The organism is Streptomyces canus (assembly GCF_030816965.1).
GTDB lineage: Bacteria > Actinomycetota > Actinomycetes > Streptomycetales > Streptomycetaceae > Streptomyces > Streptomyces canus_E.
Genome location: NZ_JAUSYQ010000002.1, coordinates 6,734,053 through 6,789,806, shown reverse-complemented (window position 1 = coordinate 6,789,806; position 55,754 = coordinate 6,734,053). Strand labels below are relative to the sequence as shown.

The window sequence follows — 55,754 nt, the reverse complement described above, 5'->3', positions numbered from 1 at the left end:
CGAGCGGACGCAGGCGTTCCTGTCGAAGGTGCTCTAGCGGTACGACGACGAAGGGGGCGGTACGGGAATCCCGTACCGCCCCCTTCGCATGGGCGCCTACTTGAGCGCGAGCAGCAACGTGTCCGAAGGGGAGCACCACACCGGCCGGGCCTCCCCGAAGCCCTTCTCGCGCAGCACGCGTGCGTGCCACGCCGCGGACGGCATGTCCCCGTCGGCGTGCTCGCCGTAGATCTCGAAGCGGCGCGCTGTCGGCCCGGCGAGGACGGGGTCCTCGGCGGCGACCTGCCACCATGCGGCCCAGTCGAGGGCGCCCTCCCGCTTGGCCTGATCCATGTGCGCGTGACGCTGCGCGCGTTCTGCCGCGTTGATGCGGGGCGTGGCCTCGTCGATCATGTGGTCCGCGTTCATGAAGACACCGCCGTCGCGGACGAGTTCCGCGATCCGGCCGTAGAGGGCCGCGAGGGGTTCGCTGTGCAGCCAGTGCAGGGCCGTGGCGGTCAGCACGGCGTCGTACGCGTCGTACGGCAGCTTCGCGGGCCAGTCGGGGTCCTTGAGGTCGGCCGTCACGAGGGTGACCCGCTCGTCGTCCGCGAACGTGCCCTCGGCGATGGTGAGGAGCGCCGGGTCGAGGTCCACGCCGGTGCTGGTGGCCTCAGGGAACCGGGCGAGCAGCCTGGCCGTGATGCTTCCCGTGCCGCACGCGAGGTCGAGCACGCGCGGCCGGGGCCCGACGAGGGCCTCGACCATGTCGAGCATCACCCGGAACCGCTCCTCGCGGTCCGGCATGTACCACTCCTGCTGCCGGTCCCAGCTCTCCTGCCAGGCCTGCCAGTCGGTGCCGACACCCGTCGTCATGGGAGCCCCCTGTTCGCTCACTGCCGTAATACCCTGGAAGCACGATCAGCTGTTACCCGACCGTGCCACGACGATAGAACGCCTCCGTAAGGACTACAAGTGGAACTGGCCTATTACTCGGACTATGCCGTACGTCTGGTCAACAGCGAGGACCCGGCCCGCGGCAAGGACACACTGACCTCGGTGGAGGCCGTCCGCGATCTGTTCGGCGGCTACGGCACGGGCGCCCGCCGCGCCACCGACGCCGACGTCACCCGGTTCCGTGCGGTCCGGGCCCGGCTGCGGTCGGTCTTCGAGGCGGCGGACAACGGCGACGAGACGCTCGCGGTGGACCTGCTGAACTCGCTCCTGCTGGAGTTCCCGGTGAGCCCGCAGATCTCCGGGCACGACTTCCGCGACGACGACGGCCGCCCGCTGTGGCACATGCACCTGGCGGACCACCCGTCCAACGCCACCGCCGGGTACGCGGCGATCGCGGCGATGGGTCTGGCGTTCCACCTCACCGAGTACGGCGTGGACCGGCTGGGCCTGTGCGAGGCGGCCCCCTGCCGCAACGCCTACCTCGACACCTCGACCAACCGCTCCCGGCGCTACTGCTCCGACCGCTGCGCCACCCGCGCCAACGTGGCCGCCTACCGGGCCCGCAAACGCCTGGAGGCCGACCGGTCAGGAAGCACGGGCCGCACGGCGGACAGCGCCCAGCGCACGGCGGCCAGCGGCGAGCGCTGACCCGGCTTGAGCGGCCGGTAACGAAGACGGGCCTTCCCCAGCACGAGTTCCTCCGGGACGACGCCGTAGTCCGTGCTGTCGCCGCCCGCGAACGCGTTGTCCCCGAGCACCCACCATCCGCCCTCGCGCCGCTCCACGGCCCGCTTGACGACGAGCAGGTCCTGCTGGAACGGGTGCCGCAGGACCACGATGTCACCGGGACCGATCCTGGCCCCCCAGTGCACGACGAGCTGGTCACCGTGCTGGAGCGTGGGCACCATCGACGGCCCGGTCACCTCGGCCACTCCCACGAAGGGCAGCAACGACCTCTCCCGCTCGGTCTCCTGCGACAGCTCCGGCATCCCCGGCACCTCCCCGGTACGTTCATCCACCAGTCTCAGTTTGACCCCGGACTTTTGTCCTAAGCCCATGGGGGCACCCGCGATTTCGCCTCTCCCAAGGAGTAATGTCGCACCTGAGAAGACGATCACGAGGAAGGAATGCTCCATGCTTTCCCGCCTGTTTGCCCCCAAGGTCAAGGTCAGCGCACACTGCGACCTGCCCTGCGGTGTGTACGACCCGGCCCAGGCCCGCATCGAGGCGGAGTCGGTGAAGGCCGTGCAGGAGAAGATGGCCGCCAACGACGACCCGCACTTCCAGGCGCGTGCCACGGTCATCAAGGAGCAGCGCGCCGAGCTCGCGAAGCACCACGTTTCCGTGCTCTGGAGCGACTACTTCAAGCCCCCGCACTTCGAGAAGTACCCGGAGCTGCACCAGCTGGTCAACGACACCCTCAAGGCCCTCTCGGCCGCCAAGGGTTCGACCGACCCGGCCACCGGTCAGAAGGCTCTGGACTACATCGCCCAGATCGACAAGATCTTCTGGGAGACCAAGAAGGCCTGACCCCAGGGTCGGTGAACGCGTGGAAGGGGCTCGGCCGGGTGATACCGGCCGAGCCCCTTCCACGCGAGGCGTCAGCTCAGGACGAGCAACACGGCCAGTGCGACGAGCAGGGAGTCGATCCGGTCCAGCAGGCCGCCGGAGCCGGGGAGCCAGTGGCCGGCGTCCTTGACCTGCGCACCCCTCTTGACCATGGATTCGAGCAGGTCCCCGGCCGGTCCGCCGACCACCACCGCGACCGCCATCGGCAAGCTCAGCGCGGACAGCACGGCCAGAGCGCCGAGCCCGGCCGCGGCCCCGGCCAGGGTCCCGCTCCACCGCTTGGCCGGTGACAGCGGCGACAACCGTGGCCCGCCCAGCCGTCGTCCGGCGAAGTACGCCGTGATGTCGGCGACCGAGACCGCCACGAACAACGCCAGCGCGCTCGCCCCGAGTGGCACCATCGCGGCCAGCACACTCAGCCAGGCCAGCCCGAGCAGCCCGGCGCCGAGCCGCCGCAGACCATGGTCGGCGTCGCCGGTCACCAACGGCACCGCGGCCACCATGAGCGCCCCGACCGCCAGCGCCCGAAGCACCTCTCCGGGCGCCAGCCAGGCGGTCAGCACCACACCCGCCACCGCCGCGGCCAGCACCGCACGGTCGACCGGGCCCAGCTGCATCAGCCCGCCGAACTCCAGCACCGCGATCACCCCGACCACGACGGCGACGGCCGCGGCACCCGGCTCGCCCCACCAGAACGCCCCGGTGACCAGCGGCACCCCGACCGCCCATGCGCACCACCGGACCATCAGCTCGCGGCGCCCGGAGGCCGCCACCGCGACACCGCCCAGGGCCAGCGCCCCACCGAGACAGGGCGCCAGAGAGGCGACGGTGATCATCGACCGGGACTCGTGGCGACAGCGGGTCGCAGCACGTCCAGGGCGGCCCGGAACGCCGCCACGATGCGCGCGTTCTCTGCGGTGTCCCGGACCGCGACGCGCACGGTGCGCCCCTCGTACCGCGGCGACAACGGCGACAGGTCGCGCAGATACACACCGTGGCGACGGCACTCGGTCACCAGTTGCGCGGCACTCGGTCCACCCTGCGGCAGAGTGACCGAGAGGAAGTTCGCCACGGACTCCTCGACCGTCACGTCCTGCGCCGACCCGGCCAGATCCGCCGCAAGCCGCCGGCGCAGGGTGTGCGTGGCGTGCCAGCGGTCGAGGTAGTACTCCGGGTCGCGCAGCGCCGCCACGGCGGCCAGCTGTGCCGGCAGACTGACCGGCCAGGGCGGAGTCCATCGGCGCAGTTCCCCCGCCGTGGCCGGTTCGGCCACCACGTACGCGGCCCGCATGCCGGACAGCGCGTACATCTTCGACAGCGAGGTGCAGACGGTCACCCGCGGGTCCGTCGCGGCGAGGCCGGCGAGTGACTCGTCCAGGCCGACGTAGCCCAGGTACGCCTCGTCGATCCACCAGTGCGTACGGTCCGGCGCGTCCGCGATCAGTGCGCGCAGCCCGGACGCCGGCGCGTGCCGCCCGGTCGGGTTGTTCGGGTTGACCACCACCACGAGGTCGTAGCGGCCGGAGTGGACGGCCGCGGACAGCCGGTCCGGATCGATCCGCCAGCCGTCCTCACGGCGCAGCGGGAACCGGTCCACCCGGCATCCGACCACCCGCTCCGTGACGTGGGCGTACTCGCCGTAGCACGGGTCGGTCAGCAGCACCCGGCTCTGCGGGGTCAGCCGACGCCCGAACGCCCGGAAGATCAGGTCGGACGAACCGGCGCCCACGGCCAGGGCGTCCGGCGGCAGCCGCCGGGCCGCGGCGATCTCCGCCGACAGGCCCTCCGCGCCGGACGGCGGCGAGGTGCGGGCGGCCCAGTCCGGGTCGTCGACGAGGACCGCCCGCACTCCGGGGGCCGGCGGGAACCAGGCGTCCAGCACATCGGCCATGACGATGTCGTGCCGCCGGTGCAGGGTGCGGAAGTCCGTGCCGATCGCGGTGAACGAGGCACCGCCGTGCTCGCAGCCGTCCGGCCGGGGCGCGAACGGCATGTCGAGCCGCCAGTCCACCACGGACCGCAAGCGCTCCAGGGCGCTGCCGTACCGCTCCCGCGCCCGCCTCGTCAGCTCGGGCACACCGCCGGTCAGCACCTCGAACGTCACCGCCCCGCTGCGGACGGTACGGCCGACCGGGCGCAGACCGACGGCCCGGTACATGCCGAGCACTTCCGTACGCCCCATCGCGACCACCCGACGGCCGCCCCGGGAGGCGATCCAGCGCAACGCCGCGTACATCAGCAGGGGTGCCGCCGAGCTGGTGCGCCAGCGTGGCTCGACGGTGAGGATGCGCACCTCGAACACGTCGTGGTCGGCCAGCGCCGGCAGATCGTCGCGGGTCAGGTACTTGTCCAGCCCGAACCGCCCCAGCCAGGGCGGAGTGAGGCTGACGAAACCGATGCGGGTCGTTCCGCGCGCCGCGACGAGATAGACGTTGTCACCCTCGAGACCGTCGCGCAGCCGCCCGGCCGGATCCGGCGCGTGCTGGCCCAACTCCTGTGCGTAGACCCGGTGACGCAGTTCGTGGATCCAGTCGAGATCCTCGGAAGTGGCTGAGCGCAGCTGCAGGTCACAAACCATGAGCACCTCTTTCGACGCGGGTGGGTTGCATCATGGAAAACCCGCGTCGCCCCTGCCAGAGCCGAGCACCGCTATCGGCCTGAGTACGTGTACTCAGGCGCGATCGCTCCCGGTGTGCTCCGGCATCGGCCCGCTCTCGCAACACCCATCGCCTTCTGGGCGTCGTTGGTGCCGTGGGGGGAGACGAGGGACGCGGAGGCGATCCGGCCGAGCGGGAAACCCTTGGTCACCGAGTCCTTGCGGCGCGGGCGGTGGGCTTGTAGGCGAGGCTGGTGGCGATGGGGGCGGCCGCGCCCGCCACCACCGGCGAGGCCACCGCGGTGGGGCAAAGCCCGTTCCAGGTCCCCGCACCCAGCTGGTGAGCATCGTGCGATGCTGGCGTGATGGTGAGCATCGAGGACCTGGTGCGGCTGCGACAGGCGCGGGACCGGATGGACCGCGAGTACACCGAGCCGCTCGACGTGACCGCGCTCGCCCGCACCGCGCTGATGTCCCCGGGCCACTTCCAGCGCAGTTTCCGCGCCGAGTTCGGGGAGACGCCGTACGGCTATCTCATGACCCGGCGCATCGAGCGCGCGAAGGCCCTGCTGCGGCGCGGGGACCTGTCCGTCACCGAGGTCTGCATGGCCGTGGGGTGTACGTCCCTCGGTTCCTTCAGCTCGCGCTTCACGGAGCTGGTGGGGGAGACGCCGAGCGCGTACCGCGCCCGCTCCCACGAGGAGATCGCGAAGATCCCTCCGTGCCTGGTCCGCAGGCACACCCGGCCCCGACGGGCCTAGGGTCTGTTCGGCGGATCAGGCCGACTTCGAGCAGAGGTGTCTGATCAGTGCAGGTGAGCGGGGTCATGGGCCCCTCCCGCTCGAGCACAGCCGAGAGTGACGGCAACGCCGCTGGGGCCCCTCCGGGGGGTGCGTGCCAGACCCCGCGACGTCGGCATGATCCGCCGGCGGGGCCTAACGTGAAGCCATGGACATCAGACTCAAGAACTGCTTCATCGCCGTGGACGACCACGACAAGGCGATCGCGTTCTACCGGGACGTCCTGGGCATGGAGGTGCGCGGTGACGTCGGGTACGAGGGCATGCGCTGGGTGACGGTCGGCTCGCCGCTCCAGCCGGACGTGGACATCGTCCTGGAGCCGCCCGCCGCCGATCCCGACGCCTCCCCTGCGGACAAGGAGGCCATGGCCCGGTTGCTGGCCAAGGGGCTGCTGCGAGGGGTCAACTTCACCACGTCCGACTGCGACGCGTTGTTCGCCCGGGTGCGGGAGTCGGGAGCGGAGGTGATCCAGGAGCCCACCGACATGCCGTACGGAGTGCGGGACTGCGCTTTCCGGGATCCGGCGGGGAACATGCTGCGGTTCATGGAGGTGAGCTGACCTACGATCGGCGGCATGAGCCAACCGATCTTGTGGACTCACGCCTTCATCGACCGGCCCCTCGAACTGTTCAGCAGATCCTGCGAGTTCTGGTCAACGGTCACGGACACACACCTGTCCGAGCTGCGGGGCGAACAGGAGGAGTTCGTGACCCTGTTGCCGGAAGGCGCAGACGCCTGCCTGAAGGTGCAAGGGGTGGTCGCGGGGAAGGCCGGTGCTCATCTCGACTTCGCCGTGGCGGACGTACCGACGTTCGTGGCGTCGGCGCTGCGCCTGGGGGCGGGATTGGTCACGGAGCACGCGCGGTGGGCAGTACTACGCTCCCCCGCCGGGCAGCTGTTCTGCGTAGGACCGTGGGAGCACGGTGAGTCGGTACGCCCACCTGTCGTCCGCGGCACCCGCCTCGACCAGGTCTGCCTCGACATCCCGCCCTCCCTCCACGACGCCGAGGTCGCCTTCTGGGCCGCCCTGTTGCCCGACTGGGAGTCCCTCTCCGGCTCGCTCCCCGAATTCCATGTGCTCAAGCCGCCGGCCGGCCTCCCGGTCCGCATCCTCCTCCAGCGCCTCGACGAGGAACGCCCCGTCTCCGCCCATCTGGACCTCGCCTGCGCGGACATCGGGGCGACCCGGGCCGAACACGAGCGCCTGGGCGCCGAGTTCGTCGCCGAAGGCAGGCGCTGGACGGTGATGAGGGACCCGGCGGGCGGCCTGTACTGCCTGACGGGGCGGGACCCGGAGACGGGCGGACTGCCTAGCCGGAGATGAACGCGCAGGCCACGACCGTCGGACCTGCCCCGGGGTCGGCGGTGGGGCTGGGGCACAGGGAATGCCACCCCTCCGGAAGCGCGGGGGTCGGACTGCTCTCCTCCCAGCCGTACGGCCCCGGCGGCTCCGCCGAGTCCTGCAGCCAGAGCGTCAGCACGCCCGCGACGACCACGAGAGCGGCCCAGACCGCCACGGCCCACGCCCACACCCGGCGGTGACCGCTCACCCCCACGGTTCCACGTCGACGACCGCCTCCACCGGGATCGGCCCGTAGATGTGCGGGAACTCCTCGGCACCGGGCTCGGGAGCCTCCCACTCCAGCGGTACGGACAGCCGCGCGGGGTCGATGACGAGGAGCACCAGTTCGTCGGGGCCGTCGTAGGAGCCGTACAGGAACGCGGCGACGGCGGGCAGTTGCTCGCGCGTCGAGCAGTGGATGAACCCCTCCTCCTGGAGAGTGCGGCCGCGCGTGGACATCTCGTACGTGCCCCGGGCGCGCGCCTCGTCCCACAGGGAGCGTTCCGTGAGGTGCAGGATGGGTGTCGTGGACATGGGGCCCACGTTAGGGCCTCAGCCGGGCCGCCCGCCCCTGCAAATAGCGCTGCTCGGGCAGGCTCAGGGTCTTGGCCGCCGCCGACTCGTACGCGGCGCGGGCCTGCTCGTGCGAACCGGCCCGCTCCAGCAGATGCCCGCGCACGGCGTCCAGGCGGTGGCCCAACTCGCCGGTGAGCGAGTCCAGTTCCGCGAGTCCCGCCTCCGGTCCGTGGACCATGGCGACGGCGACCGCCCGGTTCAGCCGCTCCACGGGCCCGGGAACGAGCCGTACGAGAACGTCGTACAGGCCGAGGATCTCCCGCCAGTCGGTCGCCTCCGCCGAGGGCGCCTCGTCGTGTACGGCGGCGATGGCCGCGCGGATCTGGTAGGGCCCGGCATGACGGCGGGCCAGCGCCCGGGTGACCAGCGCGACGCCCTCCTCGATCGCCGCCTTGTCCCAGCGGGCGCGGTCCTGTTCGTCCAGGGGAACCAGGTCGCCGTCCGGGCCGGTGCGGGCGTCGCGGCGGGCGTCGGTGAGGAGCATCAGGGCGAGCAGGCCCGCGATCTCACAGTCGTCGGGCAGGAGCCGGTGGACCGTGCGGGTCAGACGGATCGCCTCGCCCGCGAGGTCGCGCCGCTGGAGGGCCGGGCCCGAGGTCGCCGTATGGCCCTCGTTGAAGATCAGGTAGAGGGTCTGCAGAACGGCGGGCAACCGCTCCCCCCAGTTCTCCGCCCGGCCGAAACGGACGCCCCGCACCTTCTGTTTGGCCCGGCTGATGCGCTGGGCCATGGTCGCCTCGGGAACGAGGTACGCCCGGGCGATCTCCGCCGTGGTCAGACCGCCGACCGCGCGCAGGGTGAGCGCGATCTGCGCGGACGCGGTGAGCTGCGGATGGCAGCACAGGAACAGCAGAGACAGGGTGTCGTCCTCGCGCGGCGCACGGTCGGCGACGGCCGTGTCCCGCACGCTCAGCGCCGCCACCCGCTCCTCCCGCGCTCGCCGCGCCTCCTCCGCGCGCAGCGCGTCGGTCAGCCGCCGCGAGGCCACCTTGATGAGCCAACCGCGCGGATTGTCGGGCACCCCTGCCGACGGCCACTGCCCGGCCGCGGCGAGCAGCGCCTCCTGTACGGCGTCCTCGGCGGCGTCGAAATGGCCGTACCGCCTGACCAGCGCGCCGAGGACCTGCGGCGCGTGCAGGCGCAGCAGGTCCTCGGTCCCGGTGGCTCCTCGCACGGTCCTCAGATGTCCCCGGCGCCGTCCAGGATGGGCCGGATCACCACCGGGTATTCGGGGGCGCCGGCGGGCTGGGGGCACTGGGCGATGCGCTCGGCGATCTCCGTGACGCGCTCCAGGCTCTCGCAGTCCAGCACCCAGTAGCCGCACAGCAGCTCCTTGGTCTCGCTGTAGGGCCCATCGGTGATCACGGCCTTGCCGTCCGCGCCCCGGCTGACGTGCCGGACCTTCGCGGGCTCGGCGAGCCCCTGGGCGTCGAGCATCTCGCCGGTCTCGGACAGGTCGTCGTTGATGGCGCCCATGAAGGCGTACATCGTCTGGATCTCCTGCTCGCTCCAGGCCGGGGAGTGCTCGGAGCCCTTGCCGCGCATGGCCTCGTAGTCGGCCTGCGTTCCCTGCACCATGACCAGGTACTTCATGATTCCGCTCCTTCGGCTTCGGCCGCTCCGTGCGGGCGGCTCTCACAGGGGACGTCGGAGCCGGGGACCGATTCTCGACACGGATTCAGGAAGTTTTCTCGGTGGGGGCGCCACCTTGGTCGTTGCCGGGCGCGGTGACCTTGCCGGGCGCGGTGACCTTGTCGGACTCGGTGAACTTGTCGGACTCGGTGACCTTGTCGACGTTCGCCTCGCACTCGGGGTTGTGGCACGGGCCGCCCACCCACACGGGGACCCACGCACCCAGCGTCTTGTGACGCCGTACGACTGTCTGGACCGGCTGCCCGCAGACGGGACAGACGTGTTCGTCGCTGTCCATGCCTTCAGGGTAGAGCGAGGGGGCCGCGGGCGCTTCCCGCCGTCGACACCCGGCCTGCCGGGCTTTCGCGGTCAGCCCTTCCTGCTGTACGTCCGCACCAGGACGCCGTTGTCGAACAGGCGGACCTCGTCGAGCGCGAACCCGGTGACGGCGAAGTCGGCGGCGAACATCGGCATGCCGCTGCCGAGCACGACCGGGTAGGTCTTGATGACGAGTTCGTCGATCTCGTCGCGCAGATCGCCGGCGAGCTGGGAACCGCCGCACAGATAGATGCCGAACTCGCCATCCTCCGCCTTCAGTTCGCGCACCCTGCCGACCAGGTCGTCGGCGATGATCTCGACGTGCGGGTCGGGCGACTCGGCGAGCGTGCGCGAGGCGACGTACTCGCGCAGGTGGGAGTACGGGCTGGTGACGCCCTCCTTCAGTGCCACCTCGTAGCTGCCGCGGCCCTGGATGATCGTGTCGAACCTCTTGTTCTCCACATCGTGGATGCCGAGGCTCCTGCGGCCGTGGGCCGCTACGGTCTCCGGGTACTCGGTCGTGAGGTACGCGACGAACTCCTCGTCGAGGAACGCGTACATGAACGACGCGTCACCGTCCGGGTCGCCGATGAAGCCGTCGATCGTGCAGGCGACGAAGTACGTGAGCTTTCGCAAGCGGGTCTCTTTTCGTAGGCTGCGCTCTGACGTGTGAACCACGTCAGTTGTAGTGCTTCATTTGTAGTGCTTCACTTGTAGTGGTTGCAAGGGTGTTTTCGGCATCGGATGCAACTGGGAGAGGAGATTCCGCATGGCCGGCAACCCGGAGCGCCGGGCCGCGCTCGTGGACGCGGGGGTCGAGGTGCTCGCCCGCGAGGGGGCGCGCGGGCTGACGTTCCGCGCGGTCGACACCGAGGCGGGGGTGCCGGTGGGCACCTCCTCGAACTACTTCAGCAACCGCGACGACCTGCTCCGCCAGATCGACGCCCGTCTCCACGTGCGCCTCGCGCCGGATCCCGACGTCGTGGCCGACCTGCTGACGAGACCGAAGGACCGCTCGCTGGTCAAGGCCCTCATGCATGACCTGACGGCCCGCGCGACCCATGACCGCACGGGCTACCTGGCCCTCCTGGAAATGCGTCTGGAAGCCACCCGCCGCCCCGAACTACGGGCCTCCTACACCCAGTCGGTCCGGGCAGACCTGGAGGAGGGCATGCGGTTCCACCGAGAGGCGGGCCTGCCGGGCGGAGACGAGACGGTCATGGTGCTCTATCTGGCCATGCTGGGGCTGCTGTTGGAGCACCTGACGCTACCGGGGGTGCTGGAGGACGCACTGCCCGGGACGGGGGTTCCGGATGCCCTGGTGGAACGGATCGTGGAGACGATCGTCCCGGTGACCGAGTCAAGGAACGGTGGGCCGCATTGAGTCTGCGGCTGCGGCCGAGTGGGCGCGAAGCGGCCCCTACTCGCGGCGCGGGGCCGCGTTGAATCTGCGGCCCCAGCCACGTGGCCGCTCCGCGAGTGCGCGCGGAGCGGCCCCTACTCGCGGCGCGGGGCCGCGTTGAATCTGCGGCCACCGCCACGTGGCCGCTACCGGCCCCACTCGCGGCACGGAGCCAGACGGCAGCCGCAACGAATCTGCGGCCACCGCCACACAGGCGCGACCCGCCCCCACTCGCGACACACAGCCCCATCGAATCTGCGGCCACCGCCACACGGGCCGGACCCGCCCCCATTCGCGGCACGGAGCCACACGGGAGCCGCAACGAATCTGCGGGCACCGCCCCACGGGCCCGACCCGCCCCGCTCGGCCGCAACCGCAGGACGCCCCGTCCCGGCACTATCGCGCAGCGCGCGGCTCGCGCCACATGGGCCACATCTGAGGTCCGTCCGGCAGGTCGAGCGGACGCTCCACCAGCTCAAAGCCGAGCCGCTCGTACAGCCCCCGGCTCCGCGCGCTGCTCGCCTCCAGGTAGGTGGGCACCGTCTCCCGGTCGCACCGCTCCAGAACCGTCCCGATGAGCGCGGTTCCGAGCCCCTCCCCCTGCCGCTGCGGATCCACCCCGATCATCCACAGATACTCGTGCGCCCGTCCCGACGGATGCACATCCGCGGTGAGTCGCCCGATCAACTCGATCCGCTCGTTGCCCGGATCGATCGCCTCCCTCAACTGGGCGAACCCGTCCTCGTCGTCATGCCCATCAGCACTCTCCGCCGGCACCGGCAGCCACAACGCGCACGCCGCCCCGTCCTCCGTGACATCGACCCGCCCCTCGGCGAGCACGATGTCGACGAACGCGGCCATCAACCGGGGGTGGATCGTCCGGCGCTCCTCCTCCCCCGGAAAGATCCACCCACTGACCGGATCGTCCTGGAAGGCCGCGTCCAGCAGCCGCGCGACCAGCTCGCGGTCGTCTGCGCCGGCCGTCCGAATCGCCACGCCCATGCCCACCCCTTTCTCTCAACCACCTCTGGTCACAAGGATGTTGAGACTATCCGGTGAGCGCGGAAACGGGCCCGGCGCACCGTGGGGATGTGCCCCGGTGGGCGGGGACACGCCCCCCAGGTGCAGAGACGTCACCTCCAGCGGCCGATCTCGACGTTCTCCAGGACTCCGAGCGCGTCCGGCACCAGCACGGCCGCCGAGTAGTAGGCCGTCACGAGGTACTTGATGACCGACTGCTCGTTGATGCCCATGAACCGCACCGACAGACTCGGCTCGATCTCGTCCGGGATACCGGCCTGCTGAAGGCCGATGACGCCCTGGTCGGCCTCACCGGTACGCATGGCGATGATCGACGTGGTCCGCTCCGAGGTGACCGGGATCTTGTTGCACGGGTAGATCGGCACCCCGCGCCAGGTGGGGATGCGGTTACCCCCCATGTCGATGGTCTCGGGGACCAGTCCGCGCTTGTTGAGCTCACGGCCGATCGCGGAGATCGCGCGCGGGTGGGCGAGCAGCAGCTTGGTACCCCGGCGACGGCTGAGCAGCTCGTCGAGGTCGTCGGGGCTGGGCACGCCGTCGTGCGGCTGGAGCCGCTGGTCGTACTCGCAGTTGTTCAGCAGCCCGAACTCGCGGTTGTTGACGAGTTCATGCTCCTGGCGCTCCTTGAGTGCCTCGACGGTCAGCCGGATCTGCTGTTCCGTCTGGTTCATCGGCTGGTTGTAGAGATCGGCCACCCGCGTGTGGATGCGCAGGACGGTCTGGGCGATGCTCAGCTCGTACTCACGCGGACTCGCGTCGTAGTCGACGAAGGTGTGCGGGATGTCGGGCTCGCCCTCGTGGCCCGCCGCGAGGTCGATCACCTTCTCGCCGTACTTGTTGGTGCGCTGCGAGGGGATCGCGCGCTGTTCCTGGAGGTGCTCGCGCAGGGCGTCGGTACGCTCCGCCACCTGCTCGACGTCCTGGCGGGGCAGCACGAGGACTGTGCAGGCGGTGGCCGCGCGGGCGGTGTACTCCCAGATGGCGTCCGGGTCGAGGAGCGCCTGGTCGCCGAAGTAGGCGCCGTCGGCGAGGACTCCGAGGACCGCGTCGTCGCCGTAGGGGCCGGTGCCGACCTTCTCCACCCTGCCGTGCGCCAGCAGGTACACTTCGTCGGCCTGGGCGCCGAACGAGGCGATCACCGAGCCCGGGGGGAACTCCCGCTGCCGGCAGCGTCGGGCGAGCTCGGAGAGCACGTCGTCGTCCTCGTACGACCTCAGCGCCGGCAGCTCGCGCAGCTCGGCTGGAATCACCTCGACCCGGTCTCCGGTCTTCACGAAGGTCACCCGGCCGTCGCCCACGGCGTAGCTCAGTCGTCGGTTCACCCGGTACGTGCCACCCTGGACGTTCACCCAGGGCAGCATGCGCAGCAGCCAGCGGGAGCTGATCTCCTGCATCTGGGGTGCGGACTTGGTGGTGGTGGCCAGGTTCCGCGCGGCCGCCGTGCCGAGGCTCTGCTGCGGCCTGTCCTGCTCGGTGCGGACCTCTTCGCCTACCGACATAAGGAATTGCCCTCCCGGTACATGCCCGGACGCGATCTGCCCCCGGGCATCGTGTGCATGAACAAGCCTTCCTTACGGAACGTGGCGGTGCTATTACACGAAGGAGCGGGAATGGATCATCGCGAGGCTGGGCATATGCGCGGTTCATGTCCACTGACGACATGTCAAGTCCACTTCCTGGAACGGAATGTGCCTGTCCGAATCAGCTCGCACGCTGTACGAACCAGGAGTCGGAGGCCGCCGTTTTCGGTACAAGCACCGGTATGAGCCGGCCGCGGTCGGCGGCCGGTGCGCAGTACGAAGGAGGGGGCCATGGCCTCACCCATGTCCGCGGGCAGATTCCTGGCCGTCCTGCGGGCGGAGGGCGCCACCGTCGTCGAGGTCGGCGACTGGGAGCACCACAACCGCAACCACGTCGGCGCCTGGGGTCCGGTGCACGGCGTGATGATCCATCACACGGTGACGAAGGGCAGCGCGGCGACGGTGGAGCTGTGCCGGAAGGGCTACACGGGCCTGCCCGGCCCGCTCTGCCACGGTGTCATCACCAAGGACGGCACCGTCCATCTCGTCGGCTACGGCCGCGCCAACCACGCGGGTCTGGGCGACGACGACGTCCTGCGCGCGGTGATCGCGGAGAAGGCGCTCCCCCTCGACAACGAGGCCAACACCGACGGCAACCGCCACTTCTACGGCTTCGAGTGCGAGAACCTCGGCGATGGCGAGGACCCCTGGCCGGCGGCCCAGCTGGCGGCGATCGAGCGGGTCTCCGCCGCGGTGTGCCGCCACCACGGCTGGACGGAACGGTCGGTCATCGGCCACCTGGAGTGGCAGCCGGGAAAGGTGGACCCGCGGGGCTTCACGATGGCCTCGATGCGGACACGCATCCGGGACCGCCTCAAGTGACAATGGAGCGGTGTCCAGCCCCGGCGTCCCCGACCTCACCACCCTGCGTCCCCGGCTCCCGTCGCCGCTGCAGGAGGTCGAGGACGAGCGCTTCACCCGCCGGGGCGTACGGCTTCTCCTCAAGCGCGACGACCTGATCCACCCGGACCTCGTCGGCAACAAGTGGCGCAAGCTCGCGCCGAACCTCACGGCCGCGGCCGGCCGCCCGGTCCTCACCTTCGGCGGCGCGTACTCCAATCATCTGCGCGCCACGGCGGCCGCGGGCCGCCTCCTCGGCCTGCCCACGATCGGCCTGGTCCGCGGCCAGGAACTCGCCGACCGCCCCCTGAACCCCTCCCTGGCCCGCTGCTCGGCGGACGGCATGCGTCTGCACTTCGTCGACAGGTCGACGTACCGCCGCAAGACCGAGCCGAAGACGCTGAGCGCGCTGCTGCGGGCGGCGGGAGCGACGGACGCGTACGTCGTACCCGAGGGAGGCAGCAACACCCTCGCCGTGCGGGGGTGCCGCGCGCTCGGCGAGGAGCTGTCGGGGCGGGCCGACGTCGTCGCGATCGCCTGCGGCACCGGCGGCACCCTCGCGGGCCTGGCCGCGGGCCTCTCCCCGGACCAGCGCGCCCTGGGCATATCGGTCCTCAGAGGCGGCTTCCTGACGGCCGACATAAGGGCCCTCCAGCACCAGGCCTTCGGCGGTTCGCGCGGCGACTGGCAGCTCGACGACCGCTTCCACTTCGGCCGCTACGCCCGCACCACCCCCGAACTCGAAGCCTTCGCCGAGGACTTCGAGGAACGGCACGGCGTGCCCGTCGAGCGTGTTTATGTCGCCAAGTTGCTGTACGGACTTGTCGTCCTGACCGACGAAGGCGCCTTCCCGCGCGGCTCGACGGTCGTGGCGGTCGTCACGGGCACTCCCCAGGAGGCCTGACGGAGGGCCGACGGGCCGGTGGCAGCCGTTGTCGGACGTCCAGACGGGCGGCGCCCGGTGACTCCGCCGTCTTCGAGACCGTGGACGGCGTCCTCACCCGGTGGCCGTGAACCGCCGTCTCACTCCGCCTCCCGATACGCAGCCGCCTCCTCCAGGTCCAGCCTGCGCAGCAGTGTCCGCAGCATCTCGTCGTCGATGTAGCGCAGGTCCCGCAGCTTCACGAACACCGCGCGCTCGGCGCCGATCATCTCCCCGGACAGCCGGCGGTACGTGTCGTCGACGGTCTCGCCGGTGAGGGGGTTGGACTGGCCGAGGCGTTCCCAGACGGCGTTGCGGCGGCGGTCCAGGACCATGCGCAGGCGGTCGGCGAGGGGCGGTGGGAGGGCGTTGCGCTCGTCGGAGAGGAGTTCGTCCAGGCGGCGTTCGGCGGCCCTGGAGGCCTGAGCCTGGGCGTTGGCCTCGGCCAGGGTCTGGGCCTGCTGGTCGCGGCCCGGGAGCTTGAGCACGCGGATCAGCGGGGGCAGGGTGACGCCCTGGACGACGAGGGTGCCGATGACCGTGGTGAAGGTGAGGAAGAGGATCAGGTTGCGGCCCGCGAACGGTTCTCCGTCGTGCAGGTGCTCCGGGATCGAGAAGGCGATCGCCAGCGAGACCACGCCCCGCATCCCGGCCCAGGCGATGACGAACGGCGCCTTCCAGGTGGGGTTGTCCTCACGCGCGCGGATCCGCGCGGAGAGCATGCGCGGCAGGAGGGTCGCCGGATAGACCCAGACGAACCTCGACGCGACGACCACGAGGAAGACGGCGACCGCGTACCAGACGGCGCGGCCGCCCTCGTACTGCCCGAGGCCGCCCAGTACGACGGGCAGTTGCAGCCCGATTAGGGCGAACACCGACGATTCCAGGACGAAGGCAACCATTTTCCATACGGCGTCCTCCTGGAGGCGCGTCGCGAAGTCGACCTCCCACGCGCGGTGTCCGAGGAAGAGCGCCACCACGACCACTGCGAGCACCCCGGACGCGTGGAACTGCTCGGCCGCCGCGTAGGCGACGAAGGGGATCAGCAGGGAGAGCGTGTTCTGCAGCAACGGCTCCTTGAGGTGCGTGCGCAGCCAGTGGATCGGCACCATCAGCACCAGGCCGACCGCTACGCCGCCGACCGCCGCGAGCAGGAACTCGCCGATGCCGCCCGCCCAGGTGGCGCCCTCGCCCACGGCTGCCGCGAGCGCGACCCGGTACGCGGTGATCGCGGTGGCGTCGTTCACCAGGGACTCGCCCTGGAGGATGGTCGTGATCCGGGACGGCAGCCCCACGCGGCGTGCCACCGCCGTCGCCGCGACCGCGTCCGGCGGCGCCACCACGGCTCCCAGCACGAGCGCCCCGGTCAGCGGCAGCCCCGGCACGATCTGGTACGCCGCCCAGCCGACGACGAGGGTCGCAAAGAGCACGTATCCCACCGACAGCAGCGCCACGGGCCGCATTTGCGCCCTGAGATCGAGATAGGAGCTGTCGGCGGCCGCGGAGTGCAGCAGCGGCGGCAGGATGAGGGGCAGGACCACGTCAGGGTCGAGCGTGTAATCCGGGATCCCGGGGAGGTACGAGATCACCAGGCCGGCCGCGACCAGCAGCAGTGGTGCCGGAATCGGGGTGCGCCGGGCGGCAGCGGCGATCGCCGCACTCCCCGCCACCAGCAACAGCAGTGGCATCACGTCCATGGCCCTCGCCCGCCCTCGCTCATCGTCGTGCGCCCGCCCCTCGCTGTTTTTGTGCGCGTCCGCCCGCGCGACCGTCGTAACCTGGCAATCATGAAACAGTGCACGCACGCCGAGGCGCTGCCGCACCCGGAACCCGAGCCGCTGGCCGACACGTGTCCTGAGTGCCTGAGGGACGGTACCCACCCGGTACAACTGCGCCTGTGCCTGTCCTGCGGTCACGTCGGCTGCTGCGACTCCTCGCAGGGACAACACGCGACGAAGCACCACAAGGACTCCGACCACCCGATCATGCGGACTCACGAACCAGGTGAGAACTGGCGTTGGTGCTTCGTGGACCATGTCCTTGTGTGACCCTGGACCGTCGGGTTCCAGGACGGTTCGACCGTCTGACGTCTGGGTACGTCAACCCGGCGCGCGTTCTTCCCAATTGGAGCCGCAAACCCCTAGACACGGAGCGTGTTCGCAGTTTTACTGTGAGTGACGGCAAGGGGTTGGGGTCCCGGGGACAGGAAAGTCGAGAGCGCGATAGCGTCACCGCTGAACCACACTTCGCGTTACTCCGGGGGGCGACCCTCGGCCCCCGTAAAGCTTGTACCACCTTGGAGGTGAGGGTGTCCCAGATCGCAGGCGAGCCCGCGACCCAGGACTTCGTCGAAGTCCGGCTGCCGGCCGCGGGTGCCTACCTGTCGGTGCTGCGGACGGCCACGGCCGGCCTCGCAGCCCGTTTGGACTTCACCCTCGACGAGATCGAGGACCTGCGCATCGCGGTGGACGAGGCCTGCGCGATCCTGCTCCAGCAGGCCGTGCCCGGCTCGGTGCTCAGCTGCGTCTTCCGACTCGTCGACGACTCGCTGGAGGTCACCGTCTCAGCCCCGACCACGGACGGTCACGCACCCTCGCGGGACACCTTCGCCTGGACCGTCCTCTCGGCCCTCGCGGGCAAGGTCTCGTCGGCCGTGGACGAGGACAAGACCGTTTCGATCAGCCTCTACAAACAGCGCGGCGCGGGACCCGGGCCGGCGTGAGGAACGGGGACGGGCCGGTGCGGGACGAAGAGCGCGGCACACGGGAGCTGCCGGCCGAGGGTGGACACCGCCCTCCGTGCCCGAGCGGCGCCGACAGCCTGGGCGACGACGGCCCCGGCGGTTCCCGACGCATGGCGGACGGCATCGACGGCATCCCCGAGCAGGCCCGGCCGCATCCGGAGCAGGACGCGGTCGACGCCACGGCGACCGGCCTCCTGGACGACGGGCAGCGTGATCGGAAAGGTGCCGTGCAGGGTGCGCCTCCGGCAGGGCGGGCCGGGGTCTTCCCGGTGCGGACGGAGGCGAGGGCTCGTGGAAGGGCAACGGGCGGGACGATGAGCGAGCACGAGCGAAACGCAGAGGACGGCGTGGCGGGCGCGAACAACACGCCGGTCCCGCGGCACGATCCCCAGGACCGCAGCGGGGCACGCGCCCTGTTCGTCGAGCTGCGCGCGCTGAACGACGGCAGCCCGGAGTACGCGGAGCTGCGCAACAAGCTGGTCCGGATGCACCTGCCGCTCGTCGAGCACCTCGCGCGCCGCTTCCGCAACCGCGGCGAGCCGCTGGACGACCTCACCCAGGTCGCCACCATCGGCCTGATCAAGTCGGTCGACCGTTTCGACCCGGACCGCGGGGTGGAGTTCTCGACCTACGCGACCCCCACGGTCGTGGGCGAGATCAAGCGTCACTTCCGCGACAAGGGCTGGGCGGTGCGGGTGCCGCGACGCCTGCAGGAACTGCGCCTGGCTCTCACAACGGCCACGGCGGAACTCTCCCAACAGCACGGCCGCTCCCCCACGGTCCATGAGCTGGCCGAGAAGCTGGCCATCTCGGAGGAGGAGGTCCTGGAGGGCCTGGAGTCCGCCAACGCGTACTCCACGCTGTCCCTGGACGTCCCCGACACGGACGACGAGTCCCCGGCGGTGGCGGACACCCTCGGCGCGGAGGACGAGGCGCTGGAGGGCGTCGAGTACCGGGAGTCACTCAAGCCGCTGCTCGAGGATCTCCCCCCGCGCGAGAAGCGAATCCTTCTCCTCCGCTTCTTCGGCAACATGACCCAGTCGCAGATCGCCCAGGAGGTCGGCATCTCCCAGATGCATGTCTCCCGCCTGCTGGCCCGCACCCTGGCCCAGCTCCGGGAGAAGCTGCTGGTGGAGGAGTAGGCCCAGGGTGCCGCCCCACGCGGCGGTTCCGTCACGGGCCCAGGCTTCGGAGGAACGGGTTCGGGGTCGGCGACATCCACTTCGGGCCCGACGTCACCGCTCGCCACCGAGCGCCGGCCTCGGGCCCGGGAGCAGGCCGGAGGCCGTCAACCGCGTCCGCCCTACGACCCCACCGGCGCTCTGAGACCACGGTCCGACGGCTCGACCCCAGCCACCCCCTCAGGTGCCACCGCCGCGCACCAGACCGACAGCCGCCGCGCCCACCGGAACCGCACTCGCCACCCCCTCGGCGCCACCGCCACCCCCGGCCGACAACCGCACACCGAACCGACAGCCGCCGCGCCCACCGGAACCGCACTCGCCGCCCGCACCTGGGTTCCTGGACGATCGCCCGCTACCTCGGCCACGGATCGATCCGACGCCGGCACTCGGAAGCGGCTGCAACGGCTCGACCCGACCAGGCAGCCGCCGTGAGCCCTACGGCCGCTGCCCGCCGCCTCGGCCCGCAGCGCTGTCGGCACTCAGAGCCGACAGCCGCGGCTCGCCCTCCGGGCGACGCACCCCGCCCGCCCCCTACCGCTACTGCTTGCCGTCGGGTGCCCGTCCCGGGCCCCTGATGCCGAGGGCCTGGGTCGTCGCCGGGTTGATCAGGAGGATCAGCGCGGTCACCGCGACGACCGCGAGGGCGATGCCCGCCGGGATCGCCACGCTGTCGGCCTGGAGGAGGTTGTAGGCGACGGGCAGGGCCATGATCTGGGTGATGACGGCCGGACCCCGGCTCCAACTGCGCCGAGCCAGCAGTCCGCGCGCGGCGAGGAGCGGCAGCAGTGCGAGGACGATCAGCGTGACGCCACCGGTGACGGCCGACTGCCGGTCGTCCGGGTCACCGGCGAGGCCCTCCACGAGCATCCAGGCGCCTCCCACGACGAGCGCGAGCCCTTCCAGCGCGGCCAGGGCGGCGGCATACGTCAGGCGCCGCGGGCGCGGACCGGCGGTCTCGGGGATGGCGGGGGTCTGCTCGCTGCTCACCCCTGAAGGGTAGCCCTCGCCCCCGAAGCCTCACGGGTGAGGAGCGGGCAACGCACACGGCCGCACTCAGGTTGCCTCACGCCGCCGTGGCAAGGTTCACGCGCCGAAGCCTTACGTGATCCCTACCTCGGCCTGTGCCCGGTACCACCCAGTAGGTACGCTGCAACCCATGCGTGCACTTCTCGTGGTCAATCCGGCGGCAACCACCACAAGCGCACGTACGCGCGATGTCCTGATCCACGCGCTCGCGAGCGAGATGAAACTGGAAGCGGTCACCACCGAGTACCGCGGCCACGCGCGCGACCTGGGCCGGCAGGCGGCGGAGAGCAAGGACATCGACCTGGTCGTGGCCCTGGGCGGCGACGGCACGGTCAACGAGGTCGTCAACGGCCTCCTGCACGCCGGCCCCGCCCCCGAGCACCTCCCCGGCCTCGCCGTGGTCCCCGGCGGCTCCACCAACGTCTTCGCCCGCGCTCTCGGCCTGCCCAACGACGCCGTCGAGGCCACCGGCGCCCTCCTGGACGCCCTGCGCGAGAGCAGCGAGCGTACGGTCGGCCTGGGTCTGACCTCCGGTACACCGGGCACCGAGGACGAGGCCGTCCCGGGACGCTGGTTCACGTTCAACGCGGGGCTCGGCTTCGACGCCGGTGTGGTCGGGCGGGTCGAGCAGCAGCGTGAGCGCGGCAGGAAATCCACCCATGCTCTCTACGTCCGCCAGGCACTGCGCCAGTTCTTCGGCGAGGCGCACCGCCGCCACGGGACGATCACCGTGGAGCGTCCGGATGCCGAGCCGGTGACCGATCTGGTCCTTTCCATAGTCTCGAACACCTCTCCGTGGACCTTCCTCGGCAATCACCCGATGTACGCGTCACCTAAGGCCTCGTTCGATAAAGGCCTCGACGTACTCGGTCTCAGCCGTATGACGACGACCGCGATCACCCGATATGGCACCCAGTTGCTCACTTCGTCCCCCGAACGCGGCCCCCATGGCAAGCACGCCGTGTCCCTGCACGACCTGGACCAGTTCACCTTGCATTCGAAGGTGCCCCTGCCCCTCCAGATGGACGGCGACCACCTCGGACTGCGTACGAGCGTGACGTTCACAGGCGTACGCCGTGCACTGCGTGTGATTGTGTGAGCAGAAGGGGCTAAAGTCCTTTCACTCGAACGTTTAGACCAGGGTCCACCCCATGGAAGTACGGCTGTGACCTAGTCGACACCGAGGAATCAAAAAAAACTTTCCGGAAGGGGTTGTATCCGCCGCTGAGGTTTGCGAGTCTCTACGTGGCGGTCGGGACAGCCCGCAACATCAGCGTCCACAGGCCACCGGAACCCCTCTTCAATCCACAGGACCACGCCGGGGAAGACTGGGCGGACGGCCCTTCACTTGTTGAGGGATTCGTGAAAGCGTTCACATTCACAAGCAACTTGCATGTAATACCAAGGAGAGGTAGCAGCCATGGACTGGCGTCACAACGCCGTTTGCCGCGAGGAAGACCCCGAGCTCTTCTTCCCCATCGGCAACACCGGTCCTGCGCTGTTGCAGATCGAGGAAGCCAAGGCCGTCTGCCGTCGCTGCCCCGTTATGGATCAGTGTCTGCAGTGGGCGCTCGAGTCCGGTCAGGACTCCGGCGTCTGGGGTGGTCTCAGCGAGGACGAGCGTCGCGCCATGAAGCGCCGTGCCGCCCGCAACCGGGCCCGTCAGGCCTCCGCCTGACATACCCACCCCGCACAGCCTGAGCTTGGCGGCGCGTACACCGCGTACGCTTCTCCCGCCCCCGAGCCGCAGCGCGCAGTACCCCCGATGCGCAGCAAACGCTGGCAACGAGCATTTGAGCCCCGGACCCCTGAACGGTCCGGGGCTTTTTGCTGTGCCGGTGCCCCGGCCCGTGCGCGGATCTACTTGTGCGCCAGCACCGGTACGTCCAGGATCACTCGGGTGCCGCCTTCCGGTGCCGGGACCATGTCGAACGTACCGCCCAACTCGCCCTCCACCAGCGTCCGTACGATCTGCAGGCCCAGATTGCCCCCGGTGTGCGGGTCGAAGCCCTCGGGCAGACCGACGCCGTCGTCCTGGACGGTCACGAGGAGGCGGGCCTCCTTGGTGGTACCGCCGCGGACGGCCGAGACCTCGACCGTGCCGGTCTCGCCCTCGCGGAACCCGTGCTCCAGGGCGTTCTGCAGGATTTCCGTCAGGACCATCGACAGGGGGGTGGCGACCTCGGCGTCCAGGATGCCGAAGCGTCCGCTGCGCCGGCCGGTGACCTTGCCCGGGGAGATCTCGGCGACCATCGCGAGCACCCGGTCGGCGATCTCGTCGAACTCCACGCGCTCGTCCAGGTTCTGAGACAGCGTCTCGTGCACGATCGCGATGGAGCCGACCCGCCGTACCGCCTCTTCGAGGGCCTCCCGGCCGCGGTCGGACTCGATGCGCCGGGCCTGGAGGCGGAGCAGGGCCGCCACCGTCTGGAGGTTGTTCTTCACCCGGTGGTGGATCTCCCGGATGGTCGCGTCCTTGGTGATCAACTCGCGCTCGCGGCGGCGCAGTTCGGTCACGTCCCGTAGCAGGACCAGTGAACCGATGCGCGTGCCCTTGGGCTTGAGGGGGATCGCCCGGAACTGGATGACCCCGTCGTGCGCCTCGATCTCGAACTCGCGGGGTGCCCAGCCGCTGGCCACTTTGGCGAGCGCCTCGTCCACCGGGCCCCGGGTCGGGGCGAGTTCGGCGGTGGTCCTGCCCAGGTGCTGGCCGACGAGGTCGGAGGCGAGGCCCATGCGGTGGTACGCGGACAGGGCGTTCGGGGAGGCGTACTGGACGATGCCGTCCGCGTCCAGCCTGATCAGCCCGTCGCCGACGCGGGGGGCGGCGTCCATGTCCATCTGCTGGTTGGGGAACGGGAAGGAGCCGGCCGCGATCATCTGCGCCAGGTCCGACGCGCTCTGCAGATAGGTCAGTTCGAGACGGCTCGGGGTGCGCACGGTGAGCAGGTTGGTGTTGCGCGCGATGACACCGAGGACGCGGCCCTCCCGTCGTACCGGAATCGACTCGACACGGACGGGGACCTCCTCGCGCCACTCAGGGTCGCCCTCGCGCACGATCCGGCCCTCGTCGAGCGCCGCGTCCAGCAGGGGGCGGCGGCCGCGCGGGACGAGGTGGCCGACCATGTCGTCCTGGTAGGAGGTGGGGCCGGTGTTGGGCCGCATCTGGGCGACGGAGACATAGCGGGTGCCGTCGCGGGTGGGGACCCACAGAACGAGGTCGGCGAAGGAGAGGTCGGAGAGCAACTGCCACTCCGAGACCAGCAGATGCAGCCACTCGAGGTCGGAGTCGTCGAGGGCGGTGTGCTGGCGGACCAGTTCGTTCATGGAGGGCACAGGTGCGAGCGTACCTGGGGGTATGTGAGTGACCTAAAAACACCTGGCCCGAGAACACCCGCGGGCCGCGGCGCCTGGGAAGGACCCTCAACCTTCCCGGCACCGCAGCCCGGAGCAATATCGGCCGTGGGGTGTGCGGTCCCGGTCGGCCGAGGATGAGGACCCGGGGCAGTCAGGGCAGAGAGCTCCGGTTCCTCGGTCCGCCTTCCTGTGCGGGGAAGACGGAAGTCACACGTTCAATTGTGGACTAGACCACTAGGTGTGTCCATGCGTTGGAGCCTGTTTGTTGTTGGAGCTTTCCCTCACGGGAGTCAACTAGTCGGACGCCCTAACAACCACCACGCAGCCTAACCCGTGTGGGTTCATGTGCGGGGCCAGATAGTCATGGCAATTTCCGCGACCGCCTCCAACTCCTCCCGGCTCGCTCCGTCGCGCGCCTGTTGCGACATGCCCTGGATCACCGCCCCGACGTGCCGGGCGAGCGCGGTGGCATCGGTGTCGGCGGACAGCTCCCCCGCGGCGATCCCCGCCCTTATACGGCTCTCGAAGGCGGCGATGTTGGCGTTGCGCCGCACCCGCAGCGACTCCTCGACCTCCGGGCTGGAGCAGTTGGTGGCGGCATGGATGACCAGGCAGCCGTGCGGGCGGCCGGGAGCCGTGTACTCGACCGCGGCCTCGCGCAGCATCCGCTCCATCGCGGCCCGGACGGTGGGCTCCTCGGCGAGAGCCCGGTCACCGAAGGAGCCGTACCGCGCTCCGTACTCCTGCACGACCTCCTCGAACAGCGATCGCTTGTCACCGAAGGCCGCGTAGAGGCTGGGGGCGCCGATACCCATGACGCGGGTGAGGTCGGAGACGGACGTGGCCTCGTAGCCGTGCTCCCAGAACGCCAGGATCGCCTTCTCCAGAGCCGTCGCCCGATCGAAGGACCGCGGTCGACCGCGGAGTCTCGATGTCCCGGCTGCGGTCTTGACCTGCGCTTCCGTCTCGTCGCTGCTCACCATGGAGTGAATTGTATAGCGGGTACTAGATAAAGGACCGAGGTGCCCTGTACGGTTTTTCTGTAGCGACCGATAGAAAAATGTGAAAGGGGCGTCGGCATGGGCGTGCTCACGGGCAGGACAGCGCTGGTGACGGGAGCGAGCAGGGGCATCGGGCGGGGCATCGCCGAGCGCCTCGGACGGGACGGCGCGCGGGTGGCGGTGCACTACGGCAGGAGTGAGGCGGCGGCGAAGGTGACGGTGGCCGCGATCGAGGCGGCCGGCGGCTCCGCCTTCACGATCGGGGCCGAGCTGGAGACACCGGGAGCCGTCGAGGCCCTCTGGGAGGAGTTCGACCGGCACGCGGACGGGCTGGACATCCTCGTGAACAACGCGGGAATCGGCGCCTCACGCCCCATCGAGGAGATCGACGAAGGGGAGTACGACCGGCTCTTCGCGGTCAATGTGAAGGCACCGTTCTTCCTGGTCAAACAGGCTGCGATACGACTGCGGGACGGCGGCCGGGTCATCAACATCTCCTCTGGACTCGCCCGCACCGCCGCCATGCCGCACAACATGGCCTACGCCATGACGAAGGGCGCACTGGACGTTTTCTCCCGGGATCTGTCCAAGGTCCTGGGCGCCCGGGGCATCAGGGTGAACTCGGTGGCACCGGGCCTGATCGACACCGACAACACTGCCGGGTTCCTGCACGGCACCGAGGGCGGCTGGGCGCAGGCGGAGGCATATTCGGCGCTGGGACAGGTGGGGACACCGGCTGACGTCGCGGACGTGGTGGCGTTCCTGGCGTCGGACGACGGGCGCTGGGTGACCGGGAGCTGGGTGGATGCGACGGGGGGTTCGATGCCGTGAGGCGCCCGGCAGGGCACGGGACGTCTCCGTAACCATCACCCTGCCCGGCAGGGCCCAGGAGGGGGATCTCCGTAACCGTCATCGTCCCGCACGTCAGGCCCAGAAAGTCGTCGCCACCACTCCCCGCCCAGCAAGGCACAGAACGTCCCCACGACCCAGGGCGTCCCCGTCACCTTCGCCCCGCCCGGCACGACGCAAGACGCCCCCACCACCATCTCCACACCTGGCACGACCCGGCACGTCGCGATGGGGCGACGCGCCCAAGGGCACCCGATCCGGCGGAGTACGGGGGCGACCAGGTCACCCAAAACCGTTCGTGATGTCCGCAGTGACCAGATACGGGCACAACACTCACGGTGGCCATGGCCTCTATTCCACCCCCCTCCCGCTCCACCGCGTGGACATGGGGCCTGTCCGGGATGTGGCGCGGTGATGGCTTTCGTGGACCTGGGCCGGGGAACCCGATTCTGTTAGATTGGTCTAAACCACATGGGCTGCACCGGGTTCGGTAGAGCCCTCTCGGTTCACACCGTTTCTCCAGATCAGACCGTCACTCCAGATCAGACCGTTTCCTCAGATCGGCAGGCCCAGCGTGGAAGTTGTCATCGTTCCGGACGCCAAGGCGGGTGGCGAGCTCATCGCCGGGGCCATGGCCCAGCTGCTCCGGCGCAAGCCCGACGCCCTCCTCGGCGTGGCCACCGGCTCGACCCCGCTGCCCATCTACGAGGCGCTGGCGGCCAAGGTGCGGTCCGGTGCCGTGGACGCCTCGCGGGCGCGGATAGCCCAGCTCGACGAGTACGTGGGGCTGCCGGCCGAGCATCCGGAGTCCTACCGTTCGGTGCTGCGGCGCGAGGTGCTGGAACCGCTGGGGGTGCCGATGTCCTCGTTCATGGGGCCGGACGGGACGGCGGAGGACATCCCCGGTGCCTGTGAGGCCTATGACTCGGCGCTGGCCGATGCCGGGGGTGTGGATCTGCAGTTGCTCGGGATCGGGACGGACGGGCACATCGGTTTCAACGAGCCGTGTTCCTCGCTGGCCTCGCGGACTCGGATCAAGACGTTGACGGAGCAGACCCGGGTGGACAACGCGCGGTTCTTCGACGGGGACATCGACCAGGTCCCGCATCACGTCATCACCCAGGGCATCGGGACCATCCTGGAGGCTCGGCATCTGGTGCTGCTCGCCACGGGTGAGGGGAAGGCCGATGCGGTTGCGGCGACTGTGGAGGGTCCGGTCGCCGCCGTGTGTCCTGCGTCGGCGCTTCAGCTGCATCCGCATGCGACGGTTGTGGTCGACGAGGGTGCCGCTTCCAAGCTGAAGCTGGCGGACTACTTCCGGCACACCTTTGTCAACAAGCCCGACTGGCAGGGGATTTAGGGCGGTTCTCGTCTGCCGGGTGTTGTCGGTCGCGGTGGCGCAAAGGTGCCGGTCCCTTCATGGGACCGGCACCTTTGCGCCGTACAGCCCTACTACAGCCCTACACCCCCGCGATGATCTCCGCCGCCGCTCTGCCGCAGACCCGGGCGGCGCCGTGGGTCGCGATGTGCAGGGATCCTCGGGCGGGGGCCTGAGGGAGGCCCATTTCGATCACGATCGTGTCGGGGCGGGGTTCTGAGGACGGTGTCCAGGGCCGCTCCCATCCAGGCGTGGCGGTGTTCGTCGCGCACCACGGCCACGATGCGGCGGGGGCCGGCCGCGGCCAGGGTGGCGAGGCCCGCGTCCTCGCCGGCGAAGCTGCCCGTTTGCGTGCCCGGGATCAGACGGGCGAGTTCGGCGGCGACGCCCCAGGGCGTTTCGTCGCCGACGGCCACATTGGCCACCGGGGTGAAGGCGGCGACGTAAGGCGCCGTGGCGAGGGAGGTGAAGCCGTCTGCGCCGGTGATGCGCAACGCCCTTCGGGCCGCGCGCAGTCCTACCTCCTCGTCGGCCGGCAGCTGCGCATCGGCCGCGCCGGCCGCCGTCCAGTGGGCCAGCGTGCGGACGCGTTCCGCCGCTTGCGCGAGCCGCTCCTCGGGGAGTTCGCCCGAGCGCACCGCCGAGACCAGGGCGTCGCGCAGGCGCCGTACCGTCTCGTCGTCGGCCAGGCCGCCGCCCACGCAGATCGCGTCGGCGCCGGCGGCGATGGCCAGGACGCTGCCACGCTCGATGCCGTAGGTGCCGGCGATGGCCTGCATCTCCATGCCGTCGGTGACGATGAGGCCGGTGTAGCCGAGTTCGCCGCGGAGCAGGTCGGTCAGCACCTGGCCGGACAACGTGGCCGGACGGTCCGGGTCCAGGGCCGGGACCAGAATGTGGGCGGTCATCACCGCGCGGGTTCCGGCGGCGATGGCCGCGCGGAACGGGGAGAGTTCACGCGAGCCCAGGACAGAGGTGTCCACGTCGATGCGTGGGAGCGCGTGGTGGGAGTCGACCGCCGTGTCGCCGTGACCCGGGAAGTGTTTGGTGCACGCCGCCACGCCGGCCGACTGGAGGCCGGTGACGTAGGCGGCGGTGTGCCGGGCGACCAGTTTCGAGGAGGCGCCGAAGGAGCGGACGCCGATCACCGGGTTGGACGGGTTCGAGTTCACGTCGGCCGAGGGGGCCCAGTTGAGGTTGACCCCGCAGGCCGCGAGACGGCGGCCCAGTTCCGCGGCCACCTCTCGCGTCAGTTCCACGTCGTCCACCGCGCCGAGGGCGTGATTGCCGGGGAAGGACGAGCCGGTGCGCACCTCCAGGCGGGTGACGTCACCGCCCTCCTCATCGATGGCCACCAGGACGTCGTCGCGTTCGGCGCGCAACTGGGCCGTCAGGGCGGTCAGTTGTTCCGGCGAGGCGATGTTGCGGCCGAACAGGCCGACCGAGGCGAGGCCCTCACCGAGGCGGCGCAGCAGCCAGTCGGGGGCGGCGGTGCCGGTGAAGCCGGGCTGCAGGACGGTCAGCGCGTCGCGGGTCAGCGTGTCTGTGCCGCTGGCGAATGTCGTCATCGGGGGGCGTTATCCCTTCACGGCGCCCGCGGTGAGGCCCGCGGCCATCTTGCGCTGGACGAGGAGGAAGAGGACCACGATCGGCACGGCCATCATGGTGGAACCGGCCATCATGGGGGCGTATTCCGTGCCGTGTTTGGTGGTGAAGTTGCCGAGCCAGACCGTCGCGGTCTGGTTCTTCTGGCTGAGCAGCATGAGGGCGTAGAGGTACTCGTTCCAGGCCTGGACGAAGGCGTAGACCGAGGTGGCGACCATGCCGGGGGCCAGCAGCGGGAAGACCACCCGCAGGAAGGCGCCCGTGGGCGAGCAGCCGTCGACCATCGCCGCCTCCTCCAGTTCCTTCGGGATGTTGACGATGAAGCCGCGCAGCGTCCACACCGTGAAGGGGAGGATGAAGGTCAGGTACGTGATGATCAGGCCCGACAACTTGTCGTACTGGTCGAGGTCGTTGAGGAGCAGGAAGACCGGGATGATCATCGCGACCAGGGGGACCATCTGGACCGCGAGGATGCCCACGATCACGACCCTGCGGCCGCGGAAGGCGAAGCGGGAGATGGCGAGGGCGGCCAGGGTGCCGACCACGACGCCGATCGCCACGACCGACAGGGAGACGATGAGGCTGCGGCCGACCGGGCCCCAGAAGTCGGCGATGTCCAGTGCGCGGCTGAAGTTGCCCAGCGTCAAGCCCGTCGGCAGCAGGCTCGGGTCCGGGTCGATGGCGTCCTTCGCCGGTTTGAACGCCGTGTTCAGCATCCAGTAGACGGGGAAGCCGGCGGTGACGAAGACGAGGAGGCCGAGGAGGTTCCAGCCGGCCTTCGACTTCCGGCGGGCCCCAGGAGCAAGCGTGCTCATTCGACCTCTCCGATCTTCAGCATCTGGCGCATGTAGACGGCGACGACCCCGAGCAGCAGGAGCACGGTGATGAGGGCGATCGCCGAGCCCTGCCCGTAGTCGTTGACCACGAAGGCGCGGTCGTACGAGTACGTCGTCAGGATCTGGAACTCCGGCTCCGGGTGGCCGTTGCGCATGACGAACACCTGCGGGAAGACGCCCATGTCCCAGATGACCGAGAGGGTCGTGAGCATCACGATGAGCGGCTTGAGGATCGGCAGGGTGACGTGCCGGAAGATGCCCCACGCGCCCGCGCCGTCCAGCCGGGCCGCCTCCTCCAGCTCGGCCGGGACCTGGGTGAGCCCGGCGCTCAGGGTGATGACGACGAAGGGCACCGCACCCCAGACCACGAGCAGCATGATCACGGCCAGGCCCTGGGGACCGCTCGCGAACCAGTTGTGGCCGATCATCTCGACCCCGGGCAGCTTGCTCAGCAGCGCGTTGAGGATGCCGTAGTCCGCGTCGAACAGCCACTTGAAGACCGTGGTGGCGACGACGATCGGCATGCCCCAGCTGGCCACCAGCACGATGTTGACGAGGGTCTTCACCCAGCCGGAGACCTGCTGGAGCAGCAGCGCGATCAGCATGCCGGCGACCATCGTGAAGATGACGCACCCGGCCGCGAAGACGACGGTCCGGACGACGACCGCCCAGAACTCACCGTCGTCGAGGACGCCCGTGAAGTTGTCGAATCCGATCCAGTCAGCGGGCAGGAAACCCCACAGCTGGGACTGTCCGAACTTCTGGAAGGACAGCGTGACCAGGCGGACCAGCGGATAGCCGAGGACCAGCACCAGGATCAGCAGACAGGGGGCGAGCAGGAGCCAGGGGGTGGCGTTGAAGGTCCGCTTTCTGCGCGGCAGAACCGGCCTGGACGGCGGTGGTACCGACATCGGCGGCGGCACCTCGGTGGGGGTGGTCGTGTCTGCGGCACTCATCGCGTGCTCCTCAGCGGTCCTTCACGTCGTACGAGAGGCAGGGCCCCGCTGTTCTCAACGGGGCCCTGCCTGCGGTCACTTGGTGTTGATGACCTTGTCGATCGCGGCGTCCGCTTCCTTCGCGGCGGCCTCGACCGACTTCTTGCCGGTGCCGATGTTCTGCAGCATGGTCTGAAGGATCTGGGCCTTCTCGACCTGGCCCCAGCCCGGTGCCATCGGGACGAACCAGTTGGACTCGGCCGCGGTGGCCGGGACCGCGGTCGCCGGGTCGTTCTTCAGGGTGGCGAGGTCGGTCTTGTTGTTGGGCAGGTTGCCCTTGGCCATCAGGCCCTTCTGGCCGGAGGGACCCGTGAAGGCGTTGATCCACTCGGCGGCGACGGCCTGCGCCTTCGACTTCACCGGGACGGCGAGGTCCGAACCGCCCAGGAAGACGGGCATGTTCTTGCCGGAGGGACCCGGCATCACGAAGTTCTCGAGGTTGTCCTTGAGCTTGCCGGTCTTGTCGTTCTTCGGGTCGGCGGAGGTCGCGCCCTCCCAGGCCGCGCCGAAGATCATGCCGGACTTGCCCTGGCCGTAGACGATGTAACGGTCGTTCTCGTCCTTGGTCTTGTCGCCGTGCATGTACTTGTCGACGACGTTCTTGAACTCGGTCAGGCCCTTGACCGACTCGGGCGAGGAGAGGCTGGCCTTCCACTGGCCGCCGTCCTCCTTGGCGATGGAGCCGCCGGCGTCGTAGACGAAGGACATGGCCGCGTACCAGTCACGGGTGGGCTGGTACCAGGCGGAGAACTTGTCGCCCTCCTTCTTCTGGGCCTTGTCCAGGGCGGCGGTGAGCTCCGCGTAGGTCTTGGGCGTGGACTTGACGCCGACCGAGGCGAAGACGTCCTTGCGCCAGTTGCCGACGCGGCCGCCCGCGTAGTAGGGGACGCCGTAGGTCTTGCCGTCGTAGGACACCGAGGCCTTGAGACCGTCGAGCCAGGCGGACGAGTTGGTGAACTTCGATGGGTCCAGGGGTGCGAAGGCGCCCTTGACCATGTAGCCCAGCATCTCGGTGTTGCCCATCTCGACCACGTCGGGGGCCTTGTCGGTGGCGAGGACCGCGTCGAGCTTGGTGTTCTTGTCCGGCCAGCCGTAGTACTCGTGGTTGATCTTGATGCCGGGGTGCTTCTTCTGGACCGCGGCGTCCGCGGCCTTCACCAGCTCGGGCCAGTTGTTCTGAGCGTCGACGGTGAGCCAGACGGTCAGCTCCTTGGCGTCCGCGCCGCTGTTGTCCGAACTTCCGCTGTCGCTGTTCCCACATGCCGCGACGGAGACCACCATGCCCGCGATACCGATCGCGGCTGCCAGCTTGCGCTTCACGCCACCCTCCTCAGGGATGCCCACACCTCCCGCCCACAGGCCGGGACCTGGACCAATGGTGTAGACCAGTAGGGGGAGCTTGGACCAGACCACGAAGCCTGTCAAGAGCCCGCCAAATGGCTCTGACCAGCCGTTATGCGAGCTACATATGCAGGAACCATTAGTAAAGAAGCCAGCGAAAACAGCGGCACCGGAGTACTGTCGTCCGCTAGACCACTCACCTCGGTGGACTAGACCAAAAGAGACGGCGACGGTATACAGAAGGGATCACGATGTGATCCGCATCCGGAGCCGGGAAGGCAGACCATGAGCAGCGACGTCAGCAGTGCGGAGACCGAGGGCGGGGCAGGCGTCCGTACCGCGCGCGTGCCCAAGTACTACCGCCTGAAGAAGCACCTGCTCGACATGACGGAGACCCAGTCGCCCGGCACCCCGGTACCGCCCGAGCGCACGCTGGCCGCCGAGTTCGACACCTCCCGCACCACCGTGCGCCAGGCCCTCCAGGAGCTGGTGGTCGAGGGCCGGCTCGAGCGCATCCAGGGCAAGGGCACCTTCGTGGCCAAGCCGAAGGTCTCGCAGGCGCTGCAACTCACCTCCTACACCGAGGACATGCGCGCCCAGGGTCTCGAACCCACCTCGCAGCTGCTCGACATCGGCTACATCACCGCCGACGACCGTCTCGCCGAGCTCCTCGACATCACCGCCGGGGGCCGGGTGCTGCGCATCGAGCGCCTGCGCATGGCCAACGCCGAGCCGATGGCCATCGAGACGACCCACCTCTCCGCCAAACGCTTCCCGGCCCTGCGCAGGTCACTGGTCAAGTACACGTCCCTCTACACGGCGCTCGCCGAGGTCTACGACGTCCACCTCGCCGAGGCCGAGGAGACCATCGAGACCTCCCTGGCCACCCCCCGCGAGGCGGGCCTGCTCGGCACCGACGTGGGCCTGCCGATGCTGATGCTGTCCCGCCACTCGTCCGACAGGACGGGCGAGCCGGTGGAGTGGGTGCGGTCGGTGTACCGGGGCGACCGGTACAAGTTCGTGGCCCGCCTCAAGAGGCCTGTCGAGTAGTCCTTTCCGGTAGTCCCTTTCGGTAGTCCTTTCCGGTGCCGCACGCGGTGTAGCGCAACCGCACATCCTGCTCTACGGTCCTTCCGACTCCGTCTGGACGGGAGGACCGCCTCGTGCGTACCGCGAACGTCCGAACCATCGTCATCTGGACCCTCGTCGCCCTCGTCGGCGCCGCCGGCTGGTCCGTGCTCGCGCTCGCCCGGGGTGAGGACGTCTCCGCCGCCTGGATGGTCGCGGCCGCCCTCGGGTCGTACGCGATCGGCTACCGCTTCTACTCGAAGTTCATCGCGTACAAGGTCCTGAAGGTCGACGCCACCAGGGCCACCCCGGCCGAACGCCTCAACAACGGCATCGACTTCCACCCCACCGACCGCCGTGTTCTGCTGGGACATCACTTCGCCGCCATCGCGGGCGCCGGACCGCTCGTCGGCCCGGTCCTGGCCGCGCAGATGGGCTATCTCCCCGGCACGGTCTGGATCATCGCGGGGGTCATCTTCGCGGGCGCGGTGCAGGACATGGTGGTGCTGTTCTTCTCCACCCGAAGGGACGGACGCTCACTCGGGCAGATGGCCCGCGAGGAGATCGGCCCCTTCGGTGGCGCGGCCGCGCTGATCGCCGCCTTCGCCATCATGATCATCCTGCTCGGCGTACTGGCCCTCGTCATCGTCAACGCCCTGGCCGCCTCGCCCTGGGGCACGTTCTCCATCGCGATGACGATCCCGATCGCCCTGCTGATGGGCTTCTGTCTGCGGGTACTTCGCCCCGGCCGGGTCGCCGAGGTCTCCCTCATCGGCGTGGGCCTGCTGCTGCTCGCGCTGGTCGCGGGCCGCTGGGTGGCCGAGTCCTCGTGGGCCGGCGCCTTCACTCTCGCGCCCTCGACGCTGGTCGTCTGGCTGGTGGCGTACGGGTTCATCGCCTCGATCCTGCCCGTGTGGATGCTCCTGGCGCCCCGCGACTACCTCTCCACCTTCATGAAGATCGGCACGATCGCCCTGCTCGCCCTCGGTGTCGTCATCGCGCTGCCGACGCTGAAGATGGACCCGGTGACGGACTTCGCCTCGCGCGGCGACGGTCCGGTGTTCGCGGGCTCTCTGTTCCCCTTCGTCTTCATCACCATCGCCTGCGGAGCACTGAGCGGCTTCCACTCCCTGATCTCGAGCGGTACGACGCCGAAGATGATCCAGAAGGAGACGCAGGTCCGGATGATCGGCTACGGCTCCATGCTGATGGAGTCGTCGGTCGCGATCATGGCCCTGGTCGCGGCGAGCATCATCGACCCGGGGCTGTACTTCGCGATGAACGCGCCGCCCGGTGCGATCGGCACGACCGTCGAGAACGCCTCGCAGGTGGTGACCGGTTGGGGTTACTCCATCTCCCCCGCCGAGCTCGCCCAGGCGGCGAAGAACGTCGAGGAGGCCACCCTGCTCTCCCGCACCGGCGGCGCCCCGACCCTCGCCGTCGGCGTCTCGGAGATCTTCTCCAAGGTCACCGGCGGGAGCCTCCGCGCCTTCTGGTACCACTTCGCGATCATGTTCGAGGCACTGTTCATCCTGACCGCACTGGACGCGGGGACGCGCGTGGGCCGGTTCATGCTCCAGGACATGCTGGGCACCGTCTACCGGCCGTTCAAGAACATGAGCTGGAAGCCGGGACTGGTCCTGACCAGCGCGATCGTGTGCGCGCTGTGGGGCTACTTCCTGTGGGTGGGCGTCCATGAGCCGCTCGGCGGGATCAACCAGCTCTTCCCGATCTTCGGCATCTCCAACCAGCTGCTCGCCGCGGTCGCGCTGGCCGTCTGCACCACGTTGCTGGTGAAGTCGGGGCGCCTCAAGTGGGCCTGGATCACCGGGATTCCGCTCGTCTGGGACGCGACCGTGACGCTCACGGCCAGCTTCCAGAAGGTGTTCTCCGGCGACCCCAAGGTCGGCTTCTTCAAGCAGCGGTCCGTGTTCCAGGACGCCATCGACGACGGCAAGGTCCTGCCGCCCGCCAAGAGCATGGACGACATGCACACCGTGGTCACCAACTCCACGGTCGACGGCGTCCTCACGGCCGTCCTCGCCCTGCTGATCGTGGTGGTGATCGCCGACGCCCTGCGGGTCTGCGTCCGGCACCTGCGCCGTCCCGCGCTGTCCACACTCAGCGAGGCGCCGTACGTCGAGTCGAAGATCCTGGCCCCGGCCGGTCTGATCCCGACCCGGGAGGAGAGGGAGGAGGCGCGGGATGCGGTCACTCCGACGGGCGTTTAGGGCCGTACGCTGGTACGTCCGTGAGCTGACCGACGAGTCGGCCTACGACCGCTATGTCGCGCATGTGCGCCAGGACCACCCGCAGGCGCCGGTGCCGACACGGCGTGCGTTCGAACGGATGCGGGCGGAACGTCAGGAAGAAGATCCCCGCCAGGGCTTCCGCTGCTGTTGATGCTGCTGTTGATGCTTCACAGAATCGACATACCGATATGCGGACGAGGTCTTCCGCTCACCTGACACCGTGACCTAGATTGCCTGCGCGTTACAGGTGATCAGCCAGGGGACGGAGTCGCGGAATGTCGGACGCACCTGAAGTGAGACCGCCGGTGGTGACACCGGCAAGGGTGGTCATCGCCCTCTGCCTCGTCGCCCCGTTCGTGGCGATGCTGTGGGTCGGCTCGTACGCCAAGGTCGACCCCACGTTCATCGGCATCCCGTTCTTCTACTGGTACCAGATGCTGTGGGTGCTGATCTCCACCGCGCTGACGATGACCGCGTACAAGCTGTGGCAGCGTGACCAGCGTGCCCGCCACGGAGGTACCAAGTGAACGACGGCGTCAACGGCGTGGCACTCGCCGTCTTCATCATCTTCTTCCTGGCCGTCACGGTCATGGGCTTCCTGGCCGCGCGCTGGCGCAAGGCCGAGAACGAGCACAGCCTCGATGAATGGGGTCTGGGCGGTCGGTCGTTCGGCACCTGGGTCACCTGGTTCCTGCTCGGCGGCGACCTCTACACGGCATACACCTTCGTCGCGGTCCCCGCGGCGATCTACGCGGCGGGCGCGGCCGGCTTCTTCGCGGTGCCGTACACCATCCTGGTGTACCCGCTGATCTTCACGTTCCTGCCCCGCCTGTGGTCGGTCTCCCACAAGCACGGATACGTGACGACCTCGGACTTCGTGCGCGGCCGCTTCGGCTCCAAGGGCCTGTCGCTGGCGGTGGCAGTCACCGGCATCCTCGCGACCATGCCGTACATCGCGCTCCAACTGGTCGGTATCCAGGCGGTCCTCGATGTGATGGGCGTCGGCGGCGGCGAGAACACGAACTGGCTCGTGAAGGACCTGCCGCTGCTGATCGCGTTCGGTGTCCTCGCGGCCTACACGTACTCCTCCGGGCTCCGGGCCCCCGCGATGATCGCGTTCGTGAAGGACACGCTGATCTACATCGTCATCGCGGTGGCGATCATCTACATCCCGATCAAGCTGGGCGGCTTCGACGACGTCTTCGGCGCGGCGAGCGAGAAGTACACGGCGGCCAAGGCCGGCGGCCTCGTCCCGCTGGAGGCGGGCCAGTGGACGTACGCCACGCTGGCGCTGGGCTCCGCCCTCGCGCTCTTCATGTACCCGCACTCGATCACCGCGACGCTCTCCTCCCGCAGCCGTGAGGTGATCCGCCGCAACACCACGATCCTGCCGCTGTACTCGCTGATGCTGGGCCTGCTCGCGCTGCTCGGCTTCATGGCGATCGCGGCCGGAGTCAAGGTCACCAACCCGCAGTTGGCGATCCCGCAGCTCTTCGAGGACATGTTCCCGGACTGGTTCGCGGGCGTGGCCTTCGCGGCGATCGGCATCGGCGCGCTCGTGCCCGCGGCCATCATGTCGATTGCGGCCGCGAACCTGTTCACCCGCAACATCTACAAGGACTTCATCAAGCCGGACGCCACGCCCGCGCAGGAGACCAAGGTCTCCAAGCTGGTGTCCCTGCTGGTGAAGGTGGGCGCGCTGGTCTTCGTCCTCACGATGGACAAGACGGTCGCCATCAACTTCCAGCTCCTGGGCGGCATCTGGATCCTCCAGACCTTCCCGGCCCTGGTCGGCGGCCTCTTCACCCGCTGGTTCCACCGCTGGGCCCTGCTCGCCGGCTGGGCGGTCGGCATGATCTACGGCACAGTCGCCGCGTACGGCGTCGCCTCCCCGACCCAGAAGCACTTCGGCGGCTCGGCGAAGGAGATCCCGGGCATCGGCGAGATCGGCTACATCGGCCTGACGGCGTTCGTGCTCAACGTCGTCGTGACGGTGGTCCTGACCTTCGCCCTGAAGGCGGCGAAGGTCCCCGACGGCGTGGACGAGACCAGCCCGGAGGACTACTCGGCGGACGCGGGCGACCCCGGGGTCCAGGTGGAGCTTCCGCCGGCGACCGCGGGTACGACCCACTAGTCACCCTGGTGCACGGGCCGTCGGAGTTCTCGTCCGGCGGCCCGTTGCCGTACCCGTCGGGCACACTCACCCGCATGGACATTCTGATCCGCCCCGCGGTACCCGCCGACTACGAACCCCTCGGTGAGATCACCGCCCAGGCCTACCTCCGGGACGGCCTTCTCCTGTTCGGTGAGAGCGACTGGTACCTCGAAGAACTCAAGGACGTGGCCAAGAGGGCGTCCGCCGCGGACGTCCTGGTGGCCACCGAGAACGACGACCTCCTCGGCGGAGTCACCTTCGTCCCCTCCGGTGGCCCCCTGGCCGACCTCGCCCGCCCCGGAGAGGCGGAGATCCGCATGCTCGCGGTGGCGCACGCGGCCCGGGGCAGAGGCATCGGACAAGCCCTCGTCCAGGCCTGCGTCGACCGCGCGAGCGGCGTGGCCACCGGCGTCGTCCTGTGCACCCAGCCCACGATGCACACCGCCCACCGCATCTACGAACGCCTCGGCTTCACCCGCGTTCCCGAGCGCGACTGGAACCCGATACCCGGCGACGACTTCACGCTTCTCACCTACGAGTTGACGCTGTCAACTACCCGGCGCTAAAGCGCGCCGGGCTTGCACAACGGGCATCACTGGCGGTGGTGCTGCGTTTGCGTCCAGTCTCACTCCGAGGTGTTCGGAGTGGGTCAGGGGTCGTTGACTGGGCCCCGCGTCGCCACAACTCCCGGGCGCGAGCCTGGATGTTGCGGGAGCCGTTCCGGTCTGCGTGATCAACGAATCCGCAGTTCCGGCACGCGAACCAGGCCTGACTCACCCGGTTCGCCCTGTCGATGTGTCCGCACTCGGCGCAGGTCCGCGAGGTGTACGCCGGATCGACGTGCACCACCGGCACCCCCGCCCTGCGGGCCTTGTACGAGATGAACGCCCCCAGCTGGGCGAACGACCAGGTGGAGTGGGTAGCCCTCCCCCACTGCCTAATGGGCGTGGGAGGTACCCCCAGGCTTGCGAAGCCGTTCCCGCTCGCGGATGCCTGTCAGGTCTTCCAGGGCGATTCCGCGACCGGTGCTCCCCCACTGCCTTAAGGGCGTGGGAGGTGCCCCCAGCCTCGGCCACCACATGTTTCGCGATCTTGTGGTTGATGTCCTTGGCCCGCCGCGCCTCCTTGCGCCGCCGCTTCTTCAGCCGGCGCCTGGCGGACGGGGTGTTCTTGCGTTGCAGCTTGGCGCGCAGCCCGCGCTCGCGGGTGCGGACGCGGGTCCGCTCGCGTCCGGCCATGATCTCGCCGTCGGACGTGGTGGCGATGTTCACGATGCCCAGGTCGATGCCGAGGAAGTCCACCGGCTCCGTGTTCAGCGGCGCTTCGGGGACTTCGCAGGTGGCGTTCAGGAACCATATGCCGTCCCGCTCCAGCAGGTCGGACTCGCCCCTGCGGTACAGGGCCAGGGTGACCAGCTGCTCGACCGAGGCAGTGAACGCCACGCTCTTGACCCGCCCGCCGGTGGTCCAGATCGACACCGTCCGGTCCGGGATCTGCCAGGACGGCATCCGGTCGTCATAGGGCTGCGCGCCCCGGGCACGGAAGGAGATCGGCTTCTCGGTGGCCCGGCGGTAGCGCTTCGAGCCGGGCTTGCCAAGGTTTCCGGCCTTCAGGTTCGCCTTCAGCGTGGTGTACGCGTCGCACGCCTTCTTGATGACGTGCTGGGCGGCCTGCGCGCCCAGACCCCAGCGGGACTTGACCGCGTCGTAGGCGTGTTTGCGCAGGGCGAATTTTTGAACTCCCTGCGCTCGAAAGCCGCCTCGCTCACCCAGGTGGCGGCCTCGTTGCAGGCGCGCAGGGTCGCCTCGAGTGCCGCCGCCTGCTCGGGCGTCGGCAGCAGCTTGACCTGTACCACCAGCTTCACAAGCACCAAACGTAGACAAGCACACGAGTTGCATCTGCATGTTCGCAATTGATCACCCGATCGAGCGACGGGGCCGAGCGCATCCCTCATGCCCAGCGAACACCGAACGCGGGCCCTCTGAGGGGGTGGTTGTTGGTGATAAACACTCTCCGAAGCCGCCGCGACACAACATATAGGGGTGCCGCCAGAACCCAGCACAAGATGTATGCTCATGCTCGCTGTCGCCGCAGGGGAATCCGGTGTGAATCCGGAACTGTCCCGCAACGGTGTACTCATGCGTGCATAAGCACACATGAGAGTCAGTCCGAGGACCTGCCGACAGCACGCCCGAGCCATACGGCCCGGGTGTCCTGACGTCCGGGCCTCGTGGAATGGGCCGGTGGACGCGACGCCGTGTGCGCTCGTGTGCTGCCTCCTGCCCTCCGCAAGGCCCCGTGCCCAGCGAGGGAGAGCCCCACGTGACCATCGCGCCAGCCGACCCGGCTTCAGCGACCACCTTTGTGGACGAGGACGGTCCCGGAACCGCGTTGCTGCGGACCCTGACCGCGCTGACCGCCGACCTCCCCGACACCGACCCCGGCAGGGTCGCCGCCGCCGCGCTGCGCGGCCGGTCCTCGCGGGGTGCCTCCTCCGAAATGGACGTGGAGCTGCGCGAGCTGGCCACCGAGGCGGCGGCCGGCCTCATCTCCGAGGACCCCGCGTACAGCAGGCTGGCGGCCCGGCTGCTGACCGTCACCATCGCCGCGGAGGCCGCCTCGCAGGGCGTGACCTCGTTCACCGGATCGGTCGCCGTCGGACACCGCGAGGGCCTCATCGCCGACCGCACCGCCGAGTTCGTGCGGGTCCACGCCGAGCGGCTCGACGCCCTGGTCGACACCGGCGCCGACGACCGCTTCGGCTACTTCGGTCTCCGGACCCTCCACAGCCGGTACCTCCTCAGGCACCCCCTCACCCGCAAGGTGATCGAGACACCCCAGCACTTCCTGCTCCGGGTGGCGTCCGGCCTCGCCGAGGACGACACGGTCAGGGCACTGGACGAAGTCGCCGCGCTCTACGCGCTCATGAGCCGTCTCGACTACCTCCCCTCCTCCCCCACCCTCTTCAACTCCGGCACCCGGCACCCCCAGATGTCGTCCTGCTACCTCCTCGACTCCCCGAAGGACGAGCTCGACTCCATCTACGACCGCTACCACCAGGTGGCCAACCTCTCGAAGCACGCCGGCGGCATCGGTCTGTCGTACTCCCGTATCCGCAGCCGCGGTTCGCTGATCCGCGGCACCAACGGACACTCCAACGGCATCGTCCCGTTCCTGAAGACGCTGGACGCCTCGGTCGCCGCCGTGAACCAAGGAGGCCGCCGCAAGGGCGCGGCCGCGGTCTACCTGGAGACCTGGCACTCCGACATCGAGGAGTTCCTGGAGCTCAGGGACAACACCGGTGAGGACGCCCGCCGTACGCACAACCTGAACCTCGCGCACTGGGTCCCGGACGAGTTCATGCGCCGGGTGAACGCGGACGCCGAGTGGTCCCTCTTCTCCCCCGCCGACGTGCCCGAGCTGGTCGATCTGTGGGGCGAGGAGTTCGACGCCGCGTACCGGAAGGCCGAGGAGCAGGGCCTCGCGCGCAAGACCATCCCGGCCCGTGACCTCTACGGCCGCATGATGCGCACCCTCGCGCAGACCGGCAACGGCTGGATGACCTTCAAGGACGCCGCCAACCGCACGGCCAACCAGACGGCCACCCCGGGCCATGTCGTCCACTCCTCCAACCTCTGCACGGAGATCCTGGAGGTCACGGACGACGGGGAGACGGCGGTGTGCAACCTGGGATCCGTGAACCTGGGCGCGTTCGTCACCGGTGACGACATCGACTGGGAGCGGCTGGACGCCACCGTCCGCACCGCCGTGACCTTCCTCGACCGGGTCGTCGACATCAACTTCTACCCGACCGAGCAGGCCGGGCGGTCCAACGCCAAGTGGCGCCCCGTCGGCCTTGGCGCGATGGGCCTCCAGGACGTCTTCTTCAAGCTGCGGCTGCCCTTCGACTCCCCCGAGGCCAAGGAACTCTCCACCCGGATCGCCGAGCGCGTCATGCTCGCCGCCTACGAGGCCTCCGCCGACCTCGCCGAGCGGGGCGGCCCGCTGCCGGCCTGGGAGAAGACCCGTACCGCCCAGGGCGTCCTGCACCCCGACCACTACGGCGTCGAACTCACCTGGCCCGAACGGTGGGCGGCCCTGCGCGACCGTATCGCCGTCACCGGACTGCGCAACTCCCTGCTCCTCGCCATCGCGCCCACCGCCACCATCGCGTCGATCGCCGGTGTGTACGAGTGCATCGAGCCGCAGGTCTCCAACCTGTTCAAGCGCGAGACGCTGTCCGGGGAGTTCCTCCAGGTCAACTCGTACCTGGTGGCCGAGTTGAAGAAGCTCGGCGTGTGGGACGCCCGCACCCGTGAGGCGCTGCGGGACTCGAACGGCTCGGTGCAGGACTTCGCGTGGATCCCCGAGGACGTACGGGCGCTGTACCGCACGGCGTGGGAGATCCCGCAGCGCGGTCTGATCGACATGGCCGCGGCGCGGACGCCGTTCCTCGACCAGTCCCAGTCCCTGAACCTCTTCCTGGAGACGCCGACCATCGGCAAGCTCTCCTCGATGTACGCGTACGCCTGGAAGTCCGGGCTGAAGACGACGTACTACCTGCGCTCGCGCCCGGCGACCCGTATCGCCCGCGCCGCACAGGCGACGGTCCCCGTTCAGCAGCCGGCCCCCGAAGACGCGGTCGCCTGCTCCCTGGAAAACCCCGAGTCCTGCGAGGCCTGTCAGTAATTCCCGCCCGCCACCCGACCACCACCCCTGGAGGACGGCGCTCCGCGCCGACAGCAATGACTGACCAGAACCTGCTCGACCCCGGCTTCGAGCTGACGCTGCGCCCCATGCGCTACCCGGACTTCTACGAGCGCTACCGGGACGCGATCAAGAACACCTGGACCGTCGAGGAGGTCGACCTCCACTCGGACGTCTCCGACCTGGCGAAGCTCAGCCCCGCCGAACAACACCTCATCGGCCGCCTGGTGGCCTTTTTCGCGACCGGCGACTCGATCGTCGCGAACAACCTGGTGCTCACGCTGTACAAGCACATCAACTCCCCCGAGGCGCGGCTCTACCTGAGCCGCCAGCTCTTCGAGGAGGCCGTCCACGTCCAGTTCTACTTGACGCTCCTCGACACCTACCTCCCCGACCCGGCGGACCGGGCCGCGGCCTTCGACGCCGTCGAGAGCATCCCCTCGATCCGCGAGAAGGCGGAGTTCTGCTTCAGGTGGATCAACGAGGTCGAGAAGCTGGACCGGCTGGAGTCCCAGGCCGACCGCCGCCGCTTCCTGCTCAACCTGATCTGCTTCGCCGCGTGCATCGAGGGCCTGTTCTTCTACGGCGCCTTCGCGTACGTCTACTGGTTCCGCAGCCGGGGCCTGCTGCACGGCCTCGCCACCGGCACCAACTGGGTGTTCCGGGACGAGACCATGCACATGTCCTTCGCCTTCGATGTGGTCGACACCGTCCGCAAGGAAGAGCCGGAGCTCTTCGACGAGCAGCTTCAGCAGCAGGTGACCGACATGCTGGCGGAGGCCGTGGAGGCGGAACTCCAGTTCGCGCGCGACCTGTGCGGCGACGGACTGCCCGGCATGAACACGGAGTCGATGCGCCAGTACCTGGAGTGTGTCGCCGACCAGCGCCTGACGCGCCTCGGCTTCGCGCCGGTGTACGGCTCGGAGAACCCCTTCTCCTTCATGGAACTCCAGGGCGTCCAGGAGCTGACCAACTTCTTCGAGCGGCGTCCGTCCGCCTACCAGGTCGCGGTGGAGGGCACGGTGGATCTCGACGAGGACTTCTGAGGCGGCGGCTTCGGCGACGGCAGCGGCCCGAGTTGACCGTGCCGGGAGTGGACCATGGACCGGCCATCGGCCGTCCATGGACCACCTATGGGGCGGCAAAGTTCTGCTGAGGCATCTGTTCCGGTCTCGTCCGGCCCGGTTACGTTCTGGCCGTCCTGTCATGTCCACACATCACATGCACAGGACGTTCAAGTGTCATGCCCATGACGGCATCGCGCACCGCCGCCGCTACGCGCGTCAAAGGCCTGCCACCAACGTCGAGAACCTCACTCCCCCGACGGAGGCAGTACCCCATGCGTCAGACACGCACCGGCAAGTCCGGACGTAACCTGCGAAGACTCCTGACCGCCGCCATACCCGCCCTCGCCCTCAGCCTGGCGGGACTCGTCTCGGTGCCGGCGCACGCAGCGCCCGCCGCCACGCACACCTCTCGCGTCACCCAGAACTCCAAGGCGCTCACCTCACCCGGCCGTCAGACGTTCCACTCGACCGGCAAGGCCGGCCAGAAGGTGCCGACCACGCACCTGTGTGCCACCGCGGCCCCCGGACAGGCGTCCTGCTTCGCCCAGCGCCGGACCGACATCAAGCAACGTCTGGCGTCCGCGGTCGCCGCCGCCACTCCCTCCGGGCTCAGCCCGGCCAATCTGCACAGTGCCTACAACCTGCCCTCGACGGGCGGCTCGGGCCTGACCGTCGCCGTGGTCGACGCGTACAACGACCCCAACGCGGCCGCCGACCTGGCGACCTACCGCTCGACCTACGGCCTGTCGGCGTGCACGGTCGCCAACGGATGCTTCAAGCAGGTCAGCCAGACCGGTTCCACCACCTCGCTGCCGACCAACGACACCGGCTGGGCGGGCGAGGAAGCGCTCGACATCGACATGGTCAGCGCCGTCTGCCCGAACTGCAACATCATCCTCGTCGAGGCCAACTCCGCCAACGACTCCGACCTCGGCATCGCCGAGAACGAGGCCGTCGCGCTCGGCGCCAAGTTCGTGTCCAACAGCTGGGGCGGCTCCGAGTCGTCCTCGCAGACCGGTGAGGACACCTCGTACTTCAAGCACCCGGGTGTCGCCATCACCGTCTCCGCCGGTGATTCCGCCTACGGCGCCGAGTACCCGGCAACCTCCCAGTACGTGACCGCGGTCGGCGGCACCGCGCTGTCCACGTCCTCCAACTCCCGCGGCTGGACCGAGTCCGTGTGGAAGACCAGCTCCACCGAGGGCACCGGCTCCGGCTGCTCGGCCTACGACCCCAAGCCGAGCTGGCAGACCGACACCGGCTGCACCAAGCGCATGGAGGCCGACGTCTCCGCCGTCGCCGACCCCGCCACCGGCGTGGCCGTGTACGACACCTACGGCGGTTCCGGCTGGGCCGTCTACGGCGGTACGAGCGCCTCGTCGCCGATCATCGCGGGGGTCTACGCCCTGGCGGGCACCCCGGGCTCCAGCGACTACCCCGCGAAGTACCCGTACAGCCACACGAGCAACCTGTACGACGTCACCAGCGGCAACAACGGCTCCTGCTCCACCTCGTACTTCTGCACCGCGGCCACCGGCTACGACGGCCCGACCGGCTGGGGCACCCCCCACGGCACGGCCGCCTTCACCGCGGGCACCACCTCGGGCAACACGGTGACCGTCACCAACCCCGGCAGCCAGTCCACGACGACCGGCGGCTCGGCCAGCCTGCAGATCAGCGCGAGCGACAGCGCCGGCGCGACCCTCACCTACAGCGCGAGCGGCCTGCCGACCGGGCTGTCGATCAGCGGCTCCACCGGCAAGATCTCCGGTACGGCGTCCACCGCGGGCACCTACCAGGTCACCGTCACCGCGAAGGACTCGACCGGCGCCTCCGGCTCGGCCTCCTTCACCTGGACGGTCGGTTCCAGCGGCAGCACCTGCACCTCGTCCCAGCTGCTCGGCAACCCCGGCTTCGAGTCGGGCAGCACCACCTGGACCTCCTCCAGCGGCGTCATCACCAACTCCAGCAGTGAGCCGGCGCACACCGGTTCGTACTACGCCTGGCTGGACGGGTACGGCTCCGCGCACACCGACACCCTGTCCCAGTCGGTGACCGTGCCGAGCGGCTGCAAGGCCACCTTCACCTTCTACCTGCACATCGACACCGCGGAGACCGGCAGCACCGCCTACGACAAGCTGACGGTCACCGCCGGTTCGACCACCCTGGCCACCTACTCCAACGTCAACGCGGCTTCCGGCTACGCCCAGAAGTCCTTCAGCCTGTCCTCGTACGCCGGCTCCACCGTCACCCTGAAGTTCAGCGGTGTCGAGGACTCCTCGCTCCAGACCAGCTTCGTCCTCGACGACACCGCCGTGACGACCAGCTGACCTCCCCCTCATGACCGGGCCCCGGTCGCGGCTTCCGCGACCGGGGCCCGGCCTGGATCCAGGTGTACGGGTCACACGTCCAAGGGGAAGAGGAGGCCCTTCATGCGCCCTAGGAACCGTCACACGACCCTCGCGCTCGCCGCGCTGACCCTGCTGCTCGCGAGCGCGGGCTGTGGCAGCCAAGCCGGCAGCGACGGGGGCGACGGCAGCGGCACCGTGTCGCCGTCGCCGTCATCCGCCGCGCCGTCATCCGCCGCGCCGTCATCCGCCGCGCCCTCATCCGGCTGCGCCTCCGGGTCCGGGCTCGACGCGGCCGACAGCGGTGACACGGTCTGCCTGGCGGTGGGGAACACGGTCCGGGTCGGCCTGGACGGGACGAAGAGCCGCCCGTGGAAGCCGATCGCCGTCGAGGGCAGTGGTCTCAAGGCCACCAACAGCGGGGTCGTCCTGCTGCCGGGCGATGCGAACGCCGCGTACCAGGCGGTGTCGGCGGGCACGGTACGGCTCAGTTCCTCACGTCCGCTGTGCGCCGCCGAGACCGGCCGGGTCTCGTGCAAGGGCATTCAGGAGTGGTGGGTCACCGTGCGGGTGAAGTAGCGCTGCCGCGCGGGCCGCCGCGCTTCGGGAAGCTGCCCCTCGGTCTCCCGGCGGGCCCGCTCGGCCTCGCGGATCTGCCGGTCGATGCGACGGTCGTGCACGATCCCGATCACCGACGGGAGGACCAGGAGGACGAGGAGGGTGAAAACAGTCAGCATGGCGATCAGTCCTTCTGTCTGCGCTGAAGTCATGTCACTACTCTCGCGCCGTTGACTGCTGACAAACAGTGGCAGGACTGCCGCACACCCTCGATTTACTGCCACCCCTGAGGCACACTGGCAGCATGCTGAAGAACGTGGCCGCTGTCGTCCTGGACGGTGTGAATCCCTTCGAGCTCGGTGTCGTCTGCGAGGTCTTCGGGACCGACCGCAGCGACGACGGACTGCCCGTGTACGACTTCGCGGTCGCCTCGGCCGAGGGCCCGACGCTGACCTCCCGCGCGGGCTTCGCCGTACACGTCGAACACGGCCTGGAGCGGCTGGAGACGGCCGACCTGATCACCGTGCCGGCCTGCGCCCGCTACGAGACGCGGGACTTTCCACCCGAGCTCCTGGAGGCCCTGCGCAACGCGGTCGACCGCGGGGCACGGGTGCTCAGCGTGTGCTCCGGCGTCTTCGTGCTCGCCGCGGCCGGACTGCTCGACGGCCGGCGCTGCACCGTGCACTGGCACCACGCGGAGGAGCTGGCGCTCGCGTATCCGCGGCTGACGGTCGAGCCGGACGTCCTGTACGTCGACGAGGACCCGGTGATCACCTCCGCGGGCACCGCCGCCGGTATCGACGCCTGTCTGCACATCGTGCGCAAGGAGCAGGGCACCGAGGTCGCCAACAAGATCGCCCGGCGGATGGTCGTACCGCCGCACCGGGACGGCGGACAGGCGCAGTACATCGAGCGGCCGCTGCCCCGGTCGAAGTGCGACACCGTCGGCGAGGTGCTCGTGTGGATGGAGCAGCACCTCGACGAGGAGGTCACCGTCGAGCAGCTCGCCGAGCGCGCGCACATGTCCCCGCGCACCTTCGCCCGCCGCTTCCAGCAGGAGACGGGTACGACTCCCTACCGCTGGATCCTGCGCCAGCGGGTGCTGCTGGCCCAGCGGTTGCTGGAGGCGACGGACGAGACGGTGGACGCGATCGCCGGCCGGGCGGGGTTCGGCACCGCGGCCGCGCTGCGTCACCAGTTCCTGCGCGCGGTGGGCACCACCCCGAACGCCTACCGGCGCACCTTCCAGGGCCCGGAGGCGGCCGCCTGACCTACGTCCTCGGTACGGGTTTCAGCAACAGCCCGGCCGGCTTCAGCGTGATGCCCACCCGTGGCGTGTCGTCGGATCCGGGCACCTGGTCGAAGCGGTACTTCCGGGCCGGCGCCCCCGTGATCAGCCTCAGCTGGGCCATCGCCAAATGGTCGCTCGGGCACTTCCGGTTACCCGTGCCAGCGGACTCATGGCGTGTTTCGGCACGGACCTGGCCCGCTCCGGACTTCAGCGCAGGGGATCGAACTCCTGACTGTCGTCGTACGACTTCGGATCGCGCTGGATCGCATACGGGCCGTACACGACGTCGGCCCCGGCCGGAATGCGACAGCCACCGAGTTCCGTGTCCCGCACCGCCCGCTGCGTCAATATCCACACGGCGGGCCGTAAACGCATGACCTCGATCACCGGACAGTTCCTGTAGGTGAGCGCCCGGACGTCCACCGGTGACCGATTCGACTTCCGCGCACACCTTGTCCGCGTGTTCCGGGTGTGCGGCAAGAGCCTGGAGCAACCACATGACCGTGGCCGCGACGGTTTCGCTGCCGGGGGAGTATCGCGACGCGTCCCATCGAACGTACGACGCACATGCGAACGGCGCCTGTTCGGGGAGTGATTCCTGAGCAGGCGCCGTACGGGCGGCAGTTGTGAGGCGTCAGTCGTTCGCGACCACGGGGTAGCGGGGCTCGTTCTCGGCCATCTGCCGCAGCGCGTCCTTGCGTTCGCGCTTGGAGAGCCGGTCGATGTAGAGGTAGCCGTACAGATGGTCGGTCTCGTGCTGCAGGCACCGGGCGAAGTAGCCGGTGCCGCGGACCTTGACCGGATTGCCCTTCTCGTCCTGCCCGGTGACCTCGGCGTAGTCGGGGCGGGCGAGCGGCGCGTACGCGGTGGGCACCGACAGACAGCCCTCGTTGCTGTCGTCGAGGCGGCGCTTGTCCGCGGGCAGGTCCACGAGCTTGGGGTTGCAGACGACCCCCACGTGCCGCCGGCCCTCGTCGTCCTGGCAGTCGTACACGAAGACCTTCAGGTCGACGCCGATCTGGTTGGCGGCGAGGCCGACGCCCTCGGCGGTGCGCTGGCTGGCGAACATGTCCGCGACCAGCTGGTCGAGCTCCTCACCGAACTCGGTGACGTCCTTGCACTCCTTGTGCAGCACGGGGTTCCCGACGACGGTGATGGGCCGCGAGGTGCCGCGCTCACGCCAGGCGTTCTCCCGCTCCTCAGTGTCCTCGGTGTCGATGACGAACCCCTCGTCGTCGACGGGGAGCACGCCCGCGTGCTGCTGATCGGTGTCCTGCTGGGCCATGACCTACGGATCGCCTTCCTGCACAAACAAAGAACAAAGAGGGTGTGACGCTGATACAGGGTACGGCGAACGGTCAGCAGACCTCTTCGAGATCCCGCCAGTCCCTGGAGTCCGGGCTGTCCGCGACCCACCCGTCCAGCAGGCCCCGTACGAGCGAGGCCGGCGCAGCCACCCCGCACTCCCGCTCCGGCACCCACAGCTGACCGTCCGTGCGGTGCCCCAGGGGCCCGGGGTGTCCCGGTTCGCTGTGGTCATGGGGGTCCAGGTGTTCCCCGTCGCCCTCGTCCGACGGCATCCGCGACTCGGAGCACATCCGGCACAGCAACCGCACCGACGACGACCAGTCCTCCGCCGCGAACCCGGCGTCCGCCGCGAGCTGCTCCAGCGCGTCCCGGTCCGCCTCGGTGGCCGCCTCAAGGAGGACCACCCAGGTGGGGACGGGTGAGGGAGCCCACAGCTCGATCTCGTCGAAGACGGGATAGGCATGCCCGGACGCCGTGGTCCGCTCGCCGTGCGGCACCCCGTCGTGCAGCACGACCTCGCCCCACCGCCGCCCGGAGGACGGCAGCGGAATGGACAGCACCTCGATCCGGGCCGGGTCGAGCCGCCGCCCCCAGACCACCTCGGCCTCCCCCTCGGGGGACAGCCGTACCGCCGCGCTGCCGAGGTCCATGCCGAGCGGCTCACCGGCCGCCGTCGCCCCTCCCGGCACCCGCAGCCCGTACGCCTGCCAGGCCCGCCGTGCCAGCGGCCAGTCCTGGAGCGCGGTCGCGGCGATGCCGACGTTCCACCAGTCGGGCGCCCCGGTCTCCCGGTCGAGCAGCGCCACGGCCCTGAGGCCCGCGGCCCGTGCCTGCTCCCAGTCGTGCCGGAACTTGTGGAGCAGGGCGAGGTTGAACCAGGACTCGGACAGCCACGGCTCCAGGTCCGCGGCACGTGTCAGCAGCGCGCCCGCGTCCTCGTAGCGGCCGTCGCCGATCAGCGTGAACGCGCGGTCCGTGGCCTGCCGCCAGGAGGCGGAGGGCCGGTGCCGTCCCTTGCCGAAGATCCTCACGATTCCCGCCTGCCAGTTCCGTCGAGTGGGCTGGCTGTGCCCCCGGACACCCTCTCTCTCGCATCCAACCACGTGTGCTTGGAAGGGCGCTCATTACCCATGGGTTACCCCGTCACGGGGGAGGTCAGACAGTCTCTCGACAGCACCCTGGCCAGCGCCTCCACGACCTCCGGAGCGTAGTCCCCCGCGGTGCCCAGGCGCAGCTCCTCGAGCGCGGTCAGTGGCCCGCCGGGTCCGGCGTCCCGCGCCTTCTCCTCGTACGCGTTCACGGCCCGCACGATCCGCGCGGCCAGGGGCTGCTCCCGGCAGGGGTCGGCCTGCCGCTCCACGACCACGGCGACGGCCGCGTCCACACCCGTCTGCCGTACGACGGCCCCGCCGAGGAGCGCGATACGGCGCTGTTCGACGAGGGGCAGGCCCGCGGTGGCGCCCGCGGGCACCGGGTCGACGAGGCTCAGCTGGCCGATGTCGTGCATGAGGGCTGCGTACTCCAGGACGGTGAGCTCGGGCCGGGACAGTCCCAGGTCGCGCCCGACCTCCCGGCTGAGCGCGGCGACCCTGCGGGCGTGCCCGGCGGGCGTGTACCCGGCTATCTCGGTGGCACGGGCGAGGGAGGCGATGGTCTGCCGGTAGGTGGAACGGACCGCGGCGTACCGGCGGACGGAGAGCTGGGTGAGCAGCAACGGGACCGAGAAGACGGGCAGTGCCCACAGTCCCGCGACGGCGACCGCGAGCGCCATCACGGCCCCGGTGGCCACGACGGCGGACCCGATGCCGAGCAGGGTCCGCAGCTCGTCCCTGAGCAGCGGGCAGAAGGGCCAGCGGGTGCGGGAGTGCGCCAGGGCGGCCGCGAGCACGGCGTCGCACAGCGCGGTGAGCGAGAGCAGGGCGAGCAGGAGCAGGGCGTACGCGGGACCGCTCCACTGCGCGAAGGTCCCCTGGTTGTACAGGGGTTGGAAGCACACGGCGGCGAATCCGACGGTCAGGACGCGGCGGGCGAGCTGGTCGGCGGTGGGGCCCTGTCCGCGTCCGACGTGCGGCACGCTGCCGACGAGGGAGGCGGCGAGGACGACGGTGACGACCTGGACGACGCCGTGATGCGTGGGCGCACTGGCGTTCTCGCCGAGCAGGGCGTAGGACAGCGCCCCGGCGGCACCGAGGGGCGCGGCCTCCCTGACATGGAGACCGCCGCGGCGGTTGAGTTCACCGACCGCGATCAGCACCCCGAAGGTGAGGGCGGTGCCGCGCTCCTCGAGACCGGTCCAGAGGACGAAGGCGAGCGAGCCGGTGGCGAGGAGAGCGGCGGAGGTGTGGACCAGGGTGAGGAGGGGCGGCACCCGGTGGGACGTCCTGGGCGCGCTCCGGGCGCTCAACGGCGTACCCCCGGCCGCCCGGTGACCGCCGGACGAGGACGCGGCACACCGGGCTCGTCGGCCGTGACCGCCGGATGCCAGCCGTGCCGGGACAGGGCGCGGACGAGGGCCGTCACCATCCGTGGGTCGAACTGGCTGCCGGCGCACCGCTGAAGCTCCTCCAGCGCGGCGCAGACGGGCCTGGCCCGTCGGTAGGAGCGGGTGGACGTCATCGCGTCGAAGGCATCGGCCACGGCCACGACCCGTGCGGACTCCGGTATCTGGCCCCCTGTCAGTCCGTACGGGTACCCGCTCCCGTCCAGCCGCTCATGGTGGTGCAGTACGGCGGCCCGGGCCTCCCCGAGGAAGGAGATGCCCCGGACCATCTCGTGCCCGTACTCGGGATGCAGCTCGATGATCCGCCGCTCCTGAGGGGTCAGCGGCCCGTCCTTCCTGAGCAGCCGCGTCGGCACCCCGAGCTTTCCCACGTCGTGCAGAATCCCTGCGAACCGCAGCACCTCGATCCTGGCGTCGTCCATGCCGAGCTCCCGCGCGATCATCATCGACGCCTGCCCGACCCGCTCGCTGTGCCCGCGCGTGTACTCGTCCTTGATGTCGACTGCCTGCACCAGCGCCCGGATGGTCGCCTGGTGGGCTGCGCGTTCCCGGTGGTACTGCGCGAACACCCACCACGACACACACATCGGCAGCAGCACCAGCAACGCGGCAACAGGACCGTAGGGACTGCGCCACAGGACGGCCATCATGAGCCCGGCCAGCCCGTGTACGGCGACGGGGGCGAGAGAGCGGAGAAACAGGCCGCGCCAGGCCCGCCGTACGGGAATCCGCTCGGCCAGCGCCAGAATCCCCCCGTCCAGCAGGCTCAGCACCAGGCAGAAGACGAGCACCGCGGCCCCGGCCGGGACCAGCGCGTACGGGAAGTCGGAGGCCACGACCGCGTCCCGGCCGCCCGTCGCCCCGTGCACCCGTGCGGCCGCCCACACCCCCACCATGAGCTGCGCGGCCCGCCAGACACGGCGCAGCCCACGCGGGCGCTGCTCGACCGGGGACAGCAGCGCCCCCGGCAGGGCCACGAGGGCGGCGGCCGGGGGCGGCAGCAGAAAGGCGCCGGCGAGCAGCACGGGAAGGAAGGTGCCGGCGAACCGCCAGCGCGCGGCGACCTGCTCACATCCGGCAGAGAGCGCAGCGAGCAGCGCGACCTCCCACCAGGGGGTGCGTACGGCCGGCAGCGGCAGCAGACAGAGCAGTGCGGCTACGGCGACACAGGCGACGTACGCACGCGCGCGTGCCGGCACCGCCTCCATCTCGCCCCTCCAGCCCCGAGTCCGCACAGCTGCGAGGAGCCTAGGACGGCGAGGGGAGGTGGTGTGGGCCGATCACCTGCCGATTAGCACGTTCGAGTGAACGACGACCGGACGCTCAGGACTCCTGCTGTGTCACCGGCGAGGCCGTCACGTCGTGCTCGGGCACGGCCTGTCCGGAGCGGATCAGGTCGAGCCGCCCCAGCACCTTGGAGCGCAGGTCGGTCGGCACGTCGTCATGGCCGCAGCACCGCTTGACGAGCTTCTTGACGGCCTCTTCGAGACCGTACTTCTCCAGGCACGGAGAGCACTCGTTGAAGTGCTGCTTGAACTTGACGCGATCGACGTCCGGCATCTCACTGTCGAGGAACTCGTAGAGATGATCGAGTACCTCACTGCAGTCCGTCTCGTGCGGCTCTCCGCAGCTCATGAGCCCGAGCCTTTCGCTTCGTTCGACTCTCCGGCACCGGCCGGGACGAGCCCGCGCTCACGGGCGTAGTCCTCGAGCATGCCGCGCAGTTGACGGCGGCCCCGGTGCAGTCGGGACATCACCGTTCCGATGGGTGTCCCCATGATGTCCGCGATCTCCTTGTACGCAAAGCCCTCTACGTCAGCGAGGTAGACGGCGATGCGGAATTCCTCGGGGATCGCCTGGAGCGCTTCCTTCACGTCCGAGTCGGGCAGGTGGTCGAGCGCCTGCGACTCGGCGGAGCGCAGACCGGTCGACATGTGCGACTCGGCGCGGGCGAGCTGCCAGTCCTCGATCTCCTCGGCCGCGGAGCGCTGGGGTTCGCGCTGCTTCTTGCGGTACGAGTTGATGAACGTGTTGGTGAGGATCCGGTACAGCCACGCCTTGAGGTTGGTCCCCTCACGGAACTGGTGGAAGGACGCGTACGCCTTGGCGTACGTCTCCTGCACCAGGTCTTCGGCGTCGGCCGGATTGCGCGTCATACGCAGAGCGGCCGAGTACATCTGGTCGAGGAATTCGAGCGCGTCCCGCTCGAAGCGCGCAGTGCGCTCCGCAGTCGACTCCGTGCTCGCGCCCTGGCCCTCGGGCTGCTCCGCCTGGCCGTTGTCGGTCCCTGCGTCGATCCCAGTGACCGGACCCACCTCCTCAAGATTCCGGGCAGCACCGAAACCGGTGCCACCGGAATTGGAGGATAGACGACTACCCGTCCCGGCCGCCCCTCGAATCGGGGTGGTCTTGGCCGCATGCAGCACCGTCCAGTCCAGGTCAGCGCGGCTGCTGCGGCTCGGGCAGAAGGTCGAACCCATGCGGCGGTCTTCCTCTCCTACGACGGTCTGCGCTGCTCTTCAGCGCTTCTGTCCGCCTCAACAGAGGTTCGCGGCGCAGCATTCCCGGGCTTTCACCCCAGTGACCCGAGCCACTTCACGACCGCGTCCGTGATGACCGTCACGGCCTCCTCCTGAGTGATCTGCGCCCGCTTCGGCACGGCGAAGCCATGATCGCCGTAGGGCACCTCGGTCAGTTCGAAGGATCCGTCCGGGAACTCCTCCGGTTTCCCGAACGGGTCGTTGCCGCCCTGTACGACCAGGGTGGGCACCCCGGATCCGAGCAGCTCCCCGGCGCGGGACTTCTCCGGCCGACCGGGCGGGTGCAGCGGGAAGCTCAGGGCGAGGACGGCGGCGGCGCCCAGCTCCACGGCCGTACGGCAGGCGACCCGGGCCCCGGCGCTGCGCCCGCCGGAGATCACCGGCAGGCCGGGCCTCACGAGCGAGGGCCAGACGCCCCGCCATCCCACGTCCAGCGTCTTCGGCGCGGGCGCGACCTTCTTGCCGGCCACCCGCCAGGGCTGCTCGACCAGAGCGACGCTCACGCCATGGCCGGGGAGGACCCGGGCGAGCGCCTGGAGGTCCCGTGCCTCGATACCGCCGCCGGCGCCATGGCTCACGGCCAGCACGCGCCGCGCCTTGTTCGCCGGGTGCCAGGTGATGCGGGCGTCCCCTGCCTCCGTGCTGATGATCTCGGTCTTCACACCAGAAGGCTAGAAGAGTGTGCCCTCTTCCGGCCCCTCCAGCTCCTTGAGCAGCTCCGGCCCGTTGTTGCGGACGTTGCTGACGGCCGTGCTCACCGGATAAGCCCGCATCAGCCCCTCGGGCGGCGCCGCGAGCAGGGAGCGCAGGTCGTCGAGCTCGGTGCGGGACGGGTCGAGCCAGGTGTCCCAGCGGTCCGGGGTCAGCATCAGCGGCATCCTGGGGTGGATGTCGGCGAGCGAGCGCGGGCCGTCGGCCGGGGAGACGGCCAGCGGGCCCGTCTCCGCCTCGGTGGTGATCACGGAGCAGGTCGTCCACCAGGCCTGCGGGTGGTCGTCGGGCAGGGTCTTGTCGCGCCAGAACTCGTACAGTCCGGCCATCGCGAACACCGAGCCGTCGGCGGGCAGCACGAAGTAGGGCTGCTTGCGCGGCCGCTTCTTCTTGCCCTCGACCTCCAGCTCCCGCTCGCCGGACCCGGTGACCCACTCGTAGTAGCCGTCGGCCGGGATGATGCAGCGGCGGGTGGCGAAGGCCCTCTTGTACGACGGCTTCTCGTGCACGGTCTCCGCACGCGCGTTGATCATCCGGGCAGCCCCCTCGGGGGTCTTCGACCAGCTCGGGACCAGCCCCCACTTCAGCTTCCGCAGCTGCCGAACCGGTCGCGGATCCTCGACGTCCTTGAGGGGACGGTCGAGGACGGCGTAAACCTCCTTGGTCGGGGCCACGTTGTAGTCGGGCTCCAGGGTCTCCTCGGGCTCCCTCCCCCAGAGGCTCGACTCCGCTCGCCCTGGGGGGACCCCCATCTCGATCTCAAAGATTCCTGCGAGATCCTCGGGCCCACGACTCGCTGCATACCGTCCGCACATACGTGCCACACTGCCAGACTCCGTACGAGGAGAGGGAGCCACCGGGAAACATGGACAGCACCGCATCGACCGCGCTGCCCGACCTCTGGGACCGCCTCGTCGGCCTGCAACCCGACCCCGACCTGTGGGTGGTGCTGGCCACCATGGTGGCGGCGCTCGCCATAGTTGTCCCGCACACGCTGTGGCGGCTCTCGCGCAACGCCATCACCATCGCCCACGAGGGCGGCCACGGCCTGGTCGCCCTGCTCACGGGACGTCAGCTCACCGGCATACGGCTGCACTCCGACACCAGCGGACTGACGGTCAGCCGGGGCAAGCCGCACGGGATCGGCATGATCCTCACGGCGGCGGCCGGTTACACCGCTCCCCCGCTGCTCGGCCTCGGCGGCGCCGCCCTGCTGGCCGCCGGCCGGATCACCCTGCTGCTGTGGGCGGCGACGGCCCTGCTGGTGGTGATGCTGGTGATGATCCGCAACGCGTACGGGGCGCTGACGGTGGTGCTCACGGGCGGCACCTTCGTGGTGGTGTCCTGGCTCGCCGGGCCCCAGGTGCAGGCGGCGTTCGC

The 55,754-nt window shown here is 69.7% G+C and carries 56 protein-coding genes, 4 pseudogenes and 1 riboswitch (2 of these 61 only partly in view); of the genes and pseudogenes, 28 read left to right on the top strand and 32 right to left on the bottom strand.

The genetic code is table 11. The features are described 5' to 3' along the window. Window positions 1–37, top strand: the 3' portion of a protein-coding gene (locus QF027_RS32350; RefSeq protein WP_306976433.1) for an amino acid ABC transporter ATP-binding protein. The gene continues 725 nt to the left of window position 1, outside the view; the window shows 37 of its 762 coding nt (coding positions 726–762); its start codon lies off the left edge, out of view; it ends in the stop codon at window positions 35–37. A gap of 59 nt (window positions 38–96) precedes the next feature. Here the strand turns inward: QF027_RS32350 and QF027_RS32345 are convergent, their stop codons facing one another. After that, entirely contained in the window at window positions 97–855 is a 759-nt protein-coding gene (locus tag QF027_RS32345) for a class I SAM-dependent methyltransferase (protein ID WP_307078633.1), read from the bottom strand. A gap of 99 nt (window positions 856–954) precedes the next feature. Here QF027_RS32345 and QF027_RS32340 point away from each other — a divergent pair, with 99 nt between their 5' ends. After that, window positions 955–1,584, top strand: a complete 630-nt coding sequence (locus QF027_RS32340; RefSeq protein ID WP_306976436.1) for a CGNR zinc finger domain-containing protein — start codon at window positions 955–957, stop codon at window positions 1,582–1,584. Here the strand turns inward: QF027_RS32340 and sodX are convergent. Next, entirely contained in the window at window positions 1,488–1,925 is a 438-nt protein-coding gene (gene sodX / locus QF027_RS32335) for a nickel-type superoxide dismutase maturation protease (protein WP_306986537.1), read from the bottom strand. The genes QF027_RS32340 and sodX overlap by 97 nt on opposite strands. Window positions 1,926–2,070: 145 nt before the next feature. Here sodX and sodN point away from each other — a divergent pair, with 145 nt between their 5' ends. After that, the gene (sodN, locus tag QF027_RS32330; protein ID WP_031140564.1) at window positions 2,071–2,466 is read left to right on the top strand and encodes a superoxide dismutase, Ni; all 396 of its coding nucleotides are present in this window, start codon (window positions 2,071–2,073) and stop codon (window positions 2,464–2,466) included. A gap of 71 nt (window positions 2,467–2,537) precedes the next feature. On the opposite strand, the gene QF027_RS32325 is transcribed toward sodN, so the two are convergent. The 3 genes and pseudogenes from QF027_RS32325 to QF027_RS32315 form a co-directional block, all read right to left on the bottom strand. Beyond that, complete coding sequence (locus QF027_RS32325) at window positions 2,538–3,341, bottom strand: phosphatidate cytidylyltransferase (protein ID WP_306976440.1); 804 nt, start codon at window positions 3,339–3,341, stop codon at window positions 2,538–2,540. Further along, the gene (locus QF027_RS32320) at window positions 3,338–5,083 is read right to left on the bottom strand and encodes a histidinol-phosphate aminotransferase family protein (RefSeq protein ID WP_307078630.1); all 1,746 of its coding nucleotides are present in this window, start codon (window positions 5,081–5,083) and stop codon (window positions 3,338–3,340) included. The genes QF027_RS32325 and QF027_RS32320 overlap by 4 nt, the downstream gene beginning before the upstream one ends. 140 nt (window positions 5,084–5,223) lie before the next feature. Beyond that, window positions 5,224–5,402, bottom strand: a pseudogene (locus QF027_RS32315) (inorganic phosphate transporter); the annotation flags it as partial. A gap of 64 nt (window positions 5,403–5,466) precedes the next feature. Between QF027_RS32315 and QF027_RS32310 the strand changes: the two are divergent. From QF027_RS32310 to QF027_RS32300, 3 genes are all read left to right on the top strand, one after another. Then, window positions 5,467–5,862, top strand: a complete 396-nt coding sequence (locus QF027_RS32310; protein WP_307078628.1) for a helix-turn-helix transcriptional regulator — start codon at window positions 5,467–5,469, stop codon at window positions 5,860–5,862. Window positions 5,863–6,049: 187 nt separating this feature from the next. Further along, a complete protein-coding gene (locus tag QF027_RS32305) occupies window positions 6,050–6,460 on the top strand; it encodes a VOC family protein (RefSeq protein WP_306976445.1) in 411 nt (136 codons plus the stop codon). Between the two features lie 15 nt (window positions 6,461–6,475). Further along, the gene (locus tag QF027_RS32300; RefSeq protein WP_307078627.1) at window positions 6,476–7,225 is read left to right on the top strand and encodes a VOC family protein; all 750 of its coding nucleotides are present in this window, start codon (window positions 6,476–6,478) and stop codon (window positions 7,223–7,225) included. Here the strand turns inward: QF027_RS32300 and QF027_RS32295 are convergent. The 6 genes from QF027_RS32295 to QF027_RS32270 form a co-directional block, all read right to left on the bottom strand. Next, on the bottom strand, window positions 7,212–7,451 hold the full coding sequence (locus tag QF027_RS32295) for a hypothetical protein (protein ID WP_307078625.1): 240 nt from the start codon (window positions 7,449–7,451) through the stop codon (window positions 7,212–7,214). The genes QF027_RS32300 and QF027_RS32295 overlap by 14 nt on opposite strands. After that, on the bottom strand, window positions 7,448–7,777 hold the full coding sequence (locus QF027_RS32290) for a DUF952 domain-containing protein (protein WP_307078623.1): 330 nt from the start codon (window positions 7,775–7,777) through the stop codon (window positions 7,448–7,450). The genes QF027_RS32295 and QF027_RS32290 overlap by 4 nt, the downstream gene beginning before the upstream one ends. A 10-nt stretch (window positions 7,778–7,787) precedes the next feature. Then, window positions 7,788–8,993 (bottom strand): RNA polymerase sigma factor, encoded by a 1,206-nt coding sequence (locus QF027_RS32285; protein WP_373432443.1) that lies wholly within the window; start codon window positions 8,991–8,993, stop codon window positions 7,788–7,790. A gap of 5 nt (window positions 8,994–8,998) precedes the next feature. After that, entirely contained in the window at window positions 8,999–9,412 is a 414-nt protein-coding gene (locus QF027_RS32280; RefSeq protein WP_306976454.1) for a YciI family protein, read from the bottom strand. An 85-nt stretch (window positions 9,413–9,497) separates the two neighbouring features. Then, window positions 9,498–9,749 (bottom strand): hypothetical protein, encoded by a 252-nt coding sequence (locus tag QF027_RS32275; RefSeq protein ID WP_307078621.1) that lies wholly within the window; start codon window positions 9,747–9,749, stop codon window positions 9,498–9,500. A 71-nt stretch (window positions 9,750–9,820) separates the two neighbouring features. Next, a complete protein-coding gene (locus tag QF027_RS32270) occupies window positions 9,821–10,405 on the bottom strand; it encodes a dihydrofolate reductase family protein (protein WP_306976457.1) in 585 nt (194 codons plus the stop codon). 133 nt (window positions 10,406–10,538) lie between these two features. Between QF027_RS32270 and QF027_RS32265 the strand changes: the two genes are divergently transcribed. Next, window positions 10,539–11,153, top strand: coding sequence for a TetR/AcrR family transcriptional regulator (locus QF027_RS32265; protein WP_307078619.1), 615 nt, complete (start codon window positions 10,539–10,541; stop codon window positions 11,151–11,153). 414 nt (window positions 11,154–11,567) lie between these two features. Here QF027_RS32265 and QF027_RS32260 read toward each other — a convergent pair whose 3' ends face one another. Together QF027_RS32260 and QF027_RS32255 are read right to left on the bottom strand one after the other, a co-directional pair. Continuing rightward, on the bottom strand, window positions 11,568–12,173 hold the full coding sequence (locus QF027_RS32260) for a GNAT family N-acetyltransferase (RefSeq protein ID WP_307078617.1): 606 nt from the start codon (window positions 12,171–12,173) through the stop codon (window positions 11,568–11,570). 131 nt (window positions 12,174–12,304) lie between these two features. Beyond that, a complete protein-coding gene (locus QF027_RS32255) occupies window positions 12,305–13,711 on the bottom strand; it encodes a family 2B encapsulin nanocompartment shell protein (protein ID WP_307078614.1) in 1,407 nt (468 codons plus the stop codon). Window positions 13,712–14,023: 312 nt separating this feature from the next. Here QF027_RS32255 and QF027_RS32250 point away from each other — a divergent pair, with 312 nt between their 5' ends. Then, entirely contained in the window at window positions 14,024–14,614 is a 591-nt protein-coding gene (locus QF027_RS32250) for an N-acetylmuramoyl-L-alanine amidase (RefSeq protein WP_306976466.1), read from the top strand. Between the two features lie 10 nt (window positions 14,615–14,624). Continuing rightward, entirely contained in the window at window positions 14,625–15,536 is a 912-nt protein-coding gene (locus QF027_RS32245) for a 1-aminocyclopropane-1-carboxylate deaminase/D-cysteine desulfhydrase (RefSeq protein ID WP_306976468.1), read from the top strand. Window positions 15,537–15,655: 119 nt separating this feature from the next. On the opposite strand, the gene QF027_RS32240 is transcribed toward QF027_RS32245, so the two are convergent. Further along, a complete protein-coding gene (locus tag QF027_RS32240) occupies window positions 15,656–17,251 on the bottom strand; it encodes a Na+/H+ antiporter (RefSeq protein ID WP_307078611.1) in 1,596 nt (531 codons plus the stop codon). A gap of 90 nt (window positions 17,252–17,341) precedes the next feature. On the opposite strand from QF027_RS32240, the gene QF027_RS32235 reads away from it, so the two are divergent. The 3 genes from QF027_RS32235 to QF027_RS32225 all read left to right on the top strand — a co-directional run bounded on the left by QF027_RS32235 (window position 17,342) and on the right by QF027_RS32225 (window position 19,439). Next, on the top strand, window positions 17,342–17,602 hold the full coding sequence (locus QF027_RS32235) for a UBP-type zinc finger domain-containing protein (RefSeq protein WP_306976471.1): 261 nt from the start codon (window positions 17,342–17,344) through the stop codon (window positions 17,600–17,602). Between the two features lie 260 nt (window positions 17,603–17,862). Next, window positions 17,863–18,276: an anti-sigma regulatory factor gene (locus tag QF027_RS32230; protein ID WP_004925829.1), complete on the top strand. Its 414-nt coding sequence runs from the start codon at window positions 17,863–17,865 to the stop codon at window positions 18,274–18,276. Window positions 18,277–18,293: 17 nt separating this feature from the next. Next, window positions 18,294–19,439, top strand: a complete 1,146-nt coding sequence (locus QF027_RS32225) for an RNA polymerase sigma factor SigF (RefSeq protein WP_306976483.1) — start codon at window positions 18,294–18,296, stop codon at window positions 19,437–19,439. Between the two features lie 579 nt (window positions 19,440–20,018). Here QF027_RS32225 and QF027_RS32220 read toward each other — a convergent pair. Beyond that, window positions 20,019–20,468: a hypothetical protein gene (locus QF027_RS32220; RefSeq protein ID WP_307078609.1), complete on the bottom strand. Its 450-nt coding sequence runs from the start codon at window positions 20,466–20,468 to the stop codon at window positions 20,019–20,021. Between the two features lie 169 nt (window positions 20,469–20,637). Between QF027_RS32220 and QF027_RS32215 the strand changes: the two genes are divergently transcribed. Further along, window positions 20,638–21,606 carry a diacylglycerol/lipid kinase family protein gene (locus QF027_RS32215; RefSeq protein ID WP_306976487.1) on the top strand — a complete coding sequence of 323 codons (969 nt, stop codon included), beginning with the start codon at window positions 20,638–20,640 and terminating at the stop codon, window positions 21,604–21,606. A gap of 321 nt (window positions 21,607–21,927) precedes the next feature. Beyond that, the gene (locus tag QF027_RS32210) at window positions 21,928–22,185 is read left to right on the top strand and encodes a WhiB family transcriptional regulator (RefSeq protein ID WP_006142322.1); all 258 of its coding nucleotides are present in this window, start codon (window positions 21,928–21,930) and stop codon (window positions 22,183–22,185) included. A gap of 182 nt (window positions 22,186–22,367) precedes the next feature. Here the strand turns inward: QF027_RS32210 and QF027_RS32205 are convergent, their stop codons facing one another. Continuing rightward, window positions 22,368–23,843 carry a sensor histidine kinase gene (locus QF027_RS32205; RefSeq protein WP_208612928.1) on the bottom strand — a complete coding sequence of 492 codons (1,476 nt, stop codon included), beginning with the start codon at window positions 23,841–23,843 and terminating at the stop codon, window positions 22,368–22,370. A gap of 362 nt (window positions 23,844–24,205) precedes the next feature. After that, window positions 24,206–24,847, bottom strand: a complete 642-nt coding sequence (locus QF027_RS32200; protein ID WP_306976500.1) for a TetR/AcrR family transcriptional regulator — start codon at window positions 24,845–24,847, stop codon at window positions 24,206–24,208. A 96-nt stretch (window positions 24,848–24,943) separates the two neighbouring features. On the opposite strand from QF027_RS32200, the gene QF027_RS32195 reads away from it, so the two are divergent. Beyond that, the gene (locus tag QF027_RS32195; RefSeq protein ID WP_306976502.1) at window positions 24,944–25,696 is read left to right on the top strand and encodes an SDR family oxidoreductase; all 753 of its coding nucleotides are present in this window, start codon (window positions 24,944–24,946) and stop codon (window positions 25,694–25,696) included. Between the two features lie 592 nt (window positions 25,697–26,288). Continuing rightward, window positions 26,289–27,074: a glucosamine-6-phosphate deaminase gene (gene nagB / locus QF027_RS32190; RefSeq protein ID WP_306976504.1), complete on the top strand. Its 786-nt coding sequence runs from the start codon at window positions 26,289–26,291 to the stop codon at window positions 27,072–27,074. A gap of 100 nt (window positions 27,075–27,174) precedes the next feature. On the opposite strand, the pseudogene QF027_RS32185 reads toward nagB, so the two are convergent. The 4 genes and pseudogenes from QF027_RS32185 to QF027_RS32170 all read right to left on the bottom strand — a co-directional run bounded on the left by QF027_RS32185 (window position 27,175) and on the right by QF027_RS32170 (window position 31,848). Next, a pseudogene (locus QF027_RS32185) lies at window positions 27,175–28,660 on the bottom strand (glycoside hydrolase family 3 protein). A gap of 9 nt (window positions 28,661–28,669) precedes the next feature. Then, entirely contained in the window at window positions 28,670–29,512 is an 843-nt protein-coding gene (locus tag QF027_RS32180) for a carbohydrate ABC transporter permease (protein ID WP_307078607.1), read from the bottom strand. Next, on the bottom strand, window positions 29,509–30,489 hold the full coding sequence (locus QF027_RS32175; RefSeq protein ID WP_307078605.1) for a carbohydrate ABC transporter permease: 981 nt from the start codon (window positions 30,487–30,489) through the stop codon (window positions 29,509–29,511). The genes QF027_RS32180 and QF027_RS32175 overlap by 4 nt, the downstream gene beginning before the upstream one ends. Before the next feature lie 75 nt (window positions 30,490–30,564). Further along, a complete protein-coding gene (locus QF027_RS32170) occupies window positions 30,565–31,848 on the bottom strand; it encodes an extracellular solute-binding protein (protein ID WP_307078604.1) in 1,284 nt (427 codons plus the stop codon). A gap of 306 nt (window positions 31,849–32,154) precedes the next feature. On the opposite strand from QF027_RS32170, the gene QF027_RS32165 reads away from it, so the two are divergent. The 6 genes from QF027_RS32165 to QF027_RS32140 all read left to right on the top strand — a co-directional run bounded on the left by QF027_RS32165 (window position 32,155) and on the right by QF027_RS32140 (window position 37,910). Next, window positions 32,155–32,919: a GntR family transcriptional regulator gene (locus tag QF027_RS32165; protein ID WP_306976514.1), complete on the top strand. Its 765-nt coding sequence runs from the start codon at window positions 32,155–32,157 to the stop codon at window positions 32,917–32,919. 113 nt (window positions 32,920–33,032) lie between these two features. Further along, the gene (locus QF027_RS32160) at window positions 33,033–35,168 is read left to right on the top strand and encodes a carbon starvation CstA family protein (protein WP_307078602.1); all 2,136 of its coding nucleotides are present in this window, start codon (window positions 33,033–33,035) and stop codon (window positions 35,166–35,168) included. Continuing rightward, window positions 35,143–35,340 carry a YbdD/YjiX family protein gene (locus QF027_RS32155; protein WP_306976518.1) on the top strand — a complete coding sequence of 66 codons (198 nt, stop codon included), beginning with the start codon at window positions 35,143–35,145 and terminating at the stop codon, window positions 35,338–35,340. The genes QF027_RS32160 and QF027_RS32155 overlap by 26 nt, the downstream gene beginning before the upstream one ends. 124 nt (window positions 35,341–35,464) lie before the next feature. Then, window positions 35,465–35,716: a DUF3311 domain-containing protein gene (locus QF027_RS32150; protein WP_079141343.1), complete on the top strand. Its 252-nt coding sequence runs from the start codon at window positions 35,465–35,467 to the stop codon at window positions 35,714–35,716. Beyond that, entirely contained in the window at window positions 35,713–37,323 is a 1,611-nt protein-coding gene (gene mctP / locus QF027_RS32145; RefSeq protein WP_307078600.1) for a monocarboxylate uptake permease MctP, read from the top strand. The genes QF027_RS32150 and mctP overlap by 4 nt, the downstream gene beginning before the upstream one ends. Window positions 37,324–37,397: 74 nt before the next feature. Beyond that, the gene (locus QF027_RS32140) at window positions 37,398–37,910 is read left to right on the top strand and encodes a GNAT family N-acetyltransferase (protein ID WP_306976523.1); all 513 of its coding nucleotides are present in this window, start codon (window positions 37,398–37,400) and stop codon (window positions 37,908–37,910) included. Here the strand turns inward: QF027_RS32140 and QF027_RS32135 are convergent. Next, window positions 37,897–39,208 (bottom strand): annotated as a pseudogene (locus tag QF027_RS32135) (RNA-guided endonuclease InsQ/TnpB family protein). The gene QF027_RS32140 and the pseudogene QF027_RS32135 overlap by 14 nt on opposite strands. Window positions 39,209–39,413: 205 nt before the next feature. Further along, window positions 39,414–39,542, top strand: a riboswitch (cobalamin riboswitch). A gap of 124 nt (window positions 39,543–39,666) precedes the next feature. Here QF027_RS32135 and QF027_RS32130 point away from each other — a divergent pair. From QF027_RS32130 to QF027_RS32115, 4 genes are all read left to right on the top strand, one after another. Further along, window positions 39,667–42,033 (top strand): ribonucleoside-diphosphate reductase subunit alpha, encoded by a 2,367-nt coding sequence (locus QF027_RS32130; protein ID WP_307078597.1) that lies wholly within the window; start codon window positions 39,667–39,669, stop codon window positions 42,031–42,033. 56 nt (window positions 42,034–42,089) lie between these two features. Beyond that, on the top strand, window positions 42,090–43,097 hold the full coding sequence (locus tag QF027_RS32125; RefSeq protein WP_307078595.1) for a ribonucleotide-diphosphate reductase subunit beta: 1,008 nt from the start codon (window positions 42,090–42,092) through the stop codon (window positions 43,095–43,097). A 293-nt stretch (window positions 43,098–43,390) separates the two neighbouring features. After that, window positions 43,391–45,448 (top strand): putative Ig domain-containing protein, encoded by a 2,058-nt coding sequence (locus QF027_RS32120; protein WP_307078594.1) that lies wholly within the window; start codon window positions 43,391–43,393, stop codon window positions 45,446–45,448. Window positions 45,449–45,550: 102 nt separating this feature from the next. After that, a complete protein-coding gene (locus QF027_RS32115; RefSeq protein ID WP_307078592.1) occupies window positions 45,551–46,045 on the top strand; it encodes a hypothetical protein in 495 nt (164 codons plus the stop codon). Here QF027_RS32115 and QF027_RS32110 read toward each other — a convergent pair. Beyond that, entirely contained in the window at window positions 46,012–46,203 is a 192-nt protein-coding gene (locus tag QF027_RS32110) for a hypothetical protein (protein ID WP_306976532.1), read from the bottom strand. The two genes, QF027_RS32115 and QF027_RS32110, sit on opposite strands and share 34 nt — an antisense overlap. Window positions 46,204–46,328: 125 nt before the next feature. Here QF027_RS32110 and QF027_RS32105 point away from each other — a divergent pair, with 125 nt between their 5' ends. Then, a complete protein-coding gene (locus tag QF027_RS32105) occupies window positions 46,329–47,294 on the top strand; it encodes a GlxA family transcriptional regulator (RefSeq protein WP_307078590.1) in 966 nt (321 codons plus the stop codon). 1 nt (window position 47,295) lies between these two features. On the opposite strand, the pseudogene QF027_RS32100 reads toward QF027_RS32105, so the two are convergent. From QF027_RS32100 to QF027_RS32060, 9 genes and pseudogenes are all read right to left on the bottom strand, one after another. Further along, window positions 47,296–47,847: pseudogene (locus tag QF027_RS32100) on the bottom strand (cytochrome P450); the annotation flags it as partial. 102 nt (window positions 47,848–47,949) lie between these two features. After that, window positions 47,950–48,600: a peptide deformylase gene (def, locus tag QF027_RS32095; protein ID WP_306976537.1), complete on the bottom strand. Its 651-nt coding sequence runs from the start codon at window positions 48,598–48,600 to the stop codon at window positions 47,950–47,952. A gap of 73 nt (window positions 48,601–48,673) precedes the next feature. After that, window positions 48,674–49,654, bottom strand: coding sequence for a tetratricopeptide repeat protein (locus QF027_RS32090; RefSeq protein ID WP_118082460.1), 981 nt, complete (start codon window positions 49,652–49,654; stop codon window positions 48,674–48,676). 104 nt (window positions 49,655–49,758) lie between these two features. Continuing rightward, the gene (locus QF027_RS32085) at window positions 49,759–51,027 is read right to left on the bottom strand and encodes an HD-GYP domain-containing protein (RefSeq protein ID WP_307078587.1); all 1,269 of its coding nucleotides are present in this window, start codon (window positions 51,025–51,027) and stop codon (window positions 49,759–49,761) included. Further along, complete coding sequence (locus QF027_RS32080; protein ID WP_307078585.1) at window positions 51,024–52,331, bottom strand: HD-GYP domain-containing protein; 1,308 nt, start codon at window positions 52,329–52,331, stop codon at window positions 51,024–51,026. The genes QF027_RS32085 and QF027_RS32080 overlap by 4 nt, the downstream gene beginning before the upstream one ends. A 115-nt stretch (window positions 52,332–52,446) precedes the next feature. Next, a complete protein-coding gene (rsrA, locus tag QF027_RS32075) occupies window positions 52,447–52,758 on the bottom strand; it encodes a mycothiol system anti-sigma-R factor (protein ID WP_306976543.1) in 312 nt (103 codons plus the stop codon). Continuing rightward, window positions 52,755–53,438, bottom strand: a complete 684-nt coding sequence (sigR, locus tag QF027_RS32070) for an RNA polymerase sigma factor SigR (RefSeq protein ID WP_007384596.1) — start codon at window positions 53,436–53,438, stop codon at window positions 52,755–52,757. Before sigR ends, rsrA begins: the two co-directional genes overlap by 4 nt. A gap of 257 nt (window positions 53,439–53,695) precedes the next feature. Next, window positions 53,696–54,325: an alpha/beta hydrolase family protein gene (locus QF027_RS32065; protein WP_307078583.1), complete on the bottom strand. Its 630-nt coding sequence runs from the start codon at window positions 54,323–54,325 to the stop codon at window positions 53,696–53,698. Between the two features lie 9 nt (window positions 54,326–54,334). After that, window positions 54,335–55,189 (bottom strand): SOS response-associated peptidase, encoded by an 855-nt coding sequence (locus tag QF027_RS32060; protein ID WP_306976550.1) that lies wholly within the window; start codon window positions 55,187–55,189, stop codon window positions 54,335–54,337. A gap of 50 nt (window positions 55,190–55,239) precedes the next feature. On the opposite strand from QF027_RS32060, the gene QF027_RS32055 reads away from it, so the two are divergent. Then, window positions 55,240–55,754, top strand: the 5' portion of a protein-coding gene (locus tag QF027_RS32055; protein WP_266522155.1) for a M50 family metallopeptidase. The gene runs 208 nt beyond the window's last position; only the first 515 of its 723 coding nucleotides appear in the window; the start codon lies at window positions 55,240–55,242; the stop codon falls past the right edge of the window.

Excerpts from the sequence above, each read along its gene's own strand:
- QF027_RS32345 (WP_307078633.1), bottom strand. The coding sequence starts at position 855 with ATGACGACGGGTGTCGGCACCGACTGGCAGGCCTGGCAGGAGAGCTGG.
- sodX (WP_306986537.1), bottom strand. The coding sequence starts at position 1,925 with ATGCCGGAGCTGTCGCAGGAGACCGAGCGGGAGAGGTCGTTGCTGCCC.
- sodN (WP_031140564.1), top strand. The coding sequence starts at position 2,071 with ATGCTTTCCCGCCTGTTTGCCCCCAAGGTCAAGGTCAGCGCACACTGC.
- QF027_RS32325 (WP_306976440.1), bottom strand. The coding sequence starts at position 3,341 with ATGATCACCGTCGCCTCTCTGGCGCCCTGTCTCGGTGGGGCGCTGGCC.
- QF027_RS32320 (WP_307078630.1), bottom strand. The coding sequence starts at position 5,083 with ATGGTTTGTGACCTGCAGCTGCGCTCAGCCACTTCCGAGGATCTCGAC.
- QF027_RS32310 (WP_307078628.1), top strand. The coding sequence starts at position 5,467 with ATGGTGAGCATCGAGGACCTGGTGCGGCTGCGACAGGCGCGGGACCGG.
- QF027_RS32305 (WP_306976445.1), top strand. The coding sequence starts at position 6,050 with ATGGACATCAGACTCAAGAACTGCTTCATCGCCGTGGACGACCACGAC.
- QF027_RS32300 (WP_307078627.1), top strand. The coding sequence starts at position 6,476 with ATGAGCCAACCGATCTTGTGGACTCACGCCTTCATCGACCGGCCCCTC.
- QF027_RS32290 (WP_307078623.1), bottom strand. The coding sequence starts at position 7,777 with ATGTCCACGACACCCATCCTGCACCTCACGGAACGCTCCCTGTGGGAC.
- QF027_RS32280 (WP_306976454.1), bottom strand. The coding sequence starts at position 9,412 with ATGAAGTACCTGGTCATGGTGCAGGGAACGCAGGCCGACTACGAGGCC.
- QF027_RS32275 (WP_307078621.1), bottom strand. The coding sequence starts at position 9,749 with ATGGACAGCGACGAACACGTCTGTCCCGTCTGCGGGCAGCCGGTCCAG.
- QF027_RS32265 (WP_307078619.1), top strand. The coding sequence starts at position 10,539 with ATGGCCGGCAACCCGGAGCGCCGGGCCGCGCTCGTGGACGCGGGGGTC.
- QF027_RS32260 (WP_307078617.1), bottom strand. The coding sequence starts at position 12,173 with ATGGGCGTGGCGATTCGGACGGCCGGCGCAGACGACCGCGAGCTGGTC.
- QF027_RS32255 (WP_307078614.1), bottom strand. The coding sequence starts at position 13,711 with ATGTCGGTAGGCGAAGAGGTCCGCACCGAGCAGGACAGGCCGCAGCAG.
- QF027_RS32250 (WP_306976466.1), top strand. The coding sequence starts at position 14,024 with ATGGCCTCACCCATGTCCGCGGGCAGATTCCTGGCCGTCCTGCGGGCG.
- QF027_RS32240 (WP_307078611.1), bottom strand. The coding sequence starts at position 17,251 with ATGGACGTGATGCCACTGCTGTTGCTGGTGGCGGGGAGTGCGGCGATC.
- QF027_RS32235 (WP_306976471.1), top strand. The coding sequence starts at position 17,342 with ATGAAACAGTGCACGCACGCCGAGGCGCTGCCGCACCCGGAACCCGAG.
- QF027_RS32215 (WP_306976487.1), top strand. The coding sequence starts at position 20,638 with ATGCGTGCACTTCTCGTGGTCAATCCGGCGGCAACCACCACAAGCGCA.
- QF027_RS32210 (WP_006142322.1), top strand. The coding sequence starts at position 21,928 with ATGGACTGGCGTCACAACGCCGTTTGCCGCGAGGAAGACCCCGAGCTC.
- QF027_RS32200 (WP_306976500.1), bottom strand. The coding sequence starts at position 24,847 with ATGGTGAGCAGCGACGAGACGGAAGCGCAGGTCAAGACCGCAGCCGGG.
- QF027_RS32195 (WP_306976502.1), top strand. The coding sequence starts at position 24,944 with ATGGGCGTGCTCACGGGCAGGACAGCGCTGGTGACGGGAGCGAGCAGG.
- QF027_RS32180 (WP_307078607.1), bottom strand. The coding sequence starts at position 29,512 with ATGAGCACGCTTGCTCCTGGGGCCCGCCGGAAGTCGAAGGCCGGCTGG.
- QF027_RS32175 (WP_307078605.1), bottom strand. The coding sequence starts at position 30,489 with ATGAGTGCCGCAGACACGACCACCCCCACCGAGGTGCCGCCGCCGATG.
- QF027_RS32165 (WP_306976514.1), top strand. The coding sequence starts at position 32,155 with ATGAGCAGCGACGTCAGCAGTGCGGAGACCGAGGGCGGGGCAGGCGTC.
- QF027_RS32155 (WP_306976518.1), top strand. The coding sequence starts at position 35,143 with ATGCGGTCACTCCGACGGGCGTTTAGGGCCGTACGCTGGTACGTCCGT.
- QF027_RS32150 (WP_079141343.1), top strand. The coding sequence starts at position 35,465 with ATGTCGGACGCACCTGAAGTGAGACCGCCGGTGGTGACACCGGCAAGG.
- QF027_RS32140 (WP_306976523.1), top strand. The coding sequence starts at position 37,398 with ATGGACATTCTGATCCGCCCCGCGGTACCCGCCGACTACGAACCCCTC.
- QF027_RS32125 (WP_307078595.1), top strand. The coding sequence starts at position 42,090 with ATGACTGACCAGAACCTGCTCGACCCCGGCTTCGAGCTGACGCTGCGC.
- QF027_RS32120 (WP_307078594.1), top strand. The coding sequence starts at position 43,391 with ATGCGTCAGACACGCACCGGCAAGTCCGGACGTAACCTGCGAAGACTC.
- QF027_RS32115 (WP_307078592.1), top strand. The coding sequence starts at position 45,551 with ATGCGCCCTAGGAACCGTCACACGACCCTCGCGCTCGCCGCGCTGACC.
- QF027_RS32110 (WP_306976532.1), bottom strand. The coding sequence starts at position 46,203 with ATGCTGACTGTTTTCACCCTCCTCGTCCTCCTGGTCCTCCCGTCGGTG.
- QF027_RS32105 (WP_307078590.1), top strand. The coding sequence starts at position 46,329 with ATGCTGAAGAACGTGGCCGCTGTCGTCCTGGACGGTGTGAATCCCTTC.
- def (WP_306976537.1), bottom strand. The coding sequence starts at position 48,600 with ATGGCCCAGCAGGACACCGATCAGCAGCACGCGGGCGTGCTCCCCGTC.
- QF027_RS32080 (WP_307078585.1), bottom strand. The coding sequence starts at position 52,331 with ATGGAGGCGGTGCCGGCACGCGCGCGTGCGTACGTCGCCTGTGTCGCC.
- rsrA (WP_306976543.1), bottom strand. The coding sequence starts at position 52,758 with ATGAGCTGCGGAGAGCCGCACGAGACGGACTGCAGTGAGGTACTCGAT.
- QF027_RS32060 (WP_306976550.1), bottom strand. The coding sequence starts at position 55,189 with ATGTGCGGACGGTATGCAGCGAGTCGTGGGCCCGAGGATCTCGCAGGA.